Raw genomic sequence first — 56,260 nt, forward strand, 5'->3', positions numbered from 1 at the left:
CCTGCGCGACTTCCACCGGCGCCTCGCCCCGTACCGCACCACGCCGGCCGCCCGGGCCTTCGAGGAGGCCTCCCGCCAGGCGGGGGTGATCTGAGCCCGGTCCGGGCCCGCACCGCGGCCGGGTCCGGCGGAGGACGGTCCTCCGCCGGACCCGCTCACGGCGTTCAGGCAGCCACGTCGGCGGCCTCGTCGGCGACCGGGACGCCGAGGTCGCGCAGCACCGCCTCGGCGGCCCGTCGACCGGAGACCAGGGTGCCCTGCACGGTGCTGGTGTCCCGGTGGTCGCCGCAGACGTACAGGCCGGCCAACAGCCGTACCGAGCGGCGGAAGTGGTGCGGCGGCGGCATGGCCGGCACCGCGTCCGGGACGTGTCGGACGGCCAGGAACTCCCACCTGTCGGTGGAGGTCCCGTACAGCTCGCCGAGGCGGCGCCGGACGACCGGCTCGTCGCCGGACGGGCCGCCCGCGTCGAAGGTGTGCCGGCCGAGCACGGTGGTGGCGATCAGCGCCCGCCCGGACGGTGCGTACGAGGGGTCGACCTCGCTGAGCACCAGCGAGTGCGAGACGCCGGAACGGTCGGCGTCCAGCAGCAGCACCGGCTCGCCCAGCGGGCTGCGGTCGGCCGCGTGGTAGTACGTGGTCACCGGGTGGAACGCGGGCAGCCGCAGGCCGGGGAGCAGGCCGGCGGCGGCCGGTGCGTCGGTGGCCACCACCACGGCCCGGGCGGCGATTCGGCCGTGCCGGGCGGTCTCCACGCCGGCCGTGGAGACCGAGGTGACCTCCACCCCGAGCCGCAGGCTCCCCTCGGGCAGGGCGGCGGCCAACTGGTCCGGGACCGCGCCGATCCCGGCGGCGGGCAGCGCCAGCCGGCCCCGCGCGTACGAGCGGAGCACCAGGTCGGCGACCCGGCTGCTGGTGGAGAGCGCCGGATCGGAGAGCAGGGCGGACAGCAGCGGGCGCAGGAAGCCGTCCACGGTCCGGGCGGGCAGGCCGCGGTCGCCGAGCGCCCGGGCGGCGGTGGTCTCGGGCCGGGCGAGCAGGCGAGGGACCGGGGTGGCGGCGAGCCGGCCGAGCGCGGCGGCCAGCCTGGCCCGGTCCAGCGGACTGCCGAGCGGTCCGCGCGGGCCGGCCTGGCGGGCGGCGGCCTGCCGGGCCGGGGTCTGCTGCGGATCGCCGATCCGGTACCGGCGTCCGCCGCTGTGCACCAGGGCGCCGGGCGCCAGCGGGCGCAGCTCCAGGCGGTCCAGGTCGAGCCGGCGGGCGGGCTCCGGGTACGCGGTGTTGAGCAGATGGCCTCCGTGGTCCAGGCGGAAGCCGTCGAGTTCGCGGGTGGCCATCCGGCCGCCGACGCGCTCGGTGGTCTCCAGCACCTGGACGTCCAGGCCCCGGTCGGCCAGCGCGCGGGCGGTGGCCAGCCCGGCGACGCCGGCGCCGACGACGACCACGTCCGGGTCGGTCGGGCGGCTGGCGCGGCGGGTGAAGTCGTATGCGGGCACGAGGTGTGCTCCCTCCCTGACGGATGCCCTCCGGGCCGGCGGTGGCAGCGGTAGTGGCCATGGCGCGGAGGGCCGGGACGCAGTCCGACCATGTGATGCCCAATCAGTCTCCGGATCAGACCGCGATGGTGTCGGCAATCGGAGGCCCGGCAGGGGTTCGGTGACACATCACGTCCGAACGGTGACCGAGCGTGCACCCCCGGGGGCGCGCGAAGCGCCCATGGGCGCGCAGGGTCACCACCCCTAGGCCGCGCGCCGTCCGTGTGCCCCCGTACGCCCCCGCCTGCGCGGGCCGCAGCGACCTCCCCGCAGCAGCGTCACCCGGCCCCTGCAGCAGTGCCACCAGGCCCCCTACAGCGCGGCCCGGAGGATCGACTCCACGTCCGCGTGCCGGAACCGGAAGCCCGCCTCCAGCAGCTTCCGCGGCACCACCCGGTGGCTGCCGGTGACCTCCACCGCCATCTGCCCGAGCACCGCCTTCAGCGCGAAGTCCGGTACCGCGAACAGGGTCGGGCGGCCCAGCACCCGGCCCAGCTCCTCGGTCAGCCGGCCGTTGGTCACCGGGTCGGGGCCGGCCACGTTGACCGGCCCGCTGAGCTCCTCCCGGTCGATCAGGAAGCGCAGCGCGGCCACCTCGTCCGCCAGCGAGACGGCGCTCCAGTACTGCTCGCCCGACCCGAGCCGACCGCCCAGGCCCAGCTTGAACACCGGGAACAGCCGGGCCCCGGCGCCGCCGTGGCGGTCCATCACCAGGCCGGTCCGCGGGTGCACCACCCGCACCCCCGCGTCCGCCGCGGGCCGGGCCGCCGCCTCCCACTCCGCGCAGACCCGGGCCAGGAAGTCGTCACCGGCCGGCGCGGTCTCGTCGATCACCCGGTCGCCGGTCTGCCCGTACCAGCCCACCGCCGAGGCGCTCACCAGCACCCGCGGCGGCCGCTTCAGCCCGGCCAGCGCCCCGGCGACGGTCTCCGTCCCCAGTACCCGGCTGTCCCGGATCTCCCGCTTGTACGCCTCGGTCCAGCGGTGGTCGCCCACCCCGGCGCCGGCCAGGTGCACCACCGCGTCCAGCCCCTCCAGCGCGGCCGCGTCGATCTCCAGCCGGTGCGGGTTCCACCCCACTCCGAGGGTGCCGTCCGGCTGCACGCCGGTCCGGCTGCGGCGCCGCACCAGCCGCACCACCTCATGCCCGTCGGCCAGCAACGACCGGACGAGCGCGGAACCGATCAGACCCGTGGACCCTGTCACCGCGATGCGCATGCCCCCATCCTTCCAGGCACCCCGCGCCGAGCCGGGGACCTCCCCCGGGGCCGTGCCGCAGCCGCGATGCCCGACGCGGCACTGGCTAGAGTGGCGCGCATGTCATCGCACCATCCGACGGTACGGACGGCGGTCGAGGCCGACGAGCCCGTGCTGCGCCACATCGACCGCACCACCTGGTCCACGCTCTCCTCCGTGGGCCCGGCCCCGGCCGCGGACGTGCCGTTCTTCGACGAGCGGCACACCCCCGAGCAGTACCTGGTCGCCGAACTGGACGGCCGGCCGGTCGGCTACATCCGCCAGGTGCCGCCCACCGGACTCGCCTCCAACGCCCACATCCGGCAGATCCAGGGCCTCGCGGTGATGCCCGAGGCCCGCGGCCGAGGTGTCGGCGACGTGCTGATCGAGGCCGCCTGCGAGGTCGCCCGCACCGCCGGCGCCCGCCGGATGACCCTCCGGGTGCTCGGCCACAACGCCCCGGCCCGCCGGCTGTACGAGCGCCGCGGCTTCACCGTCGACGGCGTCCTGCCCGGGGAGTTCCTGCTCGACGGCGCGTACGTCGACGACATCTGGATGGGCCGCGGCCTGGTCTGACGGCGGGCGTGGCTCAGTCCTCCCCGGGCGCCTCTCCCGGCTCTTCAGCGAGCTCCTCCCCGAGCTCCTCCTCGAACTCCTCCCCGAACCGCTCCCACAGCCGCGGATAGCGCTTCGCCATCAGCCCGGTGTCCTCGAAGTCGAACGGGGCGCCCTCGGGGGCGCGCGGCTGCGAGGTGCCGAGGTCCGGCAGCGGCAGCCCGGTCAGCTGCTCGTACGCCTCGTCGGCGGCGTACCCGAGGTCCTCGGCGTCGCCGTCCTCCTCCTCGTCGAAGTCCGGCACCAGCACCGCCAACTCGTCCGGCTGATGCACCGCGCCCTCGAACACCTCCCGCCCCTGCCCGATCAGCCAGCACCGGAAGTAGTCGAAGGCGTCCTCCGACGCCCCGCCCAGCATCAGGTACGCGGCACCCCAGAGCTCCGTCGTGTACGCGCGCTGGAACCGCGCCTCGAAGAGCCGGGCGAAGTCCAGCACGTCGTCCGGCGTCAGCTGGGCGAGCCGGTCCACCACCGCGTCCGCCTGCTCGTCCGGATCCCCGTCGGCGGCGTCCCTGGTCTCGTCGATCAGCTGCCAGAAGTCCGTCTCGTACATCACCGCTCCAGCATCCCCGTTCGGCCCCGCCCCTGCACGCGCGGCACACGGCGGATTTCGTACCGTGCTCCCTGATTCGGGCGAAGCCGTCGAAAACACCCCGCCCGGAGCGCAGCGCCCGCGTGGCCGCCCGGCGCGTTCGCGCAGCCCCCGCCCGGCGCGAACGCGAAGGCCCCCGCCCGGCGGTGCCGGACGGGGGCCTTCGACGGGGGTGCCTTACAGGCCGAGCTCGACCTCGAACTCGCCGGCCTCCAGGATCTCCTTCACGGCCACCAGGTAGCGGGCGGCGTCGGCGCCGTCCACCAGACGGTGGTCGTAGGAGAGCGACAGGTAGGTCATGTCGCGGATGCCGATGGCGGTGCCGCCGTCGGCCTCGATGACGACCGGGCGCTTCACGGTGGCGCCGATGCCCAGGATGGCGACCTGGTTCGGCGGCACGATGACGGTGTCGAACAGGGCGCCACGCGAACCGGTGTTGCTGATGGTGAAGGTGGCGCCGGACAGCTCGTCCGGGGTGATCTTGTTGTTGCGGACCTTGTCGGCCAGCTCGGCGGTCTTCTTGGAGATGCCGGCGATGTTGAGGTCGCCCGCACCCTTGATGACCGGGGTCATCAGACCCTTCTCCGAGTCCACCGCGATACCGATGTTCTCGGAGTCGAAGTAGGTGATGGTGCCCTCGGCCTCGTTGATCCGGGCGTTGATGACCGCGTGGGCCTTCAGCGCCTGGGCGGCGGCCTTGACGAAGAACGGCATCGGGGACAGCTTCACGCCCTCGCGGGCGAGGAAGGAGTCCTTGGCCTTGCCGCGCAGCGACATGATCTTGGTGACGTCGACCTCGACCACGCTGGTGAGCTGCGCCTGCTCGTGCAGGGCCTTCAGCATGTTGTCGCCGATGACCTTGCGCATGCGGGTCATCTTGACCGTCTGGCCGCGCAGCGCGGACGGCGCGGCGGCGGCCTTCGGCGCGGCGGCAGCGGCCGGAGCGGCAGCGGCGACCGGAGCCTTGGCGGCCTCGGCGGCGGCCAGCACGTCCTGCTTGCGGATGCGGCCGCCGACACCGGAGCCGGTGACGGAGGCGAGCGAGACGCCCTGCTCGGCGGCGAGCTTGCGGACCAGCGGGGTGACGTACGCGTCACCCGCGTCGGCCGCCGGGGCAGCCGGAGCGGCGACCGGGGCCGGAGCGGCCACGGGAGCCGGGGCAACGGGCGCGGCCGGGGCAGCGACCGGAGCCGGAGCGGCGGCGACCGGCGCGGGAGCCGGAGCAGCCGGGGCAACGGGGGCGGCAACCGGAGCCGGAGCAACGGGCGCAGCCGGGGCGGCGACCGGAGCCGGAGCAGCGGGCGCAGCCGGGGCGGCGGCGACCGGCGCGGCACCCGCGGCACCGATCAGCGCCAGCTGGGCGCCGACCTCGGCGGTCTCGTCCTCGCCGACCAGGATCTTCACGACGACGCCGGCGACCGGCGACGGGATCTCGGTGTCGACCTTGTCGGTGGAGACCTCGAGCAGCGGCTCGTCGACCTCGACGGTGTCACCCTCGGCCTTCAGCCAGCGGGTGACGGTGCCCTCGGTGACCGACTCGCCCAGGGCCGGCAGCAGCACCGGGGTGGCGTCGCCGGCCGGAGCGGCAGCCGGAGCAGCCGGAGCGGCGACCGGGGCCGGAGCCTCGGCGACCGGCGCGGGGGCGGCGACCGGAGCGGCCTGCGCCACCGGGGCCGGGGCGGCGGCCGGGGCACCCGAGCCGTCCTCGATGAGCGCCAGCTCGGCACCCACCTCGACCGTCTCGTCCTCGCCGACCACGATCTTCGCCAGTACGCCGGAGGCCGGGGCCGGGATCTCGGTGTCGACCTTGTCGGTGGAGACCTCGAGCAGCGGCTCGTCCATCTCCACCCGCTCACCCTCGGCCTTCAGCCAGCGGGTGACGGTGCCTTCGGTCACGCTCTCGCCCAGCGCGGGCAGTGTTACTGAGACCGCCATGGTTTCAGCGACTCCTATCAAGTCTTTCGTACGAGTCGTACAGGTATGGGGAAGTAACGGGCGCGATCAGTCGTGCGCGTGCAGCGGCTTGCCGGCCAGCGCCAGGTGCGCCTCGCCGAGGGCCTCGGACTGGCTCGGGTGCGCGTGGATGAGCTGCGCGACCTCGGAGGGCAGGGCCTCCCAGTTGTAGATCAGCTGGGCCTCGCCGACCTGCTCGCCCATCCGGGCGCCGACCATGTGGACACCCACCACGGCGCCGTCCTTGACCTGGACGAGCTTGATCTCGCCGGCGGTCTTCAGGATCTTGCTCTTGCCGTTGCCGGCCAGGTTGTACTTGAGCGTGACGACCTTCTCCTTGCCGTACTGCTCGACGGCCTTGGCCTCGGAGAGACCCACCGAGGCGACCTCGGGGTTGGAGTAGGTGACGCGCGGGATGCCGTCGTAGTCGATCGGCACGGCCTTCAGGCCGGCCAGGCGCTCGGCCACCAGGATGCCCTCGGCGAAGCCGACGTGGGCCAGCTGGAGGGTCGGCGCCAGGTCGCCGACGGCGGAGATGGTCGGCACGTTGGTGCGCATGAACTCGTCGACCAGGACGTAGCCGCGGTCCATCGCGACGCCCTGCTCCTCGTAGCCGAGGCCGGCCGAGACCGGGCCGCGGCCGATCGCGACGAGCAGCACGTCGGCGTCGATGACCTTGCCGTTCTCGGTGGAGACGCGGACACCGGACTCGGTGTACTCGACGCCGGAGAAGCGGGCCTTGAGCTCGAACTTGATGCCGCGCTTGCGGAAGGCACGCTCCAGCAGCTTGGAGGAGTTCTCGTCCTCCAGCGGCACCAGGTGCGGCAGGGCCTCGACGATGGTGACGTCGACGCCGAACGACTTCCAGACGGACGCGAACTCGACACCGATCACGCCGCCGCCGAGGATGACGGCCGACTTCGGGATGTAGTCGAGCTTGAGGGCGTGGTCGGAGGAGATGACGCGGTTGCCGTCGATCTCCAGGCCCGGGATCGAGCGCGGCACCGAGCCGGTGGCGAGGACGATGTGGCGGCCCTCGACCCGCTGGCCGTTGACGTCCACCGAGGTCGGCGAGGAGAGCCGGCCGGCGCCCTGGATGAAGGTGACCTTGCGGGAGGCGACCAGGCCCTGCAGACCCTTGTACAGGCCGGAGACGACGTCGTCCTTGTACTTGTGGACGCCGTTGATGTCGATGCCCTGGAAGGTCGCGAGCACGCCGAACTCCGCGGCCTCGCGGGTCTCGTCGGCGACCTCGGCCGCGTGCAGCAGGGCCTTGGTGGGGATGCAGCCGCGGTGCAGGCAGGTGCCGCCGAGCTCGCCCTTCTCGATCAGCGCGACGCTCAGGCCCAGCTGGGCGGCGCGGAGCGCCGCGGCGTAACCGCCGCTTCCGCCTCCGAGAATGACTACGTCGAAAACGGTGCTGGCGTCGTTCGCCACGTCACGTCCTCCATGCAAAAGGTGCGGATCGCCGGGCCGGTCGCGGTCCGGTGGGTGGGTGACCCTTGTAAGGGCGCGCCCAGTCGTGCCGGAAATACATCTTTGCACTTGTTGGCGGCGACTGATGTCCGGGGCTGCCTCGGCGGTGCGCCCGGTGGTCTCCGACGGCGTCGGAATGCCCCGTACGTGGGGGTATCGTCGCAGCTCACAGGCGTGCGGAGGGGGTCGGGAGGGGGACCTGACAGACCCGTCGGACGCCTGCGTTCCACTCTGCGGAACAAAGTTTCGCCCGAGGCGAACAGGCGGTCGGTCTTGTGCGGTGACCTACTCGCTGGTAATAGCCGTCGTCCGGTCGGGGCGGCCGGAGACGACGGAGGGCCCGGCACCGAACGGTGCCGGGCCCTCCAGCCGTGCGTCAGGCGCCCGCGGCGGTGTCCTCCGCGAAGCGGACCAGGGTGCGCACCGCGCTGGCGGTGCCGCCCTTCGGGGTGTAGCCGGACGGGCCGCCCTCGTTGAACGCCGGGCCGGCGATGTCCAGGTGCGCCCAGTCGATGCCCTCGGCCACGAACTCCTTCAGGAACAGGCCGGCCACCAGGCCGCCGCCCATCCGCTCGCCCATGTTGGCGAGGTCGGCGATGGTCGACTCGACCATGCCCTTGCGCAGGTCGGCCGGGAGCGGCATCGGCCAGGACTGCTCGCCGACCGCGGTGGCGGTCTCGTGCAGCTTGGTGCGCAGCTCGTCGTTGTTGGCCATCACGCCGAAGGTGCGGTTGCCCAGGGCCAGCACCATGGCGCCGGTCAGGGTGGCGACGTCCACGATCACGTCCGGCTGCTCCTCGCCGGCCCGGACGATCGCGTCGGCCAGCACCAGGCGGCCCTCGGCGTCGGTGTTCAGCACCTCGACGGTCTTGCCGCCGTACATGCGCAGCACGTCACCCGGGCGGGTGGCGGTGCCGGACGGCATGTTCTCCGCCAGGGCGAGCCAGGCGGTGACGTTGACCTGGAGGCCCAGGCGCTTGGCGGCGACCACGGCGGCGAACACGGCGGCGGCGCCGGCCATGTCGCACTTCATGGTCTCGTTGTGGCCGGCCGGCTTCAGCGAGATGCCGCCCGAGTCGTAGGTGATGCCCTTGCCGACGAAGGCCAGCGAGGCCTTGGCCTTCGGGTGGGTGTAGGCGACCTTCACCAGCCGGGGCGGGTTGGCCGAGCCGTTGCCCACGCCGAGAATGCCGCCGAAGCCGCCCTTGGTCAGCGCCTTCTCGTCCAGCACCTCGACCTTGAGGCCGTGCTCCTTGCCGGCCGCCTGGGCGATCGCGGCGAAGGACTTCGGGTTGAGATCGTTCGGGGCGGTGTTGACCAGGTCGCGGGCGCGGTTCATCTCCTCGCCGATCGCCGCGGCGCGCTCCACCGCGGCCTTGGCGTCCTTGGAGCCCTTGCGCTCGGCGAGCAGGACCAGCTCGCCGACCGGAGCCTTGCCGTCACCGCTCTTGTAGGTGCCGAAGGCGTACGCGCCGAGCAGCGCGCCCAGCGCGACCGCCTCGACGTCCTCGGCGGAGCCGGTCGGCAGCGCCAGCGCGGCCTTCTTCACGCCGGCCAGGGTGCGGGCGGCGACACCGGCGGCCTTGCGCAGCGCCTCCGCGTCGTAGCCGGCCTCGGCAGCCTCGCCGAGGCCCACGGCCAGCACCAGCGGGGCCTTCAGCCCGGCGGCGGACGGGACCTTGACCGCCTCGCCCTCGGCGCCGGTGGCACCCAGGGTGGTGAGGACCTCGGCCAGGGTGCCCTCGAAGGCCTCGACCACGGCCTCCGCCCCCGGGGCGACGACCAGGCCCTTGGGGCCCTTCGCCACGCCGATCACCAGGGCGTCCGCGCGCAGCGAGGCGGCGGACGAGGTGCTCACAGACAGTGCAGTCACGTAAATGCGTCCTGTTCTTTCGCGGTCCACAGCCGAGTACGGCGACGGTGCCGTACCGGCAATAACCCCGCCGAACTCCGCGGGGAAACGGGGCGCAGGGCTACGGTGCACCCCGCATGGTAGTCCGCATGCTGGGATTACGCCGCCCCACCCCGGCGTGATCACTTTCCCGGAATCCCGTGACGGTGCGTGAGATCGCGTTGAGTACTCTTCTCGCCACTGGAAACGGGGGAAACGGGGAGGACGAGTGGGCAACGCCGGGTTGGTGCACCAACTGCGGATGATGCACGCGAACGCGGGGGATCCGGATCTGCTGATGGCGGAGTTCCGGGCAGCCCTGCTCTACGTGCCGCAGGACGCACACGGTCGGGTCTGGTCCGGCGACCGGGGCGGGATCCGGTGGATCCACGCTTTCACCAGTGAGGCCCAACTCGCGGCCTTCGCCGAGAAGTCCGGGCACCGCGAGCCCGAGCTGGCGTACCTGACGGTCCGCGGGTCGCGGCTGCTGGACGTCGCGGTGCCCGCCGTCGGACAGCCGGCCGGCGTCGCGCTGGACGCGGCCGGGACGGCCGGCATGCTCTTCCCGCCGATGCGCGGGATCGTGCCGGACACCGCCGCGCTGGACGGGGGAGCCGCCTGATGGCCCAGTACCAGGTCGACCCGCAGGCCCTCAAGGCCGCCGCCGACGGCATCAACCACTCGATCGAGGAACTCAAGTCGATCGGCATCGTCGAGACCGCCGAGGTGGGCCGCAGCTTCGACAACCTGAAGATGACCAACCTGGAGATCGGCAGCCCCGACCTGCAGAGCGTGTTCGACGAGTTCTGCGAGCGCTGGGCCTGGGGCGTCCGCGCGATGATCCAGGACGGCAACCAGTTCGCCGAGCGGCTGCACCTGTCGGCCGGCCTCTACCACGACCAGGAGGAGTACGTCTCCGGCGTGGCCAAGGACCTCTACAGCGCCGCCATGGGCAACCCGAACCTCTCCCAGGAAGACGTCGAGAAGCGCTCCTGGGACCAGACCCTCAAGGACAACCCGATCAGCCAGGTCGCCCACGCCGACTACTCGGCCAAGTCGTTCGAGGCCGCCGCCGTCCACTCCGACGCCGCCTGGAAGAACACCGAGGCCGACCTGCTGGACAGCCGGATGGCCCTCGGCCAGCCCAACCTGGCGTACGACCCGGAGGCCGCCGCCCGGCTCAAGGAGCAGGCCAAGCAGGAGAACGCGCTCTCCCAGCAGCTGAGCGGAGGCCACTGATGGCCGGCCTGCTGGACAGCCTCGGCAACGCCTTCGACCACGCCGTTGACTCCGGCAAGAAGGCCGTCGGCGGCTTCGTCGACGCCAACGCGCACATCGCCGGCGGCATGCTCGACATGGTCGGCCTGGACGACGCGGCGCACGCGGTCGACAAGTGGGGCGACGGCTTCGCCGACTCCATGGGCGTCCAGCTCGGCGAGCAGCCGCTCGGCGCGAGCGAGGACCCCAAGGAACTGCTGCACGGCGACGCGAAGAAGCTCAACGAGACCGCCGGGCACCTCAGCAAGTTCCACACCGCGTTCGAGGAGACCGGCGCCGGGCTGACCAGGCTCGACCACGACCACTGGCAGGGCGAGGCCGCCGACGCCTTCCGCGCCAAGTTCGCCCCGCACCCGCCGCTCTGGCTGGCCGCCGCCGACGCCTGCGGGGCCGCCGCCAAGGCGCTGTACGACTACGCCGAGATCGTCACCTGGGCGCAGGACCAGGCCCAGCAGGCGATCGACGCCTACCGGGCCGCCGAGAAGGCCACCGCGGACGCCCGCGACAGCTACAAGCACGCGGTCGACTCCTACAACAAGGCCGCCGACCACTACAACCAGGTCTCGTCCGCCGGCGGCGACCCCGGCACCCCGCCGAGCAGACCCGGCGACTTCCAGGACCCCGGCACGGCCGGCCGCAAGCAGGCCTTCGAGCAGCTGCAGAACGCCCGCAAGCAGCGCGACACCGCCGCGCACACCGCCGCCGCCGCGATCAAGGCGGTCACCGACCACGCCCCGGCCAAGCCCAGCTTCACCGACCGGCTGGCCGCCGCGACGGCCGACTCCTTCGACGTCGCCGCCGTCAGCTACGTCCACGTCGAGGGCGGCATCCTCAAGGGCGCCGCCGACCTCGCCAAGTTCGGCCGCGGACTCAACCCGTACGACCCGTACAACCTCACCCACCCGGCCCAGTACATGGACCACGTCTCCACCACCCTCGCCGGGATGGTCACCACCGCCAACCACCCGGTGGAACTCGGCAAGGCCCTGGTCGGCTCCGGCTGGGGCTCCGACCCCGGCGAGGCCGCGGGCAAGTTCATCTTCAACGTCGGCTCCGGCATGCTCACCGGCGGCGGCAGCGAAGCCGGCGTGGTGGCAAAGCAGATGGCGGTGAACGCCGCCGAACGCAGCGCCGTCGACGTCGGCGAACGCGCCGGCATCAACGCCGCCGAACGCGCCGGGGCCAACGCCGGCGAGCACGCGGGCGCCGCCGCCCTCGAACGCCCCGGCGCCTTCGACCCGCCCGGCGCGCCCGCCCGCCAACCCCGGCCCGACACCATCCCCCGCACTGACGGGCCCGCCCCCCACTACGCCGGCCCGGAACCCGCCGACCCCTTCAACACCGTCCGCACCGACGCGGCCCCGCCCGCCCCGGCCCCCGAGCCGACCCCGGTCCACACCCCGGAACCGGCGCCCGAGCCTGCCCCGGTCCACACCCCGGAACCGGCACCCGCTCCCGAGCCTGCGCCCGTGCACGACCCTGCTCCGGCCCCCGAGCCCGCCCCCACGCATGAACCGGCTCCCACGCACGAAGCGGCGGCGCACGAACCGGGTTCCTCCGACCACGGGACGCACGACCATGCGACCCACGACCATGCGACCCACGACCCTGCGACCCACGAGCCGGCGCCCTCGCACACCCCTGAAGCGGAAGCCCCGACCCCGCCCCCCGAGCGCAAGGTCATCCCGGAGCACCGCTGGAACGCGATGACCGAGGAGCGTCAGCTCCAGGCCGCGGACGCGGAGTTGGGCCAGCACGCGAAGACCTTCCGGAACGAGGCCGATGCGGTCGGCTACGGCAACACCCACTGGAAGGACCAGGTCGCCGGCCTGACCGAGGACCAGAAGAGCGCCTTCGAGAACTACAGCGTCGAGTCGCGGGAACACGGTCTCACCTACAAGGAGATCAACGGCCAACTCCGCGCGCAGCAGGACCTCACCGGCGATATCGGCAAGGCGGTCGAGGACATGGACAAGGCGATGGCGGTCAACCGCGTCCCCGAGGACCTCGTTGTCAGCCGCGGCACCGACCTGAGTCACCTGGGCCTGTCTCCGCGTCAGCTGGTCGGCAAGACCTTCACCGAGGAGGGGTTCATGTCCACGTCCCTCGGCTCGCCGGCCGGCATCTTCGAGCTGAAGCAGGCCGTCATGCACATCCGGGTGCCGGCCGGGACGCCGGGTGTGTGGATGGAGGACCTCGCCGTCGGCGGCGCCGCAGAGCGGGAACTCCTCCTCGGCCGCGGCCTCAGCTGGAAGGCCAACCGAGTGGTCGAGATCAACGGCCAGACCCATGTGTACGCCGAGATCCTGCCGGGAGGACCCGTCTGATGAGCCAGCACTGGAACAGCCCCCGGCTGACCGAGGACCTGTCGTTCACGCTCGTGGACGGCCCGCCCGAGTACCCGAACAGTACCGACGGTCCGGTCGAGTACGTGGTCGTCGCCAACACCGTCGGAGTGGTCGGGTACCTGTGGGCGTCCGTCGCCAGCGACGCGGCCGGTGTCGTGCAGCGCGACGCGGCCGGCTCCGAGGGCTTCAACGCGATGGTCGCCTGGGTGGCCCGGCTGAGGGACGCGAGGGCCCGCGAGCTGGCGCCGGCGCAGGCGCTGGCCGAACTGGCGGAGTACGACGGCGGCCCCTACATGGGCCGGGCCGTGCCCGGAGAGCGCTACGTGACGGGCAGCCTGGACAACCTGGAGAGCCTGGCGAAGACCGGCTGGCGGCTGCACCCCAAGCCCGCCGACCCGCGGTCCCCGGGCGAGCTGCGGGAGGAGTTCCTGCGCAAGGCGGCCGAGAAAGCGGCGCGGAAGAAGGCCGGTCCCCAGCACCCACCGCTCACGTACGCCCAGCGGGTTCGGGCCCGCACGCGGCCCGGCGGCTGGATCGTGGTGCCGGACCCGGCCTTCGCGGAGGACTCCTGCCCCGCGTACGGCGAGGTCGGCCGCTGGCAGGTCGACCACCAGGGCGTTCCGGTGCGGTACCTGCCCAACTCGGATCATCTGCCGAGCCCGCTCGCCCTGGGTATGCGCGAGCCGGAGAACGCGGTCGAGGCGGCGGTCCAGCGCTTCGCGGCTGAGCACCTCGCGAAGGAGGACCTACTGCCTGTGCTGTTGGACGCACCGCTGACCGTCCGGGTCGCCGCGGAGGCGCCGGGTCTGTACCTGGAGGCCAATCGGTACGGCGGTGGCGAGGTCTCCGCGTACACCTCCGGTTCACTGGTTCCGGCCGGCTGGTCCGAGCACCGCGTCCTGACTGGTCGTCAGATCGCCGCGATGGCACCGGGAGCGGTACTCGCACTCAACCCGGGCCAGGAGCCGGATGCCTCGGTCGGGCTCGCGGCGCTCCGCCGCCTCGACCTCGCCCGAGCAGACGCAGGCCGACGCCCTGTCAGCCCGGGCGGCGGTGACGCCCCTCCGGCCTCCTAGACTCTGCGTGACCAGGCCGAATGGACGGGGGACGGACAGGGTGACGGACGACGCGAGCTGGGTGCCACCACTGCGGGCGGGACGCAAACCGGCCGGGCAGGCACTGCTCGGCTGGCTGGAGGACCCGCGTGCTCCCCGGATCTGCCGGGTCGGCGGCTCGTCGGGCAGTGGCCGCACGCACCTGCTGGCGTGGCTGGCGACGGGCTGCCCGCCGCACAACCCGAAAAGGGCGCGCAGGGTTCACGCCTACCTGCCCGCCGCCGGGCTGACCGTCCGCAGCGCCACCTGGCTGCTCGCGGACCGGCTGCGGACAACCGCCCGGACGCCGGTCCAGCTCGCGGCCGCGCTGAAGTCCGCGCCCCCGAGGGTGCTGGTGATCGCCGACCTGGACCGGGCGGGCGGCAGTGCCCTGCCCGACGAGCCGCGCCGGATCGTCACCGAGCTGCTCGCCCACCTGATGCACGTGCCGGACGTCCGTCTGGTGGTCGAGGCGGCCGAGGGCTCGCCGGCCGCGGTCGCACTGGGCGAACTGGACGTCGAGGTCGCGGCTCTCGACCTCGACGATCCGCGGTGGACCGAGCCGGACCGCTTCGCCGCCTGGTGCGCCAAGCTCCCGGGCACGCCGCTGCCCGCCGAGCAGGTCTACCCGAGCCCCGGCCTCGCCCGGCTCGCGGCCCGCGTCCACGACGGCGCACAGCCGGACGGCGGCCTGTCCCTCGATCCCGCCACCCCCCTCCGCGATCGCCTTCGCTCGACCGCCGCCGCCTGGTGGAAGACGCTTCCCGACGAGCTGAGGTCCACGGTCCGGGCGCTGGCGGCGGTGGAGCACGCCGTGCTCGCCGAGGAGTGGGCCACACTGCCCGGTGCCGGCGATCCGGACGCGGTCCGCCGGGCCGGTGAGCTTCTCCCGCCGCACGCCGACGGCATCTCCTGGCGGCTGCACCTGGAAGCGCTCGCCGCCGAGGCCACCGCCGAGGCGCCCCTGGACCATGCGGAGCTCGTCCGCGCCCTCGCGGCCGGCATCCCGCGCACCCCTGACGGCCGTCCGGACCACTCCGCAGCCGACCCCGAGCGGCTCGGCACGCTGCTGCGGCACGCCCTGGTGGCCGGCACCGCCGCAGAGTTCCTGGCCGACCCGGGCTTCGTGGTCCACGCCGACCCGCTCGCCGTCACTGCCGCCCTGGAGCACACGCCGCTGACCGAGGGCAGCCTCGCCGAAGGCTGGCGCCTGGCCGGCCCCGGGCTGCTCGGGACCGGAGCCCCGGCGGCCCGCGCCGCAACCCTGCACGCCTGGCTGCACGGCCACGACCCGGCGACGGACCGGAGCCTGGCCGTCGCGATGTCGCCCGCTCCCCGCTGGTTCGGTGTCTGGCGCCACCGCCCGCGGAACGGAGTGATCCACGGCCTCGCCGCAGGTCGCGGACCGCACCGGGGACGGGTCCTGGTGGCCACCCAGGATGGCGTACGGCTGCTCGACGCCTACACCGGCCAGGATCTGGGCGCCCACCTCGGCCGGCTCCCGGTCCGACCGGCCACCCTGGCCTGCGCGGAGGACGGCGCGCTGCTCGCCCTGGACAACGACGGCGTGCTCGGGATGCTGCCGTCACCGGCGCCCACCCCGGGCCCGGACGGTGCGACGGCCGTGGCCGGCTGGGCGGCGCAGCAGCTCGGCCAGGGGCTGACCGCGCTCGCGACCCCGATGATCGACGGCAATCCGCTGGTGGTCGTCGGCGACGCGGACGGCCGGCTGACCTGTTTCCGCGAGCCGGGGAAGCCGGGTGTGGCCACGGAGGAGCCCGTGCACCGTACGGTGACGGCCCTGGCGGTCGCCGAGGTCGACGCCGGACTCATGGTGGTCAGTGGGGGCACCGACGGTGCGATGCGACTCTGGAAGCCCGGGCAGCCGCCGCTGGCGGACCCGATCGGCGCCCGGCCCTTCACGGTCACCGCCGTTGCGGCCGGCCGCACCGACCACGGGGTGCTGTACCTCACCGCCTGGGCCGACGGTTTCGTCCGGCTGCTGCGGCTGGACTCGGCCCGGAGCGAGATCCACCTGCGCCTCGGCTCGGCGGTGCGGTTCGCCGCGATCGACCCGTCCGGCCGGGTCCATCTCGCCCTCCTGGACGCGGTGTTCTGCGTCTACGTCCCGCCGCTGGAGTGACGGGCGGTCAGCTGACGCCGATCAGGGCCGCCGCGACCAGTGCCCCGGTCGCGGCGGTCTCCGCCATCGCACCGAGCACATCCCCCGTCACCCCGCCGAACCGCCGTACGCAGCGGCGCAGCAGCAGCCAGGCGCAGCCGACCCCGGCCGCCAGCGCGATCGGCGGGACGGGGGAGCGGCCGGCCAGTCCGACCGCGAGCGCGGTGACGGCGGTGACGGCGGCGGCCGCGAGCGGGTGCACGGTCGAGGCGACCATCGCGCCCAGCCCGCCCGGCCGGGCGGCGGGCACCGAGCGCAGGCAGCCCCAGGCGAGCGCGCAGCGCGCGGCCAGCGCGGCGGTGAGCACGGCGAGCGCGCCGCGCGCGGGGGAGTGGGCGAACTGCCCGGCCAGGGCGGCGATCTGGGCGAGCAGGGCGAGCACCAGGGTGAGCACGCCGAACGGCCCGATGTCGGACTGCTTCATGATCCGCAGCGCGTCCTCGGCCGGCTTGTTGCTGCCGAGCCCGTCGGCGACGTCGGCCAGGCCGTCCAGGTGCAGGCCGCGGGTGAGCGCGGCGAGGACGGCCACCGCTGCCACCGCGCCGAGCAGCGGGCCGCCGCGCCAGGCCGCGAGGGCGCCGACGCCCGCGGCGAGGCCGCCGAGCACCAGCCCGACCACCGGGGCGAGCACCATCGCCGCCCCGCCGGCCGCCCGGTCCCAGCGGTCCACCCGGACCCGCAGCACCGACAGGGTGCCGAAGGCGAACCGAAGGCCGCTGACGCCGAGCGTCACGGGCCCGCGGTCGGCCGCCACCGGGTCCGAAGCCCGGTCTGCCATCCGGTCCGCCATCCCGGGGCCGGCCTAGTAGCGGCCGAGCAGCTCCGCCGCGGTCGGCAGCTTGGCCGGCGGGCGGGGCTTCAGCGGCGTGGCCGAGGGGACGGCGGCCGGCTCGGCGAGCGTGTCGGAGGCGGCCTGCAGCAGCGGCAGGGCAAGTACGGCGCCGACGCCCTCGCCCATGGTGACGCCGAGCTCCTGCAGCGGCGTCAGGGTGAGCCGGTCGTACGCCTTGGCCTGGGCGGGCTCGCCGGTGCCGGCGCCGGCCCGCCACCACTCGGGGGAGCGGAAGGCGACCCGCTGCGCGACCAGGGCGCAGGCGGCCGAGACCACGCCGTCGAGCACCACGGGCAGCTTGCGGACGGCGGCCTGGAGCAGGAAGCCGGTGATCGCGGCGAAGTCCGCGCCGCCGGTGGCGGCGAGCAGGCCCAGCTGGTCGCCGAGGACCGGGCGGGCCCGGCGCAGCGCGTCGCGGACGGTGGCGCACTTGACCATCCACACCCGGTCGTCGATGCCGGAGCCGCGCCCCGTGACGGCCGCGGCGTCGGTGCCGCAGAGCGCGCCGACCAGGACGGCGGCCACCGTGGTCGCGCCCACGCCGAGGTCGCCGAGGACCACCAGGTCGGTGCCGGCGTCGGCCTCCTCGTCGGCGACCGCGGCGCCCGCGTGGAAGGCCCGGGCGGCCTCCTCGGCGGTGAGCGCGTCCTCGACGTCGATCCGGCCGGAGCCGCGCCGCACCCGGTGCCGCACGACCTCCTCCGGGAACTCGGCCGGGTCGGTGTCGACCGCGACGTCCACCACCCGCACGCCCGCGCCGTAGCGGCGGGCCAGCACCGCGATCGGGGCGGTGCCGTCGAGCACGGCGCGGACCCGGTCGGCGGTGCCGCCCCTGGCGTCCAGCGCGGACACCCCGAGCGAGGCCACCCCGTGGTCGCCGGCGAACAGCAGCACCTTGGCGGCGCTCAGCGGGCGGGTCGGGGACGAGCCCTGTACCGAGGCGAGCCAGGCGCCGAGCTCCTGCAGCTGTCCCAGGCCGCCGTTCGGCATCGCCAGCTGCTTCCAGCGCTCCTCGGCGGCTCGCCGGGCACCCTCGTCGGGCCGCTCCACGAGCGAGGAGAAGGTATCGAGATCCACGGTGGTGTCCATCGCCGGGAAGCCTATACGCCAGTCGCTTTGATGGTCAGCACCTGTCCGGCGACCACCAGCAGCACCTGCTCGGAGGCGTCGGCCACCGCCATGTTGAGCCGCCCGAGGGTGTCCCGGAAGCGCCGCCCGGCCGCGGTCGCCGGGACGACCCCCATGCCGACCTCGTTGCTGACCGCGACCACCTGCCGGGAGGTGGTCCGCCAGGCCTCGGCGAGTGCCGCGCAGCGGGCCTGGACGACCCGTTCGCCGCCGTCGAGCCAGACCTCGTCGTCCCAGGCGCCGTGCTCGTCCATCACGGCGGTCAGCCACAGCGCGAGGCAGTCGATCAGCACCGGCGCCGGGTCGGCGGGGTCGGCGAGCACCCGCTCCAGCTCGCAGGTCTCGGCGGTCCGCCAGCTCGCGGGCCGCCGCTCCCGGTGCAGCTCCACCCGCCGGGCCCAGTCGACGTCGCCGTCCCGCTGCCCGCTGGTGGCCACGTACAGCACGTCGTCGTGGGTCAGCAGCAGTTGCTCGGCGCGGGTGGACTTGCCGGACCGCGCGCCGCCGAGGATCAGGGTGCGGGGGAGTGCCATGCCCGCCATCCTGCCGCACGAGGCATGAGGAGCCGTGCGGCGGGCACGCTACTGTTCGCTGCACAGCGAGCACGGAAGAGCACGGACGAGCACGACGAGCAAGGGAGGCCCGCGCATGGTGTGGACGTGGCGGTACGAGCAGGGGGACGGCACGGTGGTCACCCCGGCCGGCGGCGTGGAGGAGTTCTCCAGCCAGGGCGACGCCGAGTCGTGGATCGGCGAGGAGTGGAAGCAGCTGGCGGCCGACGGCGTCGACCGGGTGGTGCTGCTGGAGGACGGCCGCGAGATCTACCCGATGAGCCTGCACGAGGCCTGAGACCCGACCGGGCGGGACCCGGCCGGGCGAGGCCGGAGGGCGCGGCGGTTACTTCGCCGCGAACACGTGCAGCAGGGCCGCCACCTGCCGGTAGGGGTCCTGGCGGCCCGCGCGCTCCTCGGCGTCGAGCAGCTGGGCGAGGCGGCGCCCGTCCACCGGGGCCGCCTCGTCGGCCGTCGTGTCGGTGAAGACCCGCACCCCGTACCAGTGCCGCACCGGCACGGCCAGCTCGGCCAGCGTGGTGGACAGCTCGCCGAGCCGGTCGGCCCGGGCGGGCAGGCCCAGCCGGTTGGTGTACCGGGTGGAGTCGAAGGCCTCGCCGCAGGCCCGCCAGTCGCCGGTCAGCCCGGCCCGCATGGCCAGCGCGTCGGCGTTGCGCACCAGCAGCGAGAGCAGCCCGCCGGGGGCGAGGATCCGGGCCAGCGAGGCCAGCATCGGGTCCGGGTCGGGCAGGTACATCAGCACGCCGTGGCAGAGCACCAGGTCGAAGCTGCGCGGCCCGAACCACCGGCCGCACTGGTGACCGTCGCCGGCCAGCAGCTGCACCCGCGCCCGCACCTCGGGCGGCTCGGCGGCGAGCGCGCTGTGGGCGGCCGTCAGCATCGCCGGGTCGGGGTCGATCCCGGTGACCGCGTGGCCGGCCCGGGCCAGCCGCAGGGCCTGGGTGCCCTGGCCGCAGCCGACGTCCAGCACCCGCAGGGCGGTGAGCCCGGCCAGCTGCTCGGCGAGCTGCCGGGTGACCAGCTCCTGGCGGACCAGGTTGTGCAGCCCGCCCTGCCGGGCGAGCCAGGCCCCGGCGCCGCTCTGCTGCGTCCCGCCGCCGGGGTACGCGCCGCCGGCGTACGCGCCGGCCCCGTACCCGCCGCCGCGGGCGGGCAGCAGGTCGAGCCGGTCGTGCCGGCCGCCGGACTGCCCCGGCAGGGCATGCAGACCGGGCCCATCCGGTACGACCGGATGGGCCCAGGACGGCGACGGTGCGTCCGCGGTCAGGGCCGCTCGCCCCGCTTGACCTGCGGCTTGGGCAGCCGCAGTCGGCGCATCTGCAGGGTGCGCATCAGACCGTAGGCGACGGCGCCCCGGCTGTTCTGGTCGGGGAAGCGGGTCTGCAGGGCCTTGCGCAGGGTCAGGCCCAGGCGCACGAAGTCCAGGATCACCACCACGAAGAAGATCATGAACAGCACGGTGGAGGCGAGCTGCAGCACCGGCACCCGGACGATGCTCAGCACCAGCACCACCACCGCGTACGGCAGGAAGAACTCGGCGGCCGACCAGCGGGAGTCGATGAAGTCGCGGGTGAAGCGGCGCACCGGGCCCTTGTCACGGGCCGGCAGGTAGCGCTCGTCGCCCTCGAGCAGCGCGGTGCGCTGCTTCTCGCGCTCGGTGCGCATCCGATCGCGAGCCTGGCGGCTGGCTTCCTTGCGGTCCTTGGGGACGGTGACCCGTGTCCTGCGGTGGGCCTCGGCCTCATTGCGCTTGGGCGTGGGCCGGCCCTTGGGGGCCTGCGGGTCGCGGGGCAGGTTCTTCTCGTCCTCCTTGGTCATGACCACGGTGGAGGAGGAGGCATCTTCAGAGCGGCGTCGGAACACACCCCCAGCGTACGTGTTGCCCCGGTGCTTTCCGCGGTGCCGTCGGACGCAAAGCGATATCGATCACCTCGGGGGCGTTTTTCGGGGTCGCCTCCACCCCAGGGACGATTCCGCTCCCGACCAGGCTGTAGCAGTCTTGTTTCAGGCTCGTGCACTGCGGCGAGAACCTCGCTGCACATACACTCGACCTTGATACGAGACGGAACCCGCAGGCCCGAAGAAGGGGGCACTCGAGGCCCATGAGCGACGGAATCATGAAGCGTATGGGGCTGATCTTCCGCTCCAAGGCGAACAAGGCCCTGGACCGGGCGGAAGACCCGCGCGAAACGCTCGACTACTCCTACCAGAAGCAGCTGGAACTGCTGCAGAAGGTGCGCAGGGGCGTCGCTGACGTGGCCACCTCGCGCAAGCGCCTTGAGCTCCAGCTGACCCAGCTCCAGCAGCAGTCCGCGAAGTACGAGGACCAGGGCCGCAAGGCGCTCTCCCTCGGCCGGGAGGACCTGGCCCGCGAGGCACTGACCCGCAAGTCCAACCTCCAGTCGCAGATCACCGACCTGGAGACCCAGTACCAGGCGCTGCAGGCCGAGGAGGAGAAGCTCACGCTCGCCTCCCAGCGCCTCCAGGCCAAGGTGGACGCCTTCCGCACCAAGAAGGAGACCATCAAGGCCACCTACACGGCCGCGCAGGCGCAGACCCGGATCGCCGAGTCCTTCTCGGGCATCTCCGAGGAGATGGGCGACGTGGGCCTGGCCATCCAGCGGGCCGAGGACAAGACCGCGCAGATGCAGGCCCGGGCCGGCGCGATCGACGAGCTGCTCGCCTCCGGCGCGCTCGACGACGCCAGCGGTCTCGGCCGCAAGGACGACATCGAGGCCGAGCTGGAGCGGGTGGCCGGCGGCAGCGACGTCGAGCTGGAGCTCGCCCGGATGAAGGCCGAGCTGACCGGCGGGACCCCGGCCTCGCAGCCGCAGGCCATCGAGCCGGGCAAGCAGGACACCCCGCCGCCCACCATCAACTACAACAAGTAACCCGGGACAGGGAGACGCACCGGCATGATCATGAGGGTCATGGGTGAGGGGCAGTTCCAGGTCGGCGAGAGCGACCTGAACCGGCTCAACCAGCTCGACGAGGAGCTGCTCACCGCACTGGAGTCGGGTGACGAGTCGGCCTTCCGGGCCGCGCTCGGCAGTCTGCTGGATGCGGTGAAGGAGGTCGGCAGCCCACTGCCGGACGACTCGCTGGAGCCGTCGGACCTGATCCTCCCGGACGCCGAGGCGACCATCGACGAGGTCCGCGAGATGCTGCGGACCGAGGGCGACGGTCTGATCCCGGGCCTGCCCGAGTAGGTCTCGTAGCGCAACGCCGTGAGGGCGGGCTCCCCAGCCGGGGAGCCCGCCCTCACGCATGTGTACGGGCTACGGCAGGGCCAGCATCCGGTCCAGCGCGGCCTTGGCGTACTTCTCGGTCTCCGGGTCCACGGTGATCACGTTCGGCACCCGGCCCTCGACCAGCGACTCCAGCGCCCACACCAGGTGCGGCAGGTCGATCCGGTTCATGGTCGAGCAGAAGCACACCGTGCGGTCGAGGAAGACGACCTCCTTGTCCGGGTGCGCCTTGGCCAGGCGGCGGACCAGGTTGAGCTCGGTGCCGATGGCCCACTTTGAGCCGGGCTCGGCCGCGTCCAGCGCCTTGATGATGTACTCGGTCGAGCCCACCATGTCGGCGGCGGTGACCACCTCGTGCTTGCACTCCGGGTGCACCAGCACGGTCACGCCGGGGATCCGCTCGCGGACCTCCTCGACCGACTGCAGGTTGAACCGGCCGTGCACCGAGCAGTGCCCGCGCCACAGGATCATCTTCGCGTTCCGCAGCTCCTCGGCGGTCAGGCCGCCGTTGGGCTTGTGCGGGTTGTAGAGGACGCAGTCCTCCAGCGAGAAGCCCATCTCCAGCACGGCGGTGTTGCGGCCGAGGTGCTGGTCGGGCAGGAAGAGCACCTTCTGGCCCTGCTCGAAGGCCCACTCCAGCGCCCGCTTGGCGTTGGAGGAGGTGCAGATGGTGCCGCCGTGCTTGCCGGTGAAGGCCTTGATGTCGGCGGAGGAGTTCATGTACGAGACCGGCACGGTCACGTCGGCTATGCCGGCGTCGCTCAGCACGTCCCAGCACTCGGCGACCTGCTCGGCGGTGGCCATGTCGGCCATCGAGCAGCCGGCCGCCAGGTCCGGCAGGACGACCTGCTGGGCCTCGGAGGTCAGGATGTCGGCCGACTCGGCCATGAAGTGCACACCGCAGAAGACGATGTACTCGGCCTCCGGCCGGGCCGCGGCGTCGCGGGCCAGCTTGAAGGAGTCGCCGGTGACATCGGCGAACTCGATGACCTCGTCGCGCTGGTAGTGGTGGCCGAGGATGAAGACGCGGTCGCCGAGCTTCTCCTTGGCGGCGCGGGCGCGCTCGACCAGGTCGGGGTCGGAGGCGGCGGGCAGATCGCCGGGGCACTCGACGCCGCGCTCGCTCCGGGGGTCGGCCTCGCGGCCGAGGAGCAGGAGCGCGAGAGGCGTCGGGTTCGGGTCGACGCCGTAGGTCTCGGTGGTGGTGGTCACGGGCGGGTGCCCTCCTGGTGCGGCCGATCGCTTTTCCCGACCAGCCTTCTCGTCTTTCTGACGCTATCTATGATAACCGCTTAGCGTCAGGCTGACGATGGCCGTCTTGTCGATGTGACGAGAACCGCTCACCAGGATGGATGCTTCCGGCGCGAGATCCGGGCGCTCTCCGGCTTGGCTGGAGGCCATGAAGGCAATCGCGATCCGCCGGTACGGCGGCCCCGAGGTGGTCGAGTACACCGAGCTCCCCGACCCCAAGGTCGGACCGGACTCCGTCCTGGTCCGGGTCCGGGCAGCCGGGGTCAACCCGGTCGACTGGAAGGTCCGCGAAGGACGCCTCGACGGCATCCTCGACGCCCACTTCCCGCTGGTCATGGGATTCGACTGCGCCGGCACGGTGCAGGCCGTCGGCGGCGGCGTCACCGAGTTCCGCCCCGGCGACGAGGTGATCGGCTACGTCCGCAAGGACTGCCTCGAACACGGTACCTACGCAGAGCTGGTCGCCGCCCCCGTCCGCACCCTGGCCCGCAAGCCCGCCGCCCTGGACTGGGCCCAGGCCGGCGGCCTCCCGCTCGCCGGACTCACCGCCTACCAGGCCCTGGTCAAGGCGCTGGACGTCCGCGCGGGGGAGACCGTCCTGGTGCACGCCGCCGCCGGCGGGGTGGGCAGCCTGGCCGTCCAGATCGCCACCCACCTCGGCGCCCGGGTCATCGGCACCGCCGCCGAACGCAACCACCTCTTCCTGCGCGGCCTCGGCGCCGAACCCGTCGAGTACGGCCCCGGCCTGGCCGACCGGGTCCGCGCACTCGCCCCCGGCGGCGTGGACGCCGCCCTCGACCTGGTCGGCGGCGACGCCGTCGAGATCTCCGCCGACCTGGTCACCGACCCCGCCCGGATCGCCTCCGTCGCCGACTACCGGGTCACCGCCCGCGGCGGCCGCTACGTCTGGACCCGCCCCGACGGCGCCGACCTCGCCGAGGTCGCCCGGCTCGCCGACGAGGGCAGCCTCACCGTCCCCGTCGTCTCCACCTTCCCGCTCTCCCAGGCCGCCTCCGCCCAGGCCCTCAACGCCGAGGGCCGCACCCGCGGCAAGATCGTGCTTCTGGTGGACTGATCCCCGGCATCGGCGAGAATGGGCCCGCAGAGTCGTTTCTCCGGACTCCGCCACCCTCACCCGCACCACCCGTGGAGCCCCAGCAATGAGCGTGCACCTCCCGCCCGACCTGGCCGGGGCCCCGCTCGACGACACCGACCGCCTGCTGATCGAACACCTCAGCCGGGACGGCCGCGCCTCGTACGCCGAGATCGGCCTGCTGGTGAACCTCTCCGCCACCGCCGTCCGCCGCCGGATCGACCGGCTGCGCGCCCGCGGCGTGGTCCGCGGCTTCACCGTCGTCCTCGACCCCGCCCTGCTCGGCTGGCGCACCGAAGCCTTCGTCGAGGTCTACTGCCGCGCCCGCACCTCGCCCGAGGAACTGCTCGCCAGCCTGCGCCAGTTCCCCGAGGTGGTCGCCGCCTGGACGGTCACCGGCGATCCCGACGCCCTGGTCCACCTCCGCGCCTCCGACACCCGCCACCTGGAAGCCGTCATCGAGCGCATCCGCAAGGAGCCCGGCGTGCAACGCAGCCGCAGCTCCGTGGTCCTCTCCCGGTTGATCGGCTGACACCTCCCGTCGACCCCGCGCAGGAATCCTGCGCGGGCCCGCCGAATACGCCCGAAAGCTGCCCCGGGCGGCCCCGTTCCGACGCGCGCCCGCCGCACCCCGCTGCCTACGCTGATCATGTCCGGACGCCCCACCAGCCCCGGCCCTCCCACACCCTCAGCAGCGAGAGGCACCCCCGTGTTCGCAGCCCCCGACCGCATGCACCAGCCCGACAGCCAGCTGGTCGAGCTCGTCTTCGACTACATGCGCGAGCGGCTGCAGTACAACCCCGTGCCGCTCGACCACCCCGGCGACGGCGAGCAGCTGCGCGCCCACCTCTCCGGCCTGCTCAACGAGCACGGCAACAACCCGGCCGACGTGCTCAAGCTCTACGACCACGAGCTCTCCCGCGCTGTCATCTCCGCCGACAGCCCGCGCTACCTCTCCTTCATCCCCTGCGCCCCCACCAAGGCCGCACTCCTCTTCGACATGGTCGTCTCCTGCGCCTCCCTCCAGGGCATCTCCTGGCTGGAGGCGGCCGGCGCCATCGCCGCCGAGAACCAGGTGCTGCGCCTGATAGCGGACCGGGCCGGCCTGCCCGAGAGCGCCGGCGGCACCTTCGTCTCCGGCGGCTCCGCGGGCAACCTCTCCGCCCTCGTCGTCGCCCGGGACACCGCCCGCCGCAAGCTGGGCGTCGGCCCCGAGGCCCGGCTGCGGATCGCCGTCGCCGACCAGGTCCACTCCTCGGTCAAGAACACCTTCAACATCATCGGCGTCGACGCCTTCGTCGTCCCGACCGTCGACCGCCGCTTCACCGGCGACGCGCTGCGCGCCGCCCTCGCCGCCGACCCGAACCCGGAGACCGTCATCGCCGTGGTCGGCACCGCCGGCACCACCAACGAGGGCATCGTCGACGACCTCCAGGGCCTGTCCGAGGTCACCCGCGAGCGCGGCCTGTGGTTCCACGTCGACGGCGCGTACGGCGGCGCCGGCCTGTTCGCCCCCTCCGTGCGCGAGCGCTACAACGGCATCGAGCACGCGGACTCCTTCGTGGTGGACCCGCACAAGTGGCTGTTCGCCCCGTTCGACTGCGCCGCCCTGCTCTACCGCAACCCGCAGCTCGCCCGCGCCGTGCACACCCAGGACGCCTCCTACCTCGACGTCCTGCACACCGAGGGCGACGAGTGGAACCCCACCGACTACGCCTACCACCTCACCCGCCGCGCCCGCGGCCTGCCGCTCTGGTTCTCGCTCGCCGTCCACGGCACCCAGGCGTACACCGACGCCATCGAGACCGGCCTCACGCTGGCGCGGGACACCGCCCAGGTGATCCGCGACAGCGAGCACCTGGAGCTGCTGCACGACCCGCAGCTCTCCGCCGTCTGCTTCCGCCGCAAGGGCTGGACCAACGACGACTACTACCGCTGGTCGCAGCAGCTGCTCGCCGACCAGATCGGCTTCGTCACCCCCACCGGCTGGGACGGCGAGACGGTCGCCCGCTTCGCGTTCCTGCACCCGGGCACCACGATGGAGATGGTGAACGAGATCCTGGACACCATGAAGTAGGGGGCTTCTCTCCAGGGGCTCGGGGCTCTGCTCATGAGCGGCTCCGCCGCGGGGGCGAGGCCGACCCCGGGGTTGGCGCACTTTGCTGGTGCGGCCCGCCCCGGGGTCGGCCTCGCAGTTCCCCGAGCCCCTGACTGCTAAAGAAACCCGCCGTTCGGAATGTACGGCGACGGCGGTCGCATCCCCCGTACCGCGAGGAACCCCCGGGTCTCCACGGACAGGCCGACCTCCAGGCCGACGTCCAGCGCCCACTCCTGCTCCGCGGTGAGGAACTGCACCGAGGCGGCCGCCCCGTCCGGCACCCGCGCCAGCGCCTCCCGCAGCAGGCGTGCGGCGATCCGCTTCGAGGTCGCGGCCAGCAGCATCACCTCGCCGCCGTTGCGGTAGCAGTAGCCGCTGCCCGCCAGCGAGTCCGCAACCAGCAGCTCCTCGAAGTGGGCGAGCATGAACGCGTGGTCCGCGCCGTGCGCGGCGCCGCGCAGCCGCCGGTCGACCGAGTCCAGCAGGTGCAGGTGGGTCGCGTTCCCGGGGTGTACCGGGATGTCGCCCGGGTCGAGCAGCCCGGCCCGGTCGACCGCACCGCTGAGCTTCATCGCCGGGTGCAGGGTGAACCCGGCGTGCCGGTAGCGGCGGGCGGCGGCCGGCGAGGGCGAGGCGCACAGCATCCCGCGCAGGCAGCCCCGCCCGTACGAGGCGGCCCCCTCCAGCAGCAGCCGGCCGACGCCCTTGCCCTGGGCCTCGGGCCGCACGACGAACAGGGTGAGTATCCACAGCCCCTCGCGGCGCAGCGAGAGCGCCGCGCCCACCGGCTCGCCGTCCTGTTCGGCGATCCAGCAGCCGTCCGGATCGGTGCGGGCCAGATGGCGGGCCCGGGCGACGTTGCGCACCCGCCGTTCGGGGGAGGGCGGCGGCGCGCCGGGCGGCCGTCCGTCGAGCGCGCCGAAGGCCGCCTCGCTGATGTCCTGCACCGCTTCGGCGTCGACCGCGGTGTCCCTGAGCTGGCGAATGAGCACGAACCACATCCTCGCCCGGCACCGCCCGCCGCGGGGGCGGTTTGCCCGGACGGGACGATGACCACCCGCCCGTGGTGTGCGAGCATGGATGCGCGGGAAGCGGGCGACAGGAACGTCCCCCGAACGCACCACCGACCGGAAATGAATCCGGGAGGCCGCTGGTTTGCACTGGCGGCACAATGTCGTCACAGACCGGGAGTAAGCATGACCGTCCAGGACGAGACCACCGTCGAAAGTGGCATCCTCCTCACCGATGCCGCCGCGGGCAAGGTCAAGGCCCTGCTGGACCAGGAGGGTCGCGACGACCTCGCGCTCCGCGTCGCCGTTCAGCCCGGCGGTTGCTCGGGCCTGCGCTACCAGCTCTTCTTCGACGAGCGCTCGCTGGACGGCGACGTCGTGAAGGACTTCGGCGGCGTCAAGGTCGTCACCGACCGGATGAGCGCCCCGTACCTGGGCGGCGCCACGGTCGACTTCGTCGACACCATCGAGAAGCAGGGCTTCACGATCGACAACCCGAACGCCACCGGCTCCTGCGCCTGCGGCGACTCGTTCAGCTAAGCCTTACACCGCGAGGGCGGCCCGATCACCACGATCGGGCCGCCCTCGCGGCATGTCGGGGACGGACCGGCTAGCGCGGCCCGCCCGCCGCCTCGGTGGCCGGGGGCAGCTGCTCACCGGTGGCCAGGTCGATCACCGCACCGCCGGTCATCGGCTTGCTGAGCGTCGCGGTCACCTGCTGGCCCTTGACGATCGCAGGGCACGCCTGGCCGCGCGGCGCGGTCTGGGTGATCACCACCCGGACCTTCACCACCGGCGGGGTGTCCTCCTCGACCCTCAGCCCGTACTTGTCGCAGACGCCGCCGTAGAAGTACACGGTCAGCGTGGTCGGGCTCTCCAAGCGGTAGCCGGTCGCCGGGATCTTCACCGGCGTCGGCGTCGGCTCGCCCACGGCTATGCCCGGCGTGGTCGGCTGGCCGGAGCCGGCCGTCGCCGAGGGCGTCGGGCTGGCGGAAGCGCTGGGCGCGGCGCCCGACGGCGAACCCGACGGGGACGCGCTCGGCGACGCGCTCGCGCTCACACTCGCTCCCGCACTCGAGGCCGAACCACCCGTGCCACCGCTCGCGCAGGCGGAGAGCGCGCCGGCGGCCAGCACCAAAGCGGCCAGTGCGGCTGCCCGCCGCCCGCGCGCGGTCCGGACGGTTACGGCTGCGGTCCTGTGGTCCATGATCTGCGTTCCTCCCGAGGGCTGTGCAGACCGCACTGGAGCGGTACTGCCCGGATTCGACGTGCCCGGGAGGAATCCGGTTCCCCGGTGGTCAGCTGTCGTACTCGGCCATTCCCGCCACCACCCGCCGTGCCTCGGCCGACACCCGGACCCCCGCGAACGCGACCGGGGCGGCGAGTTCCTTCCCCGGCTCGGCAGGCGGCCAGAAGCGGCCGAGCCGACGCGAGGAGGAGACCAGCAGGTCGAGCGAGTCCGGATCGGCGTCTCCCCGCGGAGTGCTCGGGATCCATCCGGAGGAGTGACTGGGCTTCATCGGTTTCAGCGCTCCGATCGCCGTGCCGCGGCCACCGGGCCGCGGGCCTGGAGCGGGGGCGAGTGACCCCCGTCACTGCCGACCCTAGGCCGCCCCGGTACGGCAGGCCAGGTCTACTCAGGGGTAGTACCTGTTCGGGTCGTTCCGGTGACCGGGCCCCCTCCCTGTACCGTGGGTGAGTTGTTGTTGCCGCTGCTCTCGGCCCCCAGCGGGCCGTCCAAGGAGACCTCCGTGCGTATCGCCGTCGCCGGCTCGATCGCCACCGACCACCTGATGACCTTCCCCGGCCGATTCGCCGATCAGCTGGTCGCCGAGCAGCTCCACACCGTCTCGCTCTCCTTCCTGGTCGACGCCCTCGACATCCGCCGCGGCGGCGTCGCCCCCAACATCGCCTTCGGCATGGGCGTGCTGGGCCTGCGCCCGATCCTGGTCGGCGCGGCCGGCGCGGACTTCGAGGAGTACCGCAGCTGGCTGGAGCGCAACGGCGTGGACTGCGACTCCGTGCACATCTCGGAGACCCGGCACACCGCCCGCTTCATGTGCACCACCGACCAGGACCACAACCAGATCGCGTCCTTCTACACCGGCGCCATGGCCGAGGCCCGCTCCATCGAGCTCCGGCCGATCGCCGACCGCATCGGCGGCCTGGACCTGGTGCTGATCGGTGCGGACGACCCGGCCGCGATGGTCCGCCACACCCAGGAGTGCCGCAGCCGCGGCTACGCCTTCGCCGCCGACCCCTCGCAGCAGCTGGCCCGCCTCGAGGGCGACGACATCCGCGAGATCGTCGACGGCGCCGCGTACCTCTTCACCAACGAGTACGAGGCCGCGCTGATCGAGACCAAGACCGGTTGGACCCCCGAGCAGATCCTCGACCGCGTCGGCACCCGGGTCACCACCCTCGGCGCCAAGGGCGTCCGCATCCAGCGCAAGGGCGAGCCCGACATCACCGTCGGCTGCCCCGCCGAGGAGCGCAAGGCCGACCCGACCGGCGTCGGCGACGGCTTCCGCGCCGGCTTCCTGGCCGGCCTCTCCTGGGACCTCGGCCTGGAGCGCGCCGCCCAGATCGGCTGCATGCTCGCCACCCTCGTGATCGAGACCGTCGGCACCCAGGAGTACGAGCTGCGCCGCGGCCACTTCATCGAGCGCTTCACCACCGCGTACGGCGAGGCCGCCGCCGCCGAGGTCAAGGCCAAGCTCTCCAAGTAACGTCAACTACTGGGGGCGCGGGGAACTGCGCGACCGACCATGCACTCACGTACTGCCTGGTTGGTCGCGCAGTTCCTCGCGCCCCTGTTTGCTCAACTCAATTCGTACGGCGGACCAGGTAGCGGTTCCCCTCCGCGCCCAGGTACTCCTGTCCCCGCATCTCGCACCAGGCGGGAATGTCCAACCGCGCCGCCTCGTCGTCCGCCAGCACCGCCACGGTGCCCCCCACCGGCACCTCGCCGATCCGCTTCGCCAGCTCGATCACCGGCAGCGGGCAGCGCTTGCCCAGGGCGTCGATGACCAGCTCCTCCGCACCGCCGCCGGCGGCGGCCGGCGCCGGCAGGTCGAGCCCCAGGGGCGCCCGGACCCCGGCGACGATCTCCGGCAGCACGGCCAGGAACCGCTCCACCGCGTCCTCCGCCACCCCGTACGGCAGCGAGACCCGGACGTTGCCCTCGGTCAGGACGCCCATCGCCGCCAGCACGTGGCTCGGGGTCAGGGTGCTGGAGGTGCAGGAGGAGCCGGAGTTGACGGCGAAGCCGGCCCGGTCGAGTTCGCCGAGGAGCACTTCGCCGTCGACGTACAGGCAGGAGAAGGTGACCAGGTGGGGGAGCCGGTGGACGGGGTCGCCGACCACCTCGACCTCGGGGACCAGCTGCGGCACCCGGGTCCGGATCCGGTCGACCAGCTCGCGCAGCCGGGCGTTCTCCACCTCGGCCTCGGCGCGGACGGCGCGCAGCGAGGCGGCGGCGGCGACGACGGCGGGCACGTTGACGTAGCCGGGCACCCGCCCGCCCTCCCGCTCGTCGGCGGGCAGCGGGGAGGAGTAGCGGACGCCCTTGCGGACGGCGAGCACGCCGACGCCGGCCGGGCCGCCCCACTTGTGGGCGCTGGCGGTGAGCAGCGACCAGCCGGCCGGGACCGGCAGCCGGCCGGCGCTCTGAGCGGCGTCGACCAGCAGCGGGACGCCGTCGAGCAGGGCGGCGGTCTCGGCGACCGGCTGCAGGGTGCCCACCTCGTGGTTGGCGCTCTGCAGGACGGCCAGCGCGGTGTCCGGGCGGACGGCGGCGGCGAAGGCGGCGGGGGAGACCCGGCCGAGCCGGTCCACCGGGACGGCGTCGACCTCGCCGCCGTCGGCCTCGTGGCGCTCGGCGACGTGCAGCACGCTGGAGTGCTCGACCGCCGAGTGGACCAGGTGGGAGCCGCGCCGCCGGTTGCCGCGCAGGGCGCCGAGCATGCCCAACTGGACGGCCTGGGTGCCGCTGGAGGTGAAGGCGATCTCGTCGGCCCGGGTGCCGAGGACCTCGGCGACGGTCTCGCGGGCGGCGTCGAGCAGCATCCGGGCCTGCCGGCCGCTGCGGTACAGCCGGGCCGGGTCGGCCCAGCCCTCGTCCAGGGCGGCGGTGAGCGCCTGCCGGGCGACCGGGTGGAGGGGGGCGGTTGACGCGACGTCGAAGTAGTGCACGGAGCCATCCAATCAGGGGACCGAAAAGGGCTCCCGACGGCCCGTCACCCGCGTGTCGCAGCACCTCCCCCGATCGGGTGTGCGACCCTCGAATGCCTACTATGACCTGCGATTCCTCGGATACTCCACCCCTGCGGGGGCCGACGGGGTGGCCGGGCGGCGCGTTAGCGGGGGCTGCTCGTGAGTGCCGCATAAGGATGGAGTAGCGTTTGGCCCGCATAAGCATTCAAACCGTGCCCGTGACCGGGTCGCCGGGGAGGACTCGACTCCTGGGGGCGATGCGATCGCGGGCGAGACTTCGGGAAGGCGCTACGTGAGTCCCAACGGCTCCGACCGCTCGCCGCGGCGCACGATGCGGCGGAAGCTGCCTCAGGCGCTGGCACTGGGCCTCGTCATCGCGACCGCTACCGGCTGCTCGGCCAACGACCTGCCCAGGCTTGGCCTCCCCTCGCCCGTCACCAAGGAAGGCCCCCTGGTCCTCCACATGTGGCAGGGCTCGTGGATCGCGGCGCTGGCTGTCGGTGCATTGATGTGGGGTCTGATCCTCTGGAGCGTGATCTTCCACCGGCGCAGCCGCACCAAGGTGGAGATCCCGGCTCAGACCCGGTACAACGTGCCCATCGAGGCGCTGTACACCGCGGTCCCCCTGGTCATCGTCTCCGTGCTGTTCTACTTCGTCGCGCGCGACGAGGCGACGCTCACCTCCACCTCGGCCAAGCCGCAGCACACCATCAACGTGGTGGGCTTCCAGTGGAGCTGGGCGTTCAACTACGAGAACACCGAGAAGCCCGACCCGACCAGCACCACCGCCGCGTACGAGGTGGGTTCTCCGGGCGAGCCTCCGACGCTGTACCTGCCGATCAACGAGTCGGTGAAGTTCGTCCTCACCTCGCGGGACGTCATCCACGACTTCTGGCCGATCAACTTCCTGATGAAGCAGGACGTCGTGCCCGGCGTGGTGAACGCGTTCGAGGTCACCCCGACCTCGTACGGCACCTTCCGCGGCAAGTGCGCCGAGCTGTGCGGTGTGGACCACTCGCGCATGCTCTTCAACGTGAAGGTCGTCTCGCACGACGAGTACGAGCAGCACCTCAAGGAGCTGCGGGCCAAGGGCCAGAGCGGTGCGGTGCCCTCCGGCATCACGGGCATTGAAGGTGAGAAGTGACTATCCTCAACGAGCCCGCTGCGGCCGGAGGCGGCGGGGCTGCCACGGTCGGCACCCAGCAGCGCGTCCGCAAGCCGGGCAACGCCATCATCAAGTGGCTGACCACCACTGACCACAAGACGATCGGCACGCTGTACCTGGCGACGTCGTTCGCGTTCTTCCTGATCGGTGGCATCCTCGCCCTGGTCATGCGCGCCGAGCTGGCCCGTCCGGGGACGCAGATCCTCTCGAACGAGCAGTTCAACCAGGCGTTCACCATGCACGGCACGATCATGCTGCTGATGTTCGCGACCCCGCTGTTCGCGGGCTTCACGAACTGGATCATGCCGCTCCAGATCGGCGCGCCGGACGTGGCCTTCCCGCGTCTGAACATGTTCGCCTACTGGCTCTACCTGTTCGGCTCGACCATCGCGGTGGCCGGCTTCGTCACCCCGAACGGTGCGGCCGACTTCGGCTGGTTCGCCTACTCCCCGCTGTCGGACGCGGTCCGCTCGCCGGGTGTCGGCGCCGACATGTGGATCATGGGTCTGGCCTTCTCCGGCTTCGGCACCATCCTCGGTGCGGTGAACTTCATCACCACCGTGATCTGCATGCGCGCCCCGGGCATGACGATGTTCCGGATGTCCATCTTCGTGTGGAACGTCCTGCTGACCTCGGTCCTCGTGCTGCTGGCCTTCCCGGTCCTCGCCGCCGCGCTGTTCGCCCTGGAGGCGGACCGCAAGTTCGGGGCACATGTCTTCGACCCGGCCAACGGTGGCGCCATGTTGTGGCAGCACCTGTTCTGGTTCTTCGGCCACCCCGAGGTCTACATCATCGCGCTGCCGTTCTTCGGCATCATCTCGGAGATCGTCCCGGTCTTCAGCCGCAAGCCGATGTTCGGCTACTCCGGCCTGATCGCCGCGACCATCGGCATCGCCGGTCTGTCCGTGACCGTGTGGGCGCACCACATGTACGTCACCGGCCAGGTGCTGCTGCCGTTCTTCTCCTTCATGACCTTCCTGATCGCGGTCCCGACCGGTGTGAAGTTCTTCAACTGGGTCGGCACCATGTGGAAGGGCTCGCTCAGCTTCGAGACCCCGATGCTGTGGACGATCGGCTTCCTGGTCACCTTCCTCTTCGGTGGTCTGACCGGTGTGCTGCTGGCCTCCCCGCCGATCGACTTCCACGTCTCGGACTCGTACTTCGTCGTCGCCCACTTCCACTACGTGGTCTTCGGCACCGTCGTCTTCGCGATGTTCGCCGGCTTCCACTTCTGGTGGCCGAAGATGACCGGCAAGATGCTGGACGAGCGCCTCGGCAAGATCACCTTCTGGACGCTGTTCGTCGGCTTCCACATGACCTTCCTGGTCCAGCACTGGCTGGGTGCCGAGGGCATGCCGCGTCGCTACGCGGACTACCTGGCGTCGGACGGTTTCACCACCCTGAACACCGTCTCGACGATCGGCTCCTTCCTGCTCGGCCTGTCGATCCTGCCGTTCCTCTACAACGTCTGGAAGACGGCCAAGTACGGCGAGAAGGTCGAGGTCGACGACCCGTGGGGCTACGGCCGTTCGCTCGAGTGGGCGACCTCCTGCCCGCCGCCGCGGCACAACTTCCTCACCCTGCCGCGGATCCGCTCCGAATCCCCGGCGTTCGACCTGCACCACCCGGAGATCGCCGCGCTGGACTACCTGGAGAACCACGGTGAGCCGGCCAAGCACTTCGCCGGTGTGACCCCGGCGCAGTACGACCGTCCCGAGCTGGGCAAGGGCAAGAAGGAGGGCGACGCCTGATGAAGGAGCAGGGCAAGATCTTCATGGGCCTCGCCGCCTTCGTCCTGGTGATGGCGATCGTCTACGGCGTGTGGACGATGAACTCCGACCTCGGCATCGAGGCGGCGGGCACCACCGCGCTGGCGCTGGCCTTCGCACTGTGCGTGTTCATCGGCTTCTACCTGGGCTTCACCGCCAAGCGGGTGGACACCGGCGCGGGCGACAACCCCGAGGCCGAGGTGGCGGACGACGCCGGCGAGCTGGGCTTCTTCGCCCCGCACAGCTGGCAGCCGCTGTCCCTGGCCATCGGTGGCGCCCTGGCCTTCCTGGGTGTCATCTTCGGCTGGTGGCTGCTGTACTGGTCGATCCCGATCATCGTGATCGGTCTGTTCGGCTGGGTCTTCGAGTTCTACCGGGGCGAGAACCAGAACCAGTAGGTTCTCGCACCCCGAGCAGCGGGCCGGGCATCCCTTCGGGGGTGTCCGGCCCGTCGCCGTTCCCCCGGGCGGATCAGTCCGGAGTGCCGGACGGGGGACCCCGTCCCTACGCTTCGAGTCAGGTCGGACCCCTGACGCTTCGAGTCAGGTCGGACCCCTGGAGGTTCCGTTGAACGGCTCTCGAATAGTTGCAAGCGCTCGTTCCGTCACGGTGGCCCTGATCGTCCTCGCCCCGGTCGCGGCGTGCTCCTCGGGGGGAGGCGGCTCCGCGGCGAAGGTCGACTTCTTCCGGCAGGTCGACGCCGCCCCCCTGGTGCACCTCAGCACCGACGGCAAGGTCGATCCCTCGCAGCCCTACACGGTCACCGCCGCGCCGGGCGCCCGGATCACCGACGTGACGCTGAGCGGTCCGGACGGCCGCCAGGTGGCCGGGGCGCTCGCCGCCGACCAGCACAGCTGGCAGACCACCGGCCACCTGCGGGCCGGTACCGCGTACAGCGTCAGGGTCGCCGCCGACGACGGCAAGGGCGGCCGCGGTGAGACCACCGGCACCTTCACCACGGTGGAGGCCGGCCGGCTGCTGACCGCCCAACTCGGTCCGGACTCCTCCGGCAGCGGCGTCTACGGCGTCGGCCAGCCGCTCACCGTCACGCTGTCCGAGGCGGTCAAGGACCCGGCCGCCCGGCAGGAGGTCGAGCGCGGCCTGACGGTGGCCTCCCAGCCCGCGGTGACCGGCGGCTGGTACTGGGTCGACGACAAGACCCTGCACTTCCGTCCGGAGTCGTACTGGCCGGCCAACGCCTCGGTGAAGCTCAGCTTCGACCGGTCCGGCGTGCGAATAGCCGACGGCCTGTACGGCGGCGACCCGGCGACGCTGTCCTTCCGGACCGGCGACCGGGTGGAGGCCCTGGTGGACGCGGGGACCCACCAGCTGACGTACCGCCGCAACGGGCAGGTGGTGAACACCATCCCGGTCACCACCGGCAAGCCCGGCTTCTCCACCCGCAACGGCATCAAGGTGGTGCTGGGCCAGGAGGCCGACGTCCGGATGAGCAGCGAGACGATCGGCATCGCCGCGGGCAGCAGCGAGTCCTACAACCTGGACGTGAAGTGGGCGACCCGGGTGACCTGGAGCGGCGAGTACGTGCACGCCGCGCCCTGGTCGGTGGGGTCCCAGGGCCACGACAACGTCAGCCACGGCTGCACCGGCATGTCGACCGAGAACGCGCAGTGGTTCTTCCAGAACACCCGCGTCGGTGACATCGTCCAGGTGGTCAACAGCCTCGGCAACCAGATGGAGCCGTTCGGCAACGGCTTCGGCGACTGGAACGTCGACTGGAACGAGTGGGTGAAGCACAGCGCGCTCGGCAAGCCGGTGTCGACCGCCGGATCGACGTCCGACAACCAGGTGCAGAGCGCGCTGGCGCCCCAGGTGTGACGCGGGCGTCGGGCCCGCCTCAGCGCGGCCGGTACGCGGCCGCCAGCGCGGTCAGGGCGGCCGCTTGGGCCTCCTCGAGGGTGAGGCCCAGGCGGGCCGCCCGCTCGGCGTACTCGGCCGCTGCGGCGGCCGCCAGCCGGTGCGCGGTGTCCCCGGTGGCGGCGATCAGGGTGCCGCGGCGGCCGTGGGTCTCCACCACGCCGTCGGCCTCCAGCTCGCGGTAGGCGCGGGCCACCGTGTTGGCCGCCAGGCCGAGTTCCTCGGCCAGCGCGCGGACGGTCGGCAGCTTCAGCCCGACCGGCAGCTCGCCGCTGCGGGCCCGCTCGGCGATCTGCGCGCGGACCTGCTCGTACGGGGGAGTGGGGGAGTCGTGGTCGACGGTCAACTGCATGAGTACCCCTCGGAATGCGCTGAGGGCCCCCTCGGCGAGGGGGCCCTCAGGCTGTGGCGATCAGTGGGTGATCAGTGGTGGCCGTGGCCGCTGGTGATCTCGGCGTGCTCCTCGGCGGTCGGCTTGGCGATCTGGCCGCTGTCGCCGAAGAAGCCCTCGGAGAGCTTCGCACGGGCCTTGGCCAGGCGGCCGACCTTGCGGGCGACGCCGTTCTCGTCCACCTCGGCCGGCAGCTCGATCGGCTGCGGCTGCTCGTGCGCGGTGAGCGTGAACTTGTCGGCCTGCGACAGGTCCGCGTGCACCTCGACGAACTCACCGTGCGGCAGGCGCTTGATGACGCCCGACTCGCGGCCGTGCAGCACCTTCTCCTTGTCACGGCGCTGGAGACCGAGGCACCAGCGCTTGGTGATGATGAACACGATCACCGGGAGGAGGAAGAAGCTCACCCGGACGAAGTACGTGATCGAGTTGATCGACAGGTGCAGGTGGGTGGCGATGAGGTCGTTGCCACCACCGATCAGCAGGACCAGGTAGAGGCTGATCCACGCGGCACCGAAGGCGGTGCGGACCGGCGCGTTGCGCGGACGGTCGGCGATGTGGTGCTCGCGCTTGTCACCGGTGACCCAGGCCTCGAGGAACGGGTACAGCCAGATGACGGCCAGCACCAGCGGGAAGACCATCAGCGGGATGAACACACCCAGGTTGAGGGTGTGGCCGCCCCAGACCGAGATCTCCCAGCCCGGCATGACACGGATCAGGCCCTCGGAGAAGCCCATGTACCAGTCGGGCTGGGCGTCGGTCGACACCTGGTCCGGACGGTACGGGCCGTACGACCAGATCGGGTTGACGGTCGCGATCGCCGAGACGGCCGCGATGACGCCGAACACCAGGAAGAAGAAGCCACCGGCCTTGGCCATGTAGACCGGCATCAGCGGCATGCCGACGACGTTCTCTTCCTTGCGGCCGGGGCCCGCGAACTGGGTGTGCTTGTGGTAGAAGACCAGGATCAGGTGCGCCACCAGCAGGCCCAGCATGATGCCCGGGATGAGCAGCACGTGGATGGTGAAGAACCGCGGCACGATGTCCTGGCCGGGGAACTCGCCGCCGTACAGGAACATCTCCAGGTAGGTGCCGACGATCGGCACCGCCAGGATCGCGCCCTCCATGAAGCGGATACCGGTACCGGAGAGCAGGTCGTCCGGGAGCGAGTAGCCCATGAAGCCGTCGAACATGCCGAGGAAGAGCAGGCCGGCGCCGAAGAGCCAGTTGATCTCACGCGGCTTGCGGAACGCGCCGGTGAAGAACACGCGCATCATGTGCACGAGCATCGCGGCGACGAACACGATGGCGGCCCAGTGGTGGATCTGGCGGATCAGCAGACCACCGCGGACCTCGAACGAGATGTTCATCGTGGAGGCGTACGCCTCCGACATCCGGATGCCGTCCAGCGGCACGTACGAGCCGGTGTACACCGTCTCGGCCATGCTCGGCTTGAAGAACAGCGTCAGGTAGACACCCGTGAGGATGATGATGATGAAGGTGTAGAGGCAGATCTCGCCCAGCATGAAGGACCAGTGGTCCGGGAAGATCTTCCGCAGGTTCGCCTTGGCCAGGCTGTAGATGCCCAGGCGGCCGTCGGTCCAGTCCGCCGCGGCCTCCCACTTGCTGGCGGGCTTGGCGCGCGTACTGCTCGGCGTGGTGGCACCGGTGCTGGTGCCGCTTGTGGTGCTCATCGCGGGCGCTCCCAGTAGCTCGGGCCGACGGGCTCGTCGAAGTCGCCGGTGGCGACCAGGAAGCCCTGCTCGTCAGTGGTGATCTTCAGCTGCGGCAGCGGGTGGCCCGCGGGGCCGAAGATCACGCGCGCGCCGTCGGCCAGGTCGAAGGTCGACTGGTGGCACGGGCAGAGCGCGTGGTGGGTCTGCTGCTCGTAGAGGCTGATCGGGCAACCGACGTGGGTGCAGATCTTCGAGTAGGCGAGGATGCCGTCGAAGCCCAGCTCTGCCGACTGCTGGTCCTTCAGGTCGCCCGGGGCGATCCGGACGAGCATCAGGGCGTCCTTGGCGATCTGCTGCTGGAAGTCCGGCGCGTCCTCCTCCAGGCCCTCGGGCTTGGCGAAGGTGAGCGAACCCTGAACGATGTCCTCCGCCTTCATCGGGCGGTTGGTGTTCATGTTGATCAGCGCGATCGGGTTCTGCGGCGTGGCCTTGTCCCAGCCCGTGTGCAGCAGCTTCTGCTCGGGCAGCGGGCCCAGGTCGCGCAGCAGCACGACGCCGGACAGCGGCACCAGGGCCATCGAGCCGATCAGGGTGTTGCGCAGCAGCTTGCGTCGGCCGAAGCCGGACTCCGCCGCACCGGTCTTGAACTGCTCGATGACGTCGGCGCGAACCTCGTCGTCGGCCTCGATCGGGTGACGCTCGGCCGGGATCTCGTGGTCCGACATCAGGGTGCGGGCCCAGTGGACCGCGCCCGCGCCGATGCAGAACAGCGCCACGCCCAGAGTCATGCCCAGGGCGAAGTTGAGCGCGCTGACGTGCCCCAGCGGGAAGATGTAGACGATCTTGTCGATCGGGAAGATCACGTACGAGGCGATGAAGCCGATCGTCGCCAGCATCGAGACGATGAACAGCAGCGAGACCTGGCGCTCGGCGCGCTTGGCCGCCCGCTCGTCGATGTCGGTGCGACGGGGCAGGTGGGCCGGCAGGCCCGGGTCGGCGAACGGGTTGCCGTGCTCGGCAACCTCGGAGCCGTGGGAGGCGCCGTGCGCCTGAGGCGAGTTGTCGGAAATGTCGTGGCTCATGACTTCTTGGCCTTGGTGGTGTGGGCGGCGACCCAGATCGCGACGACGATGAGGACACCGAGGCCGAAGATCCAGCCGAACAGACCCTCGGTCACGGGACCGAGGCTGCCCAGGGTCAGGCCACCGGGGTTGGGCTCATCGTTCTCGGTGTGGCGGACGAACGCCACGATCTGCCTCTTCTGCTCCTCCGGCATGGTGGTGTCGGGGAACGAAGGCATGTTCTGCGGGCCGGTCTGCATGGCCTCGTAGATGTGCTTCGGGTCGACACCCTCCAGGGAGGGGGCGTACTTGCCGTTGGTCAGAGCGCCGCCCTGACCGGCGAAGTTGTGGCACTGCGCGCAGTTGGTGCGGAAGAGCTCGCCACCCTTCGAGATGTCCGCGGCGTTCTTCGCCGGGTCGGTCGAGGGGTTGTACTGCTCCGGCTTCGGCACGACCGGGCCGGGGCCCAGCGAGGCGACGAACGCGGCCAGCTGGTCGATCTCGCTCTGCGAGTAGATGACCTTCTTGCGCGGCACCTGGGCGCCCGGCTGCTGCGCGGGCATGCGGCCGGTGCCGACCTGGAAGTCGACCGCGGCGGAACCGACGCCGACCAGGCTCGGACCGTCAGAGGTGCCCTGGCCGTTCAGGCCGTGGCAGGAGGAGCAGCCGACGGCGAAGAGCTTCTTGCCCTCGTCGATCGCGAGCGACTGGGCGGAGGTGTCGGCCTGCGCCTTCTCGGCCGGCGCGAAAGCGGCGTACAGCCCCCCGGTGGCCGCCAGGGCGAGAAGTAGGACGACCAGCGCCGCCAATGGGTGGCGCCGTCGTGCGGAGAGCTTTTTCACGGATTAACCCCGGTGTCAGGATCTGGTCGGCAGTCGGCCGCCCCCGACGCTCCGGCGGCTGAGGCCGGGTCAGGGGCTGGTCGGCTGGTTACTTGATCAGGTAGATGGTCGCGAACAGGCCGATCCACACGACATCGACGAAGTGCCAGTAGTACGACACCACGATCGCGGCGGTGGCCTGCTCGTGCGTGAACCGCCGAGCCGCGTAGGTCCGTCCCAGGACCAGCAGGAAGGCGATCAGACCACCCGTCACGTGGAGACCGTGGAAGCCGGTGGTCAGGTAGAAGACCGTGCCGTACGGGTCGGAGGACAGCGAGAGGCCGTCCTTCTTGACCAGCTCGGTGTACTCGAAGATCTGGCCGCCGATGAAGATCGCGCCCATCACGAAGGTGACGTAGAACCACGAGCGGAGCTTCTTCACGTCACCGCGCTCAGCGGCGAAGACGCCCATCTGGCAGGTGAGGGAGGAGAGCACCAGGATGATGGTGTTCGTCAGGGAGAACGGCACGTTGAGCGCATCGGCCTTCTCGTGCCAGAACGTGGGGCCCATGACCGAGCGGAGGGTGAAGTACATCGCGAACAGGGCCGCGAAGAACATCAGCTCCGAGCTCAGCCACACGATGGTTCCGACGCTGACCAGGTTCGGCCTGTTGACCGCTCCGTGCGCGTGTCCGGTTTCTGTTGCTGTTGCTGTCGCCACGACGGACATTATGTCGGTCCCTTATTCCGTCTTCACGCCGGGGGTCTCCTCTCGGAGTGTCCGGGGCGTGGACTGGGGCCATGCGGGGGTCCGTCCGTTTTCTGATGGTTGTTCGGTCCGGCCGGGCGTTCGTAGCCCGGACGGGTGAGGGTCCGGCGCGCCGCGTTGATGGAGATCGCGCGAGGGGCTCACGGCCGGGGGTGCGCGGGAGTAGCATCCGGAGTGAACGTGGTCCGGATCACACTGGGCCGTTCGGCGGGACCCATATAAGAGGACGCGCAACCACGAGCACCAGGGAGCAGGGGCCATGGCGCACACCACCGACGAGACGCTCACCGTTCTGGTCTACAGCGACGACCGCAACACCCGTGAGCAGGTGACCCTGGCGCTCGGCCGCAAGCCCTCGGCGGACCTGCCCGCCGTCGAGTACCTGGAGTGCGCCACCACCCCGGCCGTCCTGCGCGCCCTGGAGAAGGGCGGCATCGATCTCTGCGTCCTGGACGGCGAGGCCGTCCCGGCCGGCGGGCTCGGGCTGACCCGCCAGCTCAAGGACGAGATCTACGGCTGCCCCCCGGTGCTGGTCGTGATCGGCCGCCCGCAGGACTCCTGGCTGGCCGCCTGGAGCCGCGCCGACGCCGCCGTCTCCCACCCGGTCGACCCGGTCGCGCTGGTCTCCGCCGCCACCACGCTGCTCAAGGCCCGCCTCGCCCGCCGGACGCCCGCGCATCGCTGACCGGGCGGACCTGTCTCACCTGGAGAGATACCGGTCCGGAACGCCCCGCGTCCGGGCCGGTGTGCTGGATAGGCTGGCTCCGTCCCTTCCGGTAGGTACCGGTAATCGATGAGAGCTGGAGACGGCCATGGTGAACGTGCACTCTGCGAACGGCGGCAGCGACCCCGCGCAGGTGGTCCGCACCTGGCCGGACATCCTGAGCACCCTGCTCCGCGGCGACGACCTCACCCAGGGCGACACCGCCTGGGCGATGGACCGGATCATGAGCGGCGAGGCCAGCCCCGTCCAGGTGGCCGGCTTCATGGTGGCGCTGCGGGCCAAGGGTGAGACCGTCGAAGAGGTCTCCGGCCTGGTCGAGTCCATGTACGCGCACGCCGAGCCGCTGTACATCCCCGGCCCCGCGGTGGACATCGTCGGCACCGGCGGCGACCGGGCCAAGACCGTGAACATCTCCACCATGTCCGCGATCGTGGCGGCCGCCGCCGGCGCCAAGGTGGTCAAGCACGGCAACCGGGCCGCCTCCTCCGCCAGCGGCGCCACCGACGTGCTGGAGAAGCTCGGCATCAGCCCCGACGTCAGCCTCCGCCGGGTGGCCGAGATCGCCGAGGAGGTCGGCCTCACCTTCTGCTTCGCGGCCAAGTTCCACCCGGCGATGCGGCACGCGGCGCCCGCCCGGCGCGACCTGGGCGTGCCGACCGCCTTCAACATCCTCGGCCCGCTGACCAACCCCGCCCGGGTCACCGCCCACGCGATCGGCTGCTTCGACACCCGGCTCGCCGCGCTGATCGCCGGCGTGCTGGCCCGGCGCGGCGCCAGCGCCCTGGTGTTCCGCGGCGACGACGGCCTCGACGAGCTGACCATCACCACCACCTCGCACGTCTGGATCGTCAAGGACGGGGAGATCGTGGAGACCGGGTTCGACCCGCGGGACGTGGGGATCGAACTGGTCGGCATCGAATCGCTGCGGGGTGCGGACGCCGAGTACAACGCGGCCGTCGCCCGGCGGGTGTTCGCGGGGGAGCAGGGGCCGGTGCGGGACGCCGTCCTGCTCAACACCGCGGCGGCGCTGGTCGCGCTGGACCTGACGGACGCTCCGCTCACCGAGCAGATCGCGGCCGGGATCGAGCGGGCCGCGACGGCGATCGACTCGGGGGCGGCGGAGGCGACGCTCAAGCGGTGGGCCGAGGCGACCCTTCGGTAGGTGACGCGAACCTTCAGGGGCGCGGGGAACTGCGCGAACGGCCACCCCTCTACGTGAGTGCGTGGCTGGGCGCGCAGTTCCCCGCGCCCCTGTGGTTGGCCGCTCTGCTACAGTGCTGCGCAGGTCATGAGTGACAGCGACAAGCCCCAGCTTGCTGTCCGGCAACCCTCCGTCCGTGGCGGGGTGCCCTGGGTGAGGACCGGGCCGCGTGGCGAGACGTCCGCGTGGCAAGCGCGGACTTCCGGCGGATGCACTCCGGGGTCCTTACCCCAGGAGGAGTGCATCCCATGACTGTTTCCACCGACGTCTGCGCCCCGCTCGCCGTCCTCGGCCACGACGTCCAGGTGCCGCTGGCGTCCGGCGAGAAGGTGACCTACGCGGCGCTGGACTACGCGGCGAGCGCCCCCGCTCTGCAGCGGGTCTGGGACGACGTCGCCGCGTACGCCCCGTACTACGGCAGCGTGCACCGCGGCGCCGGCTACCTCTCCCAGCTCTCCACCGACCTGTTCGAGCAGAGCCGCCGGACGGTCGCCGACTTCCTCGACCTGCGCGACGGCGACCAGGTGGTGTTCACCCGGGCGACCACCGACTCGCTGAACCTGCTGGCGGGCGCGCTGCCGGCCGGCACCCGGGTGTTCGCGTTCGAGACGGAGCACCACGCCTCCCTGCTGCCGTGGCGCCGCGAGGGCGTGACGGTGCAGTACCTGCGCGCCCCGCGTTCGCACGGCGAGGCGGTGGCGGCGCTGGACGAGGCGCTGGCGGCGGCCGCGGACGGCCCGAAGCTGTTCTGCGTGACCGGCGCGTCCAACGTGACCGGCGAGCTGTGGCCGGTGGCGGAGCTGACCGGGGTGGCGCACCGGCGCGGCGCCCGGGTGGTGCTGGACGCGGCGCAACTGGCCCCGCACCACCGGGTGTCGGTGCGGGAGCTGGACGTGGACTGGGTCGCCTTCTCCGGGCACAAGCTGTACGCGCCGTTCGGCGCCGGGGTGCTGGCGGGCCGCTCGGACTGGCTGGACGCGGCGCAGCCGTACCTGGCGGGCGGCGGGGCGAGCCGGACGGTGGCGCGGGAGGCGGACGGGTCGGTCGCGGTCGAGTGGCACGCGGGCCCGGCCCGGCACGAGGCGGGTTCGCCGAACGTGATCGGCGCGTACGCGATCGCCGCGGCGTGCCGGGCGCTCACCGAGGCGGGCTTCGAGGCGCTGGAGCGCCGCGAGCAGCAGCTGGTGGCCCGGCTCCGGGACGGGCTGGCGGCGATCCCCGAGGTGAAGGTGCTCAGCCTGTTCGGCGAGGACGCGGCCCGGGTGGGGGTGCTGTCGTTCGTGGTGCGCGGCTGGAACAGCTCGCACTTCTCGGCGGCGCTGTCGGCCGAGTACGGGATCGGGGTGCGCGACGGTCTGTTCTGCGCGCACCCGCTGGTGCGGACGCTGCTGGGCGGCGAGGACGCGGCCCCGAGCGAGTGCGGGGCGCCGGAGCCGTCGCTGCCGGGCGAGCGGAGCCTGAACGCGATCCGGGTGAGCTTCGGCGCGGGCACGCCCGAGGAGCACGTGGACCGCTTCCTGGCGGCCGTCCGCGAACTGGTCACGGACGGCGCGAAGTGGACCTACCGCAACGAGGGCGGCCGCTGCGTGGCGGACACCGCAGCCCGCTAGTCCTACTCGTCGAGGCCCAGGGCGAAGGCGGCCTCGAGGTCGTGCTGCGAGTAGGTGCGGAAGGCGATCTGGGTCTCGGTGTGGGCCACGCCGGGGACCTTGTTGAGCTGACCGGGGATCACCTCGGCGAGGTCCTCGTGCCGGCGGACCCGGACCATCGCGACCAGGTCGTACGAGCCGGTGACCGAGTAGACCTCGCTGACGCCCTCGATCGCGGCGATGGCCTCGGCGATCTCGGGGATCCGGTCGACGCTGGTCTTGATGAGGACGATCGCGGTGATCACTCTGGCGCTCCAAAGGACGGGGGTGGGGCCAGCGTATCGGCCGCTCCCGCGCCGCGTCTCGTGGTCCGCGGGCAGGTGACCCAGGCGAACAGCCAGCCGGTCGCGAAGCCGATCACGTGCACCAGGTAGGCCACCCCGGACCCGCCGGAGTACACCGACCACCACTGCAGCGCGAACCACAGGCCGAGCACCAGCCAGGCCGGGAACCGCAGCGGCAGGAAGAGCACCAGCGGCACCAGGGCGGTGACCCGGGCCCGCGGGTGGAGCCGCAGGTACGCGCCGAGCACGCCGGCGATCGCGCCGGAGGCGCCGACCAGGGCGCGCACGGCGTCCGGGGACCCGGATTCGGCCAACGCGTAGCCGTACGTGGCCAGGTAGCCGATCGCCAGGTAGCAGACCAGGAAGCGGATCCGGCCCAGCCGCTCCTCCACGCCGGGGCCGAAGACGAAGAGGAAGAGCATGTTGCCCAGCAGGTGGAGCCAGCCGGCGTGGACGAAGAGCGAGGTGAGCACCGACAGGGCGGGGACCTTGCCGGGGGTGGGGGTGAGCGCGCAGTCCGGGGTGGCGGGGGCGATCCGCCCCAGCTGCTCGGCGGTGAGCGGTTCGCGGCCCAGCAGTTCGGCGGGGACGGCGCCCCAGCGCTGCTCGTAGCGCTGCTCGGCGCACAGCCGGGCGGGCCCGGCGCCGTACGCCGGGTTGAGGCCGCTGGGGCCGAGCAGCAGGACTACAGCGCAGACCGCGATCAGGGCGTAGCTGACCAGCGGTGCGCGGCCGGTTCCGGCGGCGGTGGACGGGGCGGCCCGGGGGAGGGCGGGGAGCGCCATGCCGGGGAGCATTCCTCCGGGCCGCCGCGGCGACACCGGGCGCTACTGCGGGCGGGTGACCCGGTCCGGCCCGTGGACCGGTGACGCGGTGTGACCGCGCAGGCAATAGGCTTGGACATCCGGACCTGGGAACCGCCGAGAGGACCTCTGATGACCATCGCCGCGCCGACCGACGAGACCCGCTGGCGCTGCACGCTGTGCGGCAACCTCACCCGTTTCGACGTGACCCGCTCCTCCCGGGTGATCGACTTCCTGCACTTCGACCTGTCCGGCGAGTCGAAGGTGGAGGAGACCGAGGTGCTGAGCGAGGCCATCGAGTCGGTGCGCTGCCGCTGGTGCAACGCGGTGGACCAGGTCGAGCTGGTGGCCCGTCCGGGTGCGGAGGACGCTCCCGCCGAGGCCTGACGCCCCTGTCCGCCCCGTGGTCCCGGCGCCTGCCGCGGGGGCCGCGGGGCGGACGCGTAGTCGGGGTGCTGTCGGTGGGGCACGGTAGACGGGACAATTGCAGGGAGCGGTGCGTTCCACGGCGGCGGCAACCGGCCGGGCCGGCGCCGCGGGGACCAGGATCGGAGCCGAGGACGTGGTGGAGGCAGCGAGCGGGCCGGCCGAGCCTTCCGAGCCGGCCGAGGAGCCGGCCGAGGCGCTGGACCGTCCGCTGCCGGAGGGGGTGCGCCGGCGGGTGGTCGGTCTCGCCGCCGACGCGCTCGGCGGCATCCCGGCCGGGGAACTGCCGGCCTCGCTGCGCCAGTACGCCAAGTTCACGCCGGCCCGGCGGGCCAAGTACGCGGCCACCGCGCTGGCCGCGGCGCTGGAGTCGGAGCCGGCCTTCCGGGTGCGGATAGCCGATCGCCTGCGGCTGGGACAGCCGGACCTGGTGAAGTCGCTGGAGTCCGGTGCGGTGCCCTCGGCCGCCGACCCGATGGACGTCGCCGCCGCCGCGTACCTGCTGCGCGCCGCCGGCTGGACCCGCCTGGTGGCCGACGCCGGCGAGGAGGCCGACCGGGCGGACGTCGAGGGCGCGGTGGCGGAGGCCGGGCGGCTGGTGGAGAAGCTGCAGGCGGAGCTGGCCGAGGCGCGGGCCGCGGCCCGCGCCGAGCAGGAGCGCCACCGGGCCGACGCCGAGGGGACCCGCCGGGAGATGGAGTCGCTGCGCAAGCGGCTGCGCTCGCTGGAGAGCGACACCCGCCGGGCGCAGGCGGAGAGCCGCAGGCTGGCGGGCGAGTTGGAGGCGGCCAGGACGGCGGGCACCGCCGAGCGCAGCGCCGCCGAGGGCGAGGCGCGCCGGCTGCGGCACCGGGTGACCGAGCTGGAGGCGGCGCTGGAGGCCGGCCGTCGCTCGGCCCGGGAGGGCCGCTCGGTCGAGGACATGCGGCTGCGGCTGCTGCTGGACACGGTGCTGCAGTCGGCCCAGGGGCTGCAGCGGGAGCTGGCCCTGCCGGTGGCGCAGATCCGCCCGGCGGACCTGGTGGAGGCGGTGAGCCCCGGTTCGGCGTCGCCCAACGACGTGGCCCGGCGGGGCCTGGCGGAGGACGACCCGGCGCTGCTCGACCAGTTGCTGGCGATCCCCCAGGTGCACCTGGTGGTGGACGGCTACAACGTCACCAAGACCGGCTATCCGACCCTGCCGCTGGAGCAGCAGCGGCTGCGCCTGCTGGGCGGGCTGGCGATGCTGGCGCAGCGCACCCAGGCGGAGGTCACCTGCGTGTTCGACGGGCAGGACTTGGACGTGCCGGTGATCATGGCGCCGCCGCGCGGGGTGCGGGTGCGGTTCAGCCGGACCGGGGAGACGGCGGACGAGCTGATCCGCCGGCTGGTGCGGGCCGAGCCGCAGGGGCGTCCGGTGGTGGTGGTCTCGGCGGACCGCGAGGTCGCCGACGGGGTCCGCAAGGCGGGCGCGCGGCCGGTCTCCTCGGTGCTGCTGCTGAACCGGTTGTCCCGGAGCTGACGTCGGTTCATTCGCCCTCGTCGGGCGTCGGAGTGGCCGGGATGTGTCGATCGCGTGAAACCAGGTCGGGCGGGCGGTTCGACGGGGGTGAGGGAGTGGCGCCGAGGCGCCGACTTCACTAGGGTCTGGCGTCAAACCTATTTTCCGGACTATCACTCCTGTGGGTTAGTCCAGCTGGAAGAAGGAGCTAGACCTTTGGCCTCCCACCGCCGTCCCAAGCAGCCGAGCCGTGCACGGGTCTCCGTGCTGACCGCTGCGGCAGCGACTGCGGTCGCCCTGTCGGCCCAGGTGAGCGCGCACGCCGCGCCCGCCCAGCCGAGCAAGGACGAGGTGAAGGCCCAGGTCGACAAGCTCCTCGAGGAGCAGGAGCAGGCGGCCGAGAAGTACAACGGCGCCAAGGAGCGGGCCGACCAGCTGCACAAGCAGGCCGACCAGCTGCAGGACCAGGTCGCCCGCAGCCAGGCGCAGATGACCGAGCTGGCCTCCGGGCTGTCCGCGGTCGCCGCCGACGAGTACCGCTCCGGCGGTGTCGACCCGTCGATGCAGCTGATGCTCTCCACCGACCCGGACAAGTACCTGGCGCAGGCGTCCAGCTTCGAGCAGGCCGCCAACACCCAGGCCGACACCCTCCGCTCCCTGAAGGACCAGCAGCGCCGGCTGGACCAGCAGAAGGAGGAGGCCGCCTCCGTGCTGGCCGAGCTGGACCGTTCGACCCAGGCGCTCAACGACGCCAAGAACGACGTCCAGGACAAGCTCAAGGAGGCCCAGAAGCTGCTGAGCAAGCTCAGCGCCTCGGACCGGGCCGCGATCCTGGGCGGCGGCGGCACCGCCTCCCGCAGCGACTCCCGCTACGACCTGAGCAACCTCCCGCAGCCCGGCGGCTACGCCGGTGTCGCGGTGAGCGCCGCCATGGGCAAGCGCGGTTCCGCGTACGTCTGGGGCGCCACCGGCCCGAGCACCTTTGACTGCTCCGGCCTGATGGTCTGGGCGTACAAGCAGGCCGGCGTCTCGCTGCCGCGCACCTCGCAGGAGCAGGCCACGGTCGGCACCGCGGTGCCGCTGTCCGCCGCGCAGCCCGGTGACCTGGTGATCTACTACGGCGACCGCCACCACGTGGGCATGTACATCGGCAACGGCCTGGTGGTCCACGCGCCGCGCACCGGTGACGTGGTCAAGGTGATGCCCGTGGACACCCTCCCGATCAGCACCATCCGCCGCGTCTGACGGTCCTGACGGACCGTCGCCCCACCCGGACGGGCCGAGATCCCACTGTGATCTCGGACACGTCCGGGTGCCGTGTTTTCGGGTGTTTTCCGGGAAATGGCCGACCTGTCGGTCACGACGTGATCACACTCGGTCATATGTGAAATTGAAATTGAGACTCTTTCAGAATTTTTTCTGACAAGGATTTGAACCGATCACGGTTGGGTTACTAGGGTCTTGCTTCGACCGCCGTACTGTCGACCGCCCAGCCCGGGTGGCGGCGGTGGTCGCCGCCGAGTCCGCGACACAGCTGGGCAGTCCGACTGCCTACGGGGAAGCCCCTGCGGGGAACGCTGTCGAACGGAGCCGGGGAACCACGTTCCCTCCGGGGTGAATCGGCGCCAGGACGGCCGCGTAAGCGGCTGGGGAGGCGTCGTAGGGCAGCTCTTCGGCCCGAACCCGTCAGCTCACCTGGTAGGCGGTGTGAGGAGAAGGAGTCCGCCTTCGTGGCGTCCCACCGTCGTCCCAAGCCCGCCAGCCGTGCCCGCGTCTCGATCCTGACCGCAGCCGCCGCCACCGCGGTGGCCCTGTCCGCCCAGTCCGGCGCCCACGCCGACCCGGCGCCGACCAAGGACCAGGTCAAGCAGCAGGTCGACGCGCTCAACGAGCAGGCCGAGGTAAAGACCGAGGCGTACAACGCCGCCGTCGAGAAGCAGCAGACCCTGCAGAAGCAGGTCACCCAGATCCAGGACCAGGTCGCCCGCCAGCAGGCCCAGGTGACCACCGTTCAGGACAGCCTCGCCGGGATCGCCGCCGAGCAGTACCGCACGGGCGGCATCGACCCCACCGTGCAGCTGATGCTCTCCAGCAGCCCGGACTCGTTCCTCGGCCAGGCAGGTGCCCTCAACCAGGTCGGCTCGACCCAGGCCGACCTGCTGAAGTCCTTCAAGGACGAGCAGTCCAAGCTCGACCAGCAGCGCCAGGAGGCGGAGGGCAAGCTCGGCGAGCTCGACTCCACCACCAAGAGCCTGAAGGCCGACAAGGACGACATCCAGGCCAAGCTCGCCAAGGCGCAGGATCTGCTCAACACGCTGACCCAGCAGGAGCGCGACGCCCTCGCCGCCGCCGAGGCCAAGGCCGCCGCCGACTCCAAGGCGTCCGCCGAGCGGGCCTCCCGCGACGCGCCGCGGGCCAACCTGGCCAACCTGCCCGCGAGCTCGGGCTACGCCGCCGCGGCCGTGGCCGCCGCCGAGTCCAAGCTCGGCAGCTGGTACTCCTACGGCGCGACCGGCCCGTCCACCTTCGACTGCTCCGGTCTGATGCAGTGGGCGTACGGCCAGGCGGGTGTCTCGATCCCGCGCACCTCGCAGGCCCAGGCGGGCGCCGGCACCAGCGTCGGCACCGACATCGCCAACGCCAAGCCCGGTGACCTGATCATCTACTACGGCGACCAGCACCACGTCGGCATGTACGTCGGCAACGGTCAGATCATCCACGCGCCGCACACCGGCGCCCAGGTCCGCTACGAGTCGGCGACCGCCATGCCGATCAGCCGGATCGTCCGCGTCTGACGACGGCTCGCCCGAGGGCCCGGTACTCCCGTGGAGTGCCGGGCCCTTGGCGTACGGCCGGACGGATGTCCGATTAGGGGTCAAATATTCGTGACTGGAGGGGTTTGGACTAGATAAGGGCGACTCGCTAGCCTCTGGCCCATGTCACTGCACCGACCCCACCTGCCGGGCGTCCAGCGGCTGGCCCGTGCCCTGGCCCTCACCGCCGCGGCCACCAGCGCCATCGGCGTGACGGTCACCGCGGCCCACGCCGAGCCGACCAGCAGGAAGGACGTCAAGGCCCAGGTCGACCAGCTCTACGACGAGGCCGAGCGGGCCTCGGAGAAGTACAACGCGGCCCGGGAGCTCCAGCGCACCCTGCAGTCCGAGACCACCGCACTGCAGGACCAGGTCGCCGCCGGACAGGACGAGCTCAACCGGCTCCGCCAGGACCTGTCCGCGGTCGCCGCCGCCCAGTACCGGGCCGGCGGGATCGACCCCACCGTCCGGCTGATGCTCGACTCCGACCCGGACGGCTACCTTGCCGGCGTCCGCTCGCTCGACCAGGCGACCGACCGGCAGAACGAGACCCTCCGGCAGGTCCTCGACCGCCAGCGCCGGCTCGACCAGCGCCGCGACGAGGCCGCCGCCAAGCTGACCGAGCTGGACCGGGTGAGGCAGACCCTCGCCGACTCCAAGGACGACGTCCGCCAGCGGCTGGCCACGGCCCAGCGGCTGCTCAACAGCCTCCCCTCGGCGGAGCGGGCCAGGATGGCCGCCGACGACGCCCGCGAGGCCGAGCGGCGCGCCACCCGCGGCACCGACCGCCTCGACCTCGGCGACCAGCCGCCCTCCTCGGACCGCGCCGCGGCCGCCCTGGCCGCCGCGATCAGCCGGATCGGCTCCCCGTACGTGTACGGCTCGACCGGCCCGCGCACGTTCGACTGCTCCGGTCTGATGTACTGGAGCTGGCGGCAGGCCGGAGTGACCCTGCCGCGGACCTCGCAGGAGCAGGCCTCCGCCGGCCGGCGGATCCCCCTCTCCGAAGCACGACCGGGAGACCTGGTGATCTTCTACAGGGACATGCACCACGTCGGCATGTACGCCGGCGGGGGCGTGGTCGTGCACGCGCCGTACCCGGGAGCCCGGGTCCGCTACGAGAGCGTCAACGCCATGCCCGTCGCCGGGGTGGTGCGGGTCTGAGCCCCGACGAGCCCCTGGTCACCGACCGGCCCGCCGCCGACGTGCAGGCGGGCCGGTCCGTGCTGTCCCGCCGCGCCGCCCTGCTGCTGGCCGCCGGCGGGCTCGTCCAGCTCTCCCTGCCCGGGGCGGTCGCCGCCCCGCCGCGCCCCGCGCCGCCGGACGCCCCCGCGCCCGTCCGGCCCGCACTCGACGCCCTGCTCGCCGCCCGCGCCCGGGCCCTGCGGGCCGGCGACGCCACCGCCCTCGCGGCGACCTGCACCCCCGGCGCCGCGGCCGCGCAGACCGAGCTGCTGGCGCGGATCGCCGGCGTCCCGCTCGCCGAGCTCGGCTACCGGATCACCTCCTTCACCGAGCCCCCGCCCGGCGCCGATCGGCTGGTCGCCGCCGCCGAACTCGGCTACCGGCTGACCGGGACCGACGACTTCCCGGCCCTCTGCCAGCGGCGGCTGGAGTTCGACCGGACCGCCGACGGCCGGTGGCTGCTGGACACCGAGCAGCCGACCGGCTCGGTCGCCCTCTGGGACCTCGGCGCCGTCCACGCCACCGACGGCCGCAGCTGCCTGGTGCTCGGGCTCGCCGACCAGGCCACCCTCGGCGAGCTCGCCGCCCTCGGCGACCGGGCCGCCCCCGCCGTCGCCGAGGTGTGGGGGAACGGCCGGGGCGGGCGCCTGCTGCTGGAGCTGCCCGCCACCGAGGAACAGTTCGCCCGGCTGATGGACGTCCCCGCCGACACCTACAAGGGCATAGCAGCCGTCACCCTCGCCGTCTCCGGCGCGCCCCTGCACACCCCGGCCGACCGGATCCTGGTCAACCCCGACGCCTACCGCGAGCTGAGCCAGATCGGTCGCCGCGTCGTCGTCACCCACGAGGCCACCCACGTCGCCACCCGTGCCGACACCAAGGCCTGGACCCCGCTCTGGCTCTCCGAGGGCGTCGCCGACTGGACCGCCTACCGTGACTCCGGCCGCACCGCCCACCAGATCGCCCCCGAGCTGACCGCCGACGTCCGGACCGGCCGCATCCCGACCGCGCTGCCCGAGGACACCGCCTTCGCCGCCGGAGCGACCGGGATCGCGCAGGCGTACGAGATGGCGTGGCTCGCCTGCGACCTGATCGTGCGGCGCTACGGCGGGCAGGAGCGGCTGGTGGCGCTCTACCGTGCTGTCGGCGCCGCGGGGGCCGGGCAGCTGGAGCGGGCGTTCCGGACGGAGCTGGGCGTGGGAGTGGCGGAGTTCACCAAGCAATGGACCGGCGAGGTCGCCAAGCAGTTGGGGTGAACCACAGGGGCGCGGGGAACTGCGCGAGGCGGGAGACTGCCACCTGTGAGCCGCCCGCCTGCGGTGCACCCGCCCAGGGCGGCTGACAGGTCGGGGCCTCCCGCCTCGCGCAGTTCCCCGCGCCCCTGGTGCTACTCGAGTACGCCCGGGGTGGTGCAGGCCTCGGCGGCTGTGCGGGAGGCGTGTTCCATGGCGGTGTGCGGCGGCTCGCCCGCGAAGGTGGCGGCGAGGAAGCCGGACACGAAGGCGTCGCCCGCGCCGTTGGTGTCGATGATCGGGCGGCCCGGGTCGACGGCGGGGAAGTGGCGGACGGTGTCGTCCTCGCGGGTGAGCAGGTGGCTGCCGGCGGCGCCGTCGGTGGCGACCACCAGGCGGGCCCGCCCCTCGGCGAGGACGGCCCGCATCAGCTGCTCGTGGCGCCCCTCGCAGCCGGCCGCCGACAGGAACACCAGGTCCGAGTTGATCGCGTAGTGGCGGTGGTGCGGGTTGCGGCCGTCCCAGGCGTGCAGGTCGGTGGAGCAGGTCGGGCCGAGCCGGCGGATGTCCTCGTACAGGTGGCGGTTGACGCCGGTGATGGAGAGGTGGACGTGCCGGGCGCGCTCCAGGAAGGGGAGGTAGAACTCCCGTGGGAGGGCCAGGTCGGCGGGGTGGCGGCCGTCGTAGAAGGAGAAGCGGCGCCCCTGCCGGTCGACCAGGTTCACGCCGCGCGGGGTGCCGGCGGGGGAGAGCAGGTGGCTGAAGTCCAGGCCGTGCCGGCGGTAGGCGGCGAGGACCTGCTCGCCCTGCGGGTCGTCGCCGAGGAAGTCGATGAACTTGGTGCGCAGGCCGAGTCGGTGGCAGCCGACGGCGACGCCGGTGCCGGTGTGGCCGACGTGGTCGCGGACCGGTGGGACCCCGATCGAGTCGGAGGCCGGCAGTTCCAGCCGGTCGACCCGGACGATGGTGTCCACCCCGGCGCCGCCGACCACCAGGACGTCGTACGGGGATTCGGTGACGGGCATGCCGGAGATCGTGCCAGTGCCCGGCCGGGTGCTGCAAGAGTTTTCAGAAAGTTTCAGGACGCCTGGGTGGCCCGGCCGGCGGCGGTGCCGAGGTCGTCCAGCAGGGCCTGCTCGTAGGCGATGCCCGGGCGGACCGGGTAGTGGGACGGCGGGTCGGCGGGCGGCAGCACCACGGTCGGGGTGGCGTCCGGGCGGCGGGTGGAGCGCCACAGCCGGCGGCAGGAGACCAGGGTGGCGGCCAGCAGCAGCAGGTTGCGGGCGCTGAGCACGACCACGCCCCAGAACTGGCTCTTGTGCACCTGCCCGAACAGCATCGGGAACTCGAGCGTGGTGAACACGGTCGCGAGCAGGATCAGCACCGCCACCGGCCGCTGGCTGCTGCCGCGCACGGTCAGGCAGACCGCCGCCAGGCCGATCAGCCAGACCAGGTACTGCGGGCTGATCACCCGGCTGGTCACGGTGAAGATCAGCAGGGCGCACAGCGCCGCGTCGTACGTGGTGGACGCCTGCCAGCGGCCGGCCCGCAGCCGCCACAGCAGCAGCCAGCCGAAACCGGTCGCGGTCAGCGCGACCATCACCTTGGAGATCACCGGCACCCACGGGCCGAGCATCTCGACCGAGCCGTAGTTCATGGTCACCAGGCCGTTCCAGGAACCGGCCAGCCGGGCGAAGTGCAGCGGCAGGGCGCCGAGCGACTCGATCTCGATGCCGCGCTCGCTCTGGAACTTCAGGAACTCGAACGCGCCGTTCATGCCGGCGGTGAGCAGGAAGCCCAGCGCGGCGGCGGAGGCGGCGGCGGAGGTCCAGGCGCGGCGGGTACGGCGGCCGCGCGGGGTGCCGATCAGGGCCAGCAGCGGCCAGATCTTCAGCAGGCCGCCGAGGCCCAGCAGCAGGCCGCCGATCGACGGGCGGCGGACCACCGCGAGCAGTCCGCCGATCGCCAGCGCGGTCACGATGATGTCGTACCGGCAGTAGACCGTCGGCCCGAGCAGCGGGACGCCCACCACCCAGGTCCAGGCGCCCAGGAAGCTGCGGCCCTTGCGGGTGCCGGCCCGCATCAGCAGGGCCATCGCGGCGGCGTCGCAGATGCCGCACACGACGTAGAAGGAGACCAGGTACGACCAGGGCAGCATGCCCGGCAGCAGGATCACCAGGGCGGCGCCCGGCGGGTACTGCCAGGTCACGTCGTCCAGCGGGAAGGTGCCGGTGCGCAGCACCTCGTACCAGCCGTGGTAGATCACCGAGACGTCGGTGGTCACGTCAGTGTTGGAGATCCGCAGGAGCCCGACGACCAGCAGGACGATCAGCGTCCGGGTCGCCAGCCAGCCGCCCGTCAGCGCCCAGAGCGGCCCCCTCGTCGGGGTCGGCGCCGGCGCTGAGGAGAGCGCGAGGTGTGAGGTACTGCCGGATCGGCCGGCCGGGGCCAACTCCACAACGCTCCTTCGGTTCATCACGTACGCCGTTGGGCACCTAGTAGGACCGGCCCCGAGCTGAAACGGTTGCGTGGGCAGGCTTCGTTCCCGACACGCCCGGACGGTGACCTATCGTACGGATCACCGACCCGTACACCGAGCACCCCCCTACCGAGCGAGCCGCGGCTGATGCACAAGACCCTCATCGTCACCAACGACTTCCCGCCCCGGCCCGGTGGGATCCAGGCATTCGTCCACAATATGGCCCTGCGGCAGCCGGCCGGCTCCATTGTGGTGTACGCCTCGACCTGGCGGGACGGCACGGAGGTCGCCGCGTTCGACGCCGAGCAGCCGTTCCCGGTGATCCGGGACCGGACGAGGATGATGGTCCCCACCCCGAGGGTCACCCGGCGGGCGGCGGAGATCCTCCGGGCGGAGGGGTGCAGCTCGGTGTGGTTCGGTGCCGCCGCCCCGCTCGGCCTGATGGCCCCGCAGCTGCGCCGGGCCGGCGCCGACCGGCTGCTCGGCATGACCCACGGTCACGAGGCCGCCTGGGCCCAGCTGCCGGGCTCCCGGCAGCTGCTGCGCCGGATCGGCGCGGGCACCGACACCCTCACCTACCTGGGCGAGTACACCCGTTCGCGGATCGCCGCCGCGGTCGGCCCGGAGGCGGCCCGGCGGATGGTCCAGCTGCCGCCCGGGGTGGACGAGCAGACCTTCCGCCCGGACTCGGGCGGCGCCGAGGTCCGGGCCCGGCTGGGGCTGACCGACCGGCCGGTGGTGGTGTGCGTCTCCCGGCTGGTGCCGCGCAAGGGCCAGGACACCCTGATCAGGGCGATGCCGCAGATCCTC

54 protein-coding genes and 2 riboswitches (2 of these 56 running past the window's edge) are annotated in these 56,260 nt (G+C 72.5%); of the genes, 29 read left to right on the forward strand and 25 right to left on the reverse strand.

The window, feature by feature from the left end:
• Positions 1-94, forward strand: partial view of an NsdA family TPR-like regulatory protein gene (locus tag FHR36_RS19410; protein ID WP_253798968.1) — the final stretch only. The gene continues 1,691 nt to the left of window position 1, outside the view; the window shows 94 of its 1,785 coding nt (coding positions 1,692-1,785); its start codon lies off the left edge, out of view; its stop codon occupies positions 92-94.
• A 70-nt stretch (positions 95-164) separates the two neighbouring features.
• On the opposite strand, the gene FHR36_RS19415 is transcribed toward FHR36_RS19410, so the two are convergent.
• A complete protein-coding gene (locus FHR36_RS19415) occupies positions 165-1,496 on the reverse strand; it encodes an NAD(P)/FAD-dependent oxidoreductase (protein WP_253798970.1) in 1,332 nt (443 codons plus the stop codon).
• Between the two features lie 351 nt (positions 1,497-1,847).
• Positions 1,848-2,753 carry a TIGR01777 family oxidoreductase gene (locus FHR36_RS19420; RefSeq protein WP_253798972.1) on the reverse strand — a complete coding sequence of 302 codons (906 nt, stop codon included), beginning with the start codon at positions 2,751-2,753 and terminating at the stop codon, positions 1,848-1,850.
• Positions 2,754-2,852: 99 nt separating this feature from the next.
• On the opposite strand from FHR36_RS19420, the gene FHR36_RS19425 reads away from it, so the two are divergent.
• A complete protein-coding gene (locus FHR36_RS19425) occupies positions 2,853-3,347 on the forward strand; it encodes a GNAT family N-acetyltransferase (protein ID WP_253798974.1) in 495 nt (164 codons plus the stop codon).
• A 13-nt stretch (positions 3,348-3,360) separates the two neighbouring features.
• On the opposite strand, the gene FHR36_RS19430 is transcribed toward FHR36_RS19425, so the two are convergent.
• From FHR36_RS19430 to FHR36_RS19445, 4 genes are all read right to left on the reverse strand, one after another.
• Positions 3,361-3,939 (reverse strand): DUF4240 domain-containing protein, encoded by a 579-nt coding sequence (locus FHR36_RS19430; RefSeq protein WP_253799445.1) that lies wholly within the window; start codon positions 3,937-3,939, stop codon positions 3,361-3,363.
• 216 nt (positions 3,940-4,155) lie between these two features.
• Positions 4,156-5,913 (reverse strand): 2-oxoglutarate dehydrogenase, E2 component, dihydrolipoamide succinyltransferase, encoded by a 1,758-nt coding sequence (sucB, locus tag FHR36_RS19435; RefSeq protein WP_253798975.1) that lies wholly within the window; start codon positions 5,911-5,913, stop codon positions 4,156-4,158.
• A 66-nt stretch (positions 5,914-5,979) separates the two neighbouring features.
• Positions 5,980-7,368, reverse strand: coding sequence for a dihydrolipoyl dehydrogenase (lpdA, locus tag FHR36_RS19440; RefSeq protein WP_253798977.1), 1,389 nt, complete (start codon positions 7,366-7,368; stop codon positions 5,980-5,982).
• Positions 7,369-7,783: 415 nt separating this feature from the next.
• The gene (locus FHR36_RS19445; RefSeq protein ID WP_253798979.1) at positions 7,784-9,280 is read right to left on the reverse strand and encodes a leucyl aminopeptidase; all 1,497 of its coding nucleotides are present in this window, start codon (positions 9,278-9,280) and stop codon (positions 7,784-7,786) included.
• 247 nt (positions 9,281-9,527) lie between these two features.
• Between FHR36_RS19445 and FHR36_RS19450 the strand changes: the two genes are divergently transcribed.
• From FHR36_RS19450 to FHR36_RS19470, 5 genes are read left to right on the forward strand one after another with little or no spacing between them, the layout of a single operon-like run.
• Positions 9,528-9,920: an SseB family protein gene (locus FHR36_RS19450; protein WP_253798982.1), complete on the forward strand. Its 393-nt coding sequence runs from the start codon at positions 9,528-9,530 to the stop codon at positions 9,918-9,920.
• Positions 9,920-10,537 carry a hypothetical protein gene (locus FHR36_RS19455; RefSeq protein WP_253798984.1) on the forward strand — a complete coding sequence of 206 codons (618 nt, stop codon included), beginning with the start codon at positions 9,920-9,922 and terminating at the stop codon, positions 10,535-10,537. Before FHR36_RS19450 ends, FHR36_RS19455 begins: the two co-directional genes overlap by 1 nt.
• Positions 10,537-12,903, forward strand: a complete 2,367-nt coding sequence (locus FHR36_RS19460; protein WP_253798987.1) for a putative T7SS-secreted protein — start codon at positions 10,537-10,539, stop codon at positions 12,901-12,903. Before FHR36_RS19455 ends, FHR36_RS19460 begins: the two co-directional genes overlap by 1 nt.
• Positions 12,903-14,000 carry a type VII secretion system-associated protein gene (locus FHR36_RS19465; protein WP_253798990.1) on the forward strand — a complete coding sequence of 366 codons (1,098 nt, stop codon included), beginning with the start codon at positions 12,903-12,905 and terminating at the stop codon, positions 13,998-14,000. Before FHR36_RS19460 ends, FHR36_RS19465 begins: the two co-directional genes overlap by 1 nt.
• Positions 14,001-14,040: 40 nt before the next feature.
• Complete coding sequence (locus tag FHR36_RS19470) at positions 14,041-16,161, forward strand: hypothetical protein (protein WP_253798993.1); 2,121 nt, start codon at positions 14,041-14,043, stop codon at positions 16,159-16,161.
• Positions 16,162-16,168: 7 nt separating this feature from the next.
• Here the strand turns inward: FHR36_RS19470 and FHR36_RS19475 are convergent, their stop codons facing one another.
• The 3 genes from FHR36_RS19475 to cobU are packed head-to-tail and all read right to left on the reverse strand — an operon-like array spanning position 16,169 to position 18,693.
• The gene (locus tag FHR36_RS19475) at positions 16,169-16,978 is read right to left on the reverse strand and encodes an adenosylcobinamide-GDP ribazoletransferase (protein WP_253798995.1); all 810 of its coding nucleotides are present in this window, start codon (positions 16,976-16,978) and stop codon (positions 16,169-16,171) included.
• Between the two features lie 24 nt (positions 16,979-17,002).
• Positions 17,003-18,121: a nicotinate-nucleotide--dimethylbenzimidazole phosphoribosyltransferase gene (locus tag FHR36_RS19480; RefSeq protein ID WP_253798998.1), complete on the reverse strand. Its 1,119-nt coding sequence runs from the start codon at positions 18,119-18,121 to the stop codon at positions 17,003-17,005.
• Positions 18,122-18,132: 11 nt separating this feature from the next.
• Positions 18,133-18,693, reverse strand: coding sequence for a bifunctional adenosylcobinamide kinase/adenosylcobinamide-phosphate guanylyltransferase (gene cobU, locus FHR36_RS19485; protein WP_253799000.1), 561 nt, complete (start codon positions 18,691-18,693; stop codon positions 18,133-18,135).
• Positions 18,694-18,808: 115 nt separating this feature from the next.
• On the opposite strand from cobU, the gene FHR36_RS19490 reads away from it, so the two are divergent.
• On the forward strand, positions 18,809-19,009 hold the full coding sequence (locus FHR36_RS19490; RefSeq protein ID WP_253799002.1) for a hypothetical protein: 201 nt from the start codon (positions 18,809-18,811) through the stop codon (positions 19,007-19,009).
• 48 nt (positions 19,010-19,057) lie between these two features.
• Here the strand turns inward: FHR36_RS19490 and FHR36_RS19495 are convergent, their stop codons facing one another.
• Complete coding sequence (locus FHR36_RS19495; protein ID WP_253799447.1) at positions 19,058-19,768, reverse strand: class I SAM-dependent methyltransferase; 711 nt, start codon at positions 19,766-19,768, stop codon at positions 19,058-19,060.
• A 227-nt stretch (positions 19,769-19,995) separates the two neighbouring features.
• Entirely contained in the window at positions 19,996-20,550 is a 555-nt protein-coding gene (locus tag FHR36_RS19500; protein WP_253799004.1) for a DUF3043 domain-containing protein, read from the reverse strand.
• A 308-nt stretch (positions 20,551-20,858) separates the two neighbouring features.
• Between FHR36_RS19500 and FHR36_RS19505 the strand changes: the two genes are divergently transcribed.
• Together FHR36_RS19505 and pspAA are read left to right on the forward strand one after the other, a co-directional pair.
• Positions 20,859-21,623, forward strand: coding sequence for a PspA/IM30 family protein (locus FHR36_RS19505; protein WP_253799005.1), 765 nt, complete (start codon positions 20,859-20,861; stop codon positions 21,621-21,623).
• Between the two features lie 24 nt (positions 21,624-21,647).
• Positions 21,648-21,941 carry a PspA-associated protein PspAA gene (gene pspAA, locus FHR36_RS19510; RefSeq protein WP_253799006.1) on the forward strand — a complete coding sequence of 98 codons (294 nt, stop codon included), beginning with the start codon at positions 21,648-21,650 and terminating at the stop codon, positions 21,939-21,941.
• Between the two features lie 69 nt (positions 21,942-22,010).
• Here the strand turns inward: pspAA and nadA are convergent, their stop codons facing one another.
• The gene (gene nadA, locus FHR36_RS19515) at positions 22,011-23,192 is read right to left on the reverse strand and encodes a quinolinate synthase NadA (RefSeq protein ID WP_253799007.1); all 1,182 of its coding nucleotides are present in this window, start codon (positions 23,190-23,192) and stop codon (positions 22,011-22,013) included.
• 187 nt (positions 23,193-23,379) lie between these two features.
• Between nadA and FHR36_RS19520 the strand changes: the two genes are divergently transcribed.
• From FHR36_RS19520 to FHR36_RS19530, 3 genes are all read left to right on the forward strand, one after another.
• Positions 23,380-24,306, forward strand: coding sequence for an NADP-dependent oxidoreductase (locus FHR36_RS19520; RefSeq protein WP_253799009.1), 927 nt, complete (start codon positions 23,380-23,382; stop codon positions 24,304-24,306).
• Between the two features lie 85 nt (positions 24,307-24,391).
• Positions 24,392-24,856, forward strand: a complete 465-nt coding sequence (locus tag FHR36_RS19525; RefSeq protein WP_253799012.1) for an Lrp/AsnC family transcriptional regulator — start codon at positions 24,392-24,394, stop codon at positions 24,854-24,856.
• 177 nt (positions 24,857-25,033) lie between these two features.
• A complete protein-coding gene (locus FHR36_RS19530) occupies positions 25,034-26,401 on the forward strand; it encodes a pyridoxal phosphate-dependent decarboxylase family protein (protein WP_253799016.1) in 1,368 nt (455 codons plus the stop codon).
• Between the two features lie 137 nt (positions 26,402-26,538).
• Here the strand turns inward: FHR36_RS19530 and FHR36_RS19535 are convergent, their stop codons facing one another.
• On the reverse strand, positions 26,539-27,414 hold the full coding sequence (locus tag FHR36_RS19535) for a GNAT family N-acetyltransferase (protein WP_253799018.1): 876 nt from the start codon (positions 27,412-27,414) through the stop codon (positions 26,539-26,541).
• 204 nt (positions 27,415-27,618) lie between these two features.
• Between FHR36_RS19535 and FHR36_RS19540 the strand changes: the two genes are divergently transcribed.
• Positions 27,619-27,972, forward strand: a complete 354-nt coding sequence (locus tag FHR36_RS19540; RefSeq protein ID WP_253799021.1) for a HesB/IscA family protein — start codon at positions 27,619-27,621, stop codon at positions 27,970-27,972.
• 70 nt (positions 27,973-28,042) lie between these two features.
• On the opposite strand, the gene FHR36_RS19545 is transcribed toward FHR36_RS19540, so the two are convergent.
• Both FHR36_RS19545 and FHR36_RS19550 read right to left on the reverse strand, forming a co-directional pair.
• On the reverse strand, positions 28,043-28,639 hold the full coding sequence (locus tag FHR36_RS19545; RefSeq protein WP_253799024.1) for a hypothetical protein: 597 nt from the start codon (positions 28,637-28,639) through the stop codon (positions 28,043-28,045).
• 91 nt (positions 28,640-28,730) lie between these two features.
• A complete protein-coding gene (locus FHR36_RS19550) occupies positions 28,731-28,952 on the reverse strand; it encodes a hypothetical protein (RefSeq protein ID WP_253799027.1) in 222 nt (73 codons plus the stop codon).
• A 231-nt stretch (positions 28,953-29,183) separates the two neighbouring features.
• Between FHR36_RS19550 and FHR36_RS19555 the strand changes: the two genes are divergently transcribed.
• A complete protein-coding gene (locus FHR36_RS19555) occupies positions 29,184-30,161 on the forward strand; it encodes a carbohydrate kinase family protein (RefSeq protein ID WP_253799030.1) in 978 nt (325 codons plus the stop codon).
• 97 nt (positions 30,162-30,258) lie between these two features.
• Here FHR36_RS19555 and FHR36_RS19560 read toward each other — a convergent pair whose 3' ends face one another.
• On the reverse strand, positions 30,259-31,626 hold the full coding sequence (locus FHR36_RS19560; protein WP_253799032.1) for a cysteine desulfurase/sulfurtransferase TusA family protein: 1,368 nt from the start codon (positions 31,624-31,626) through the stop codon (positions 30,259-30,261).
• Between the two features lie 313 nt (positions 31,627-31,939).
• Here FHR36_RS19560 and ctaC point away from each other — a divergent pair, with 313 nt between their 5' ends.
• The 4 genes from ctaC (at position 31,940) to FHR36_RS19580 (ending at position 36,417) form a co-directional block, all read left to right on the forward strand.
• Positions 31,940-32,791, forward strand: coding sequence for an aa3-type cytochrome oxidase subunit II (gene ctaC / locus FHR36_RS19565; protein ID WP_253799035.1), 852 nt, complete (start codon positions 31,940-31,942; stop codon positions 32,789-32,791).
• The gene (ctaD, locus tag FHR36_RS19570; RefSeq protein ID WP_380231207.1) at positions 32,788-34,563 is read left to right on the forward strand and encodes an aa3-type cytochrome oxidase subunit I; all 1,776 of its coding nucleotides are present in this window, start codon (positions 32,788-32,790) and stop codon (positions 34,561-34,563) included. The genes ctaC and ctaD overlap by 4 nt, the downstream gene beginning before the upstream one ends.
• Positions 34,563-34,979 (forward strand): cytochrome c oxidase subunit 4, encoded by a 417-nt coding sequence (locus tag FHR36_RS19575; RefSeq protein ID WP_253799037.1) that lies wholly within the window; start codon positions 34,563-34,565, stop codon positions 34,977-34,979. Before ctaD ends, FHR36_RS19575 begins: the two co-directional genes overlap by 1 nt.
• A 211-nt stretch (positions 34,980-35,190) precedes the next feature.
• Positions 35,191-36,417, forward strand: a complete 1,227-nt coding sequence (locus FHR36_RS19580; protein ID WP_253799040.1) for a L,D-transpeptidase — start codon at positions 35,191-35,193, stop codon at positions 36,415-36,417.
• Between the two features lie 19 nt (positions 36,418-36,436).
• On the opposite strand, the gene FHR36_RS19585 is transcribed toward FHR36_RS19580, so the two are convergent.
• The 5 genes from FHR36_RS19585 to ctaE form a co-directional block, all read right to left on the reverse strand.
• Positions 36,437-36,808, reverse strand: coding sequence for a GntR family transcriptional regulator (locus FHR36_RS19585; protein WP_253799041.1), 372 nt, complete (start codon positions 36,806-36,808; stop codon positions 36,437-36,439).
• 71 nt (positions 36,809-36,879) lie between these two features.
• Entirely contained in the window at positions 36,880-38,541 is a 1,662-nt protein-coding gene (gene qcrB, locus FHR36_RS19590; RefSeq protein ID WP_253799043.1) for a cytochrome bc1 complex cytochrome b subunit, read from the reverse strand.
• A complete protein-coding gene (qcrA, locus tag FHR36_RS19595) occupies positions 38,538-39,605 on the reverse strand; it encodes a cytochrome bc1 complex Rieske iron-sulfur subunit (RefSeq protein WP_253799045.1) in 1,068 nt (355 codons plus the stop codon). The genes qcrB and qcrA overlap by 4 nt, the downstream gene beginning before the upstream one ends.
• Positions 39,602-40,426 carry a cytochrome bc1 complex diheme cytochrome c subunit gene (gene qcrC, locus FHR36_RS19600; RefSeq protein WP_253799046.1) on the reverse strand — a complete coding sequence of 275 codons (825 nt, stop codon included), beginning with the start codon at positions 40,424-40,426 and terminating at the stop codon, positions 39,602-39,604. Before qcrC ends, qcrA begins: the two co-directional genes overlap by 4 nt.
• 88 nt (positions 40,427-40,514) lie before the next feature.
• Positions 40,515-41,135, reverse strand: coding sequence for an aa3-type cytochrome oxidase subunit III (gene ctaE / locus FHR36_RS19605; RefSeq protein WP_253799047.1), 621 nt, complete (start codon positions 41,133-41,135; stop codon positions 40,515-40,517).
• A gap of 298 nt (positions 41,136-41,433) precedes the next feature.
• On the opposite strand from ctaE, the gene FHR36_RS19610 reads away from it, so the two are divergent.
• The 3 genes from FHR36_RS19610 (at position 41,434) to FHR36_RS19620 (ending at position 44,709) form a co-directional block, all read left to right on the forward strand.
• A complete protein-coding gene (locus FHR36_RS19610; RefSeq protein ID WP_253799048.1) occupies positions 41,434-41,859 on the forward strand; it encodes a response regulator in 426 nt (141 codons plus the stop codon).
• Positions 41,860-41,986: 127 nt separating this feature from the next.
• Positions 41,987-43,060, forward strand: a complete 1,074-nt coding sequence (gene trpD / locus FHR36_RS19615; protein WP_253799050.1) for an anthranilate phosphoribosyltransferase — start codon at positions 41,987-41,989, stop codon at positions 43,058-43,060.
• A gap of 122 nt (positions 43,061-43,182) precedes the next feature.
• Positions 43,183-43,300, forward strand: a riboswitch (SAM riboswitch).
• A 47-nt stretch (positions 43,301-43,347) separates the two neighbouring features.
• The gene (locus FHR36_RS19620) at positions 43,348-44,709 is read left to right on the forward strand and encodes an aminotransferase class V-fold PLP-dependent enzyme (RefSeq protein WP_253799053.1); all 1,362 of its coding nucleotides are present in this window, start codon (positions 43,348-43,350) and stop codon (positions 44,707-44,709) included.
• A 2-nt stretch (positions 44,710-44,711) separates the two neighbouring features.
• Here the strand turns inward: FHR36_RS19620 and FHR36_RS19625 are convergent, their stop codons facing one another.
• Positions 44,712-44,993: an Lrp/AsnC ligand binding domain-containing protein gene (locus tag FHR36_RS19625; protein WP_253799055.1), complete on the reverse strand. Its 282-nt coding sequence runs from the start codon at positions 44,991-44,993 to the stop codon at positions 44,712-44,714.
• Complete coding sequence (locus FHR36_RS19630; protein ID WP_253799058.1) at positions 44,990-45,817, reverse strand: rhomboid family intramembrane serine protease; 828 nt, start codon at positions 45,815-45,817, stop codon at positions 44,990-44,992. The genes FHR36_RS19625 and FHR36_RS19630 overlap by 4 nt, the downstream gene beginning before the upstream one ends.
• Before the next feature lie 150 nt (positions 45,818-45,967).
• On the opposite strand from FHR36_RS19630, the gene FHR36_RS19635 reads away from it, so the two are divergent.
• The 6 genes from FHR36_RS19635 (at position 45,968) to FHR36_RS19660 (ending at position 52,995) form a co-directional block, all read left to right on the forward strand.
• A complete protein-coding gene (locus FHR36_RS19635) occupies positions 45,968-46,222 on the forward strand; it encodes a hypothetical protein (protein ID WP_253799060.1) in 255 nt (84 codons plus the stop codon).
• Between the two features lie 178 nt (positions 46,223-46,400).
• Complete coding sequence (locus FHR36_RS19640; protein WP_253799451.1) at positions 46,401-47,762, forward strand: NYN domain-containing protein; 1,362 nt, start codon at positions 46,401-46,403, stop codon at positions 47,760-47,762.
• A 195-nt stretch (positions 47,763-47,957) separates the two neighbouring features.
• Positions 47,958-48,986: a C40 family peptidase gene (locus FHR36_RS19645; protein ID WP_253799062.1), complete on the forward strand. Its 1,029-nt coding sequence runs from the start codon at positions 47,958-47,960 to the stop codon at positions 48,984-48,986.
• A 320-nt stretch (positions 48,987-49,306) separates the two neighbouring features.
• Positions 49,307-49,461, forward strand: a riboswitch (cyclic di-AMP (ydaO/yuaA leader).
• 10 nt (positions 49,462-49,471) lie between these two features.
• A complete protein-coding gene (locus tag FHR36_RS19650; protein ID WP_253799064.1) occupies positions 49,472-50,536 on the forward strand; it encodes a C40 family peptidase in 1,065 nt (354 codons plus the stop codon).
• A 141-nt stretch (positions 50,537-50,677) separates the two neighbouring features.
• The gene (locus FHR36_RS19655; RefSeq protein ID WP_253799065.1) at positions 50,678-51,718 is read left to right on the forward strand and encodes a C40 family peptidase; all 1,041 of its coding nucleotides are present in this window, start codon (positions 50,678-50,680) and stop codon (positions 51,716-51,718) included.
• Positions 51,719-51,777: 59 nt separating this feature from the next.
• Positions 51,778-52,995, forward strand: coding sequence for a hypothetical protein (locus FHR36_RS19660; RefSeq protein WP_253799471.1), 1,218 nt, complete (start codon positions 51,778-51,780; stop codon positions 52,993-52,995).
• A gap of 131 nt (positions 52,996-53,126) precedes the next feature.
• Here the strand turns inward: FHR36_RS19660 and FHR36_RS19665 are convergent, their stop codons facing one another.
• Together FHR36_RS19665 and FHR36_RS19670 are read right to left on the reverse strand one after the other, a co-directional pair.
• Positions 53,127-53,996: a carbohydrate kinase family protein gene (locus FHR36_RS19665; RefSeq protein ID WP_253799067.1), complete on the reverse strand. Its 870-nt coding sequence runs from the start codon at positions 53,994-53,996 to the stop codon at positions 53,127-53,129.
• A gap of 53 nt (positions 53,997-54,049) precedes the next feature.
• Positions 54,050-55,423, reverse strand: a complete 1,374-nt coding sequence (locus FHR36_RS19670) for a glycosyltransferase 87 family protein (RefSeq protein WP_301330484.1) — start codon at positions 55,421-55,423, stop codon at positions 54,050-54,052.
• 174 nt (positions 55,424-55,597) lie between these two features.
• On the opposite strand from FHR36_RS19670, the gene FHR36_RS19675 reads away from it, so the two are divergent.
• Positions 55,598-56,260: the 5' portion of a glycosyltransferase family 4 protein gene (locus FHR36_RS19675; protein ID WP_253799071.1), read on the forward strand. It continues 477 nt past the right edge of the window; the window shows 663 of its 1,140 coding nt (coding positions 1-663); it begins with the start codon at positions 55,598-55,600; its stop codon lies beyond the right edge, outside the window.

This window comes from Kitasatospora cinereorecta, assembly GCF_024172095.1.
Classification (GTDB): Bacteria; Actinomycetota; Actinomycetes; order Streptomycetales; family Streptomycetaceae; genus Kitasatospora; species Kitasatospora cinereorecta.

Bases quoted from the DNA above. Each gene is read 5' to 3' on its own strand.
- FHR36_RS19525 (WP_253799012.1), top strand. From the start codon at position 24,392: ATGAGCGTGCACCTCCCGCCCGACCTGGCCGGGGCCCCGCTCGACGAC.
- pspAA (WP_253799006.1), top strand. From the start codon at position 21,648: ATGATCATGAGGGTCATGGGTGAGGGGCAGTTCCAGGTCGGCGAGAGC.
- qcrA (WP_253799045.1), bottom strand. From the start codon at position 39,605: ATGAGCCACGACATTTCCGACAACTCGCCTCAGGCGCACGGCGCCTCC.
- FHR36_RS19635 (WP_253799060.1), top strand. From the start codon at position 45,968: ATGACCATCGCCGCGCCGACCGACGAGACCCGCTGGCGCTGCACGCTG.
- trpD (WP_253799050.1), top strand. From the start codon at position 41,987: ATGGTGAACGTGCACTCTGCGAACGGCGGCAGCGACCCCGCGCAGGTG.
- FHR36_RS19655 (WP_253799065.1), top strand. From the start codon at position 50,678: ATGTCACTGCACCGACCCCACCTGCCGGGCGTCCAGCGGCTGGCCCGT.
- FHR36_RS19460 (WP_253798987.1), top strand. From the start codon at position 10,537: ATGGCCGGCCTGCTGGACAGCCTCGGCAACGCCTTCGACCACGCCGTT.
- FHR36_RS19630 (WP_253799058.1), bottom strand. From the start codon at position 45,817: ATGGCGCTCCCCGCCCTCCCCCGGGCCGCCCCGTCCACCGCCGCCGGA.
- FHR36_RS19505 (WP_253799005.1), top strand. From the start codon at position 20,859: ATGGGGCTGATCTTCCGCTCCAAGGCGAACAAGGCCCTGGACCGGGCG.
- FHR36_RS19620 (WP_253799053.1), top strand. From the start codon at position 43,348: ATGACTGTTTCCACCGACGTCTGCGCCCCGCTCGCCGTCCTCGGCCAC.
- FHR36_RS19465 (WP_253798990.1), top strand. From the start codon at position 12,903: ATGAGCCAGCACTGGAACAGCCCCCGGCTGACCGAGGACCTGTCGTTC.
- sucB (WP_253798975.1), bottom strand. From the start codon at position 5,913: ATGGCGGTCTCAGTAACACTGCCCGCGCTGGGCGAGAGCGTGACCGAA.
- FHR36_RS19425 (WP_253798974.1), top strand. From the start codon at position 2,853: ATGTCATCGCACCATCCGACGGTACGGACGGCGGTCGAGGCCGACGAG.
- ctaE (WP_253799047.1), bottom strand. From the start codon at position 41,135: ATGTCCGTCGTGGCGACAGCAACAGCAACAGAAACCGGACACGCGCAC.
- FHR36_RS19540 (WP_253799021.1), top strand. From the start codon at position 27,619: ATGACCGTCCAGGACGAGACCACCGTCGAAAGTGGCATCCTCCTCACC.
- FHR36_RS19550 (WP_253799027.1), bottom strand. From the start codon at position 28,952: ATGAAGCCCAGTCACTCCTCCGGATGGATCCCGAGCACTCCGCGGGGA.
- FHR36_RS19430 (WP_253799445.1), bottom strand. From the start codon at position 3,939: ATGTACGAGACGGACTTCTGGCAGCTGATCGACGAGACCAGGGACGCC.
- FHR36_RS19475 (WP_253798995.1), bottom strand. From the start codon at position 16,978: ATGGCAGACCGGGCTTCGGACCCGGTGGCGGCCGACCGCGGGCCCGTG.
- FHR36_RS19455 (WP_253798984.1), top strand. From the start codon at position 9,920: ATGGCCCAGTACCAGGTCGACCCGCAGGCCCTCAAGGCCGCCGCCGAC.
- FHR36_RS19480 (WP_253798998.1), bottom strand. From the start codon at position 18,121: ATGGACACCACCGTGGATCTCGATACCTTCTCCTCGCTCGTGGAGCGG.
- qcrB (WP_253799043.1), bottom strand. From the start codon at position 38,541: ATGAGCACCACAAGCGGCACCAGCACCGGTGCCACCACGCCGAGCAGT.
- FHR36_RS19500 (WP_253799004.1), bottom strand. From the start codon at position 20,550: ATGACCAAGGAGGACGAGAAGAACCTGCCCCGCGACCCGCAGGCCCCC.
- FHR36_RS19520 (WP_253799009.1), top strand. From the start codon at position 23,380: ATGAAGGCAATCGCGATCCGCCGGTACGGCGGCCCCGAGGTGGTCGAG.
- FHR36_RS19420 (WP_253798972.1), bottom strand. From the start codon at position 2,753: ATGCGCATCGCGGTGACAGGGTCCACGGGTCTGATCGGTTCCGCGCTC.
- FHR36_RS19610 (WP_253799048.1), top strand. From the start codon at position 41,434: ATGGCGCACACCACCGACGAGACGCTCACCGTTCTGGTCTACAGCGAC.
- cobU (WP_253799000.1), bottom strand. From the start codon at position 18,693: ATGGCACTCCCCCGCACCCTGATCCTCGGCGGCGCGCGGTCCGGCAAG.
- FHR36_RS19585 (WP_253799041.1), bottom strand. From the start codon at position 36,808: ATGCAGTTGACCGTCGACCACGACTCCCCCACTCCCCCGTACGAGCAG.
- FHR36_RS19665 (WP_253799067.1), bottom strand. From the start codon at position 53,996: ATGCCCGTCACCGAATCCCCGTACGACGTCCTGGTGGTCGGCGGCGCC.
- FHR36_RS19575 (WP_253799037.1), top strand. From the start codon at position 34,563: ATGAAGGAGCAGGGCAAGATCTTCATGGGCCTCGCCGCCTTCGTCCTG.
- FHR36_RS19490 (WP_253799002.1), top strand. From the start codon at position 18,809: ATGGTGTGGACGTGGCGGTACGAGCAGGGGGACGGCACGGTGGTCACC.
- FHR36_RS19545 (WP_253799024.1), bottom strand. From the start codon at position 28,639: ATGGACCACAGGACCGCAGCCGTAACCGTCCGGACCGCGCGCGGGCGG.